General features: G+C 63.3%; 45 protein-coding genes and 4 pseudogenes (2 of these 49 only partly in view). 21 read left to right on the plus strand and 28 right to left on the minus strand.

Features of this window, described 5'->3' with window-relative positions; translation table 11 throughout:
• The 6 genes from ACFPU0_RS07850 to ACFPU0_RS07875 form a co-directional block, all read right to left on the minus strand.
• Positions 1 to 445 carry the 5' end (the start) of a DUF1329 domain-containing protein gene (locus tag ACFPU0_RS07850; protein WP_377692309.1) on the minus strand. It extends 908 nt beyond the left edge of the window, so 445 of the gene's 1353 nt are visible here — the first part of the coding sequence; it begins with the start codon at positions 443 to 445; its stop codon lies beyond the left edge, outside the window.
• Between the two features lie 20 nt (positions 446 to 465).
• Positions 466 to 2286: a DUF1302 domain-containing protein gene (locus ACFPU0_RS07855; protein ID WP_377692310.1), complete on the minus strand. Its 1821-nt coding sequence runs from the start codon at positions 2284 to 2286 to the stop codon at positions 466 to 468.
• A gap of 357 nt (positions 2287 to 2643) precedes the next feature.
• Entirely contained in the window at positions 2644 to 4017 is a 1374-nt protein-coding gene (locus tag ACFPU0_RS07860; RefSeq protein WP_377692311.1) for a parallel beta-helix domain-containing protein, read from the minus strand.
• A gap of 11 nt (positions 4018 to 4028) precedes the next feature.
• On the minus strand, positions 4029 to 5093 hold the full coding sequence (locus ACFPU0_RS07865) for a hypothetical protein (RefSeq protein ID WP_377692312.1): 1065 nt from the start codon (positions 5091 to 5093) through the stop codon (positions 4029 to 4031).
• On the minus strand, positions 5090 to 6259 hold the full coding sequence (locus ACFPU0_RS07870) for a cytochrome-c peroxidase (RefSeq protein WP_377692314.1): 1170 nt from the start codon (positions 6257 to 6259) through the stop codon (positions 5090 to 5092). The genes ACFPU0_RS07865 and ACFPU0_RS07870 overlap by 4 nt, the downstream gene beginning before the upstream one ends.
• Positions 6260 to 6264: 5 nt before the next feature.
• Positions 6265 to 6885, minus strand: coding sequence for a c-type cytochrome (locus tag ACFPU0_RS07875; protein ID WP_377692316.1), 621 nt, complete (start codon positions 6883 to 6885; stop codon positions 6265 to 6267).
• A 633-nt stretch (positions 6886 to 7518) separates the two neighbouring features.
• Here ACFPU0_RS07875 and ACFPU0_RS07880 point away from each other — a divergent pair.
• From ACFPU0_RS07880 to ACFPU0_RS07925, 10 genes and pseudogenes are all read left to right on the plus strand, one after another.
• Positions 7519 to 8946, plus strand: a complete 1428-nt coding sequence (locus ACFPU0_RS07880) for a coniferyl aldehyde dehydrogenase (RefSeq protein WP_377692318.1) — start codon at positions 7519 to 7521, stop codon at positions 8944 to 8946.
• Between the two features lie 6 nt (positions 8947 to 8952).
• Positions 8953 to 9720: a crotonase/enoyl-CoA hydratase family protein gene (locus ACFPU0_RS07885; RefSeq protein ID WP_377692319.1), complete on the plus strand. Its 768-nt coding sequence runs from the start codon at positions 8953 to 8955 to the stop codon at positions 9718 to 9720.
• A 647-nt stretch (positions 9721 to 10367) separates the two neighbouring features.
• Complete coding sequence (locus tag ACFPU0_RS07890) at positions 10368 to 10559, plus strand: hypothetical protein (RefSeq protein WP_377692321.1); 192 nt, start codon at positions 10368 to 10370, stop codon at positions 10557 to 10559.
• 231 nt (positions 10560 to 10790) lie between these two features.
• A complete protein-coding gene (locus ACFPU0_RS07895) occupies positions 10791 to 11246 on the plus strand; it encodes a hypothetical protein (RefSeq protein ID WP_377692322.1) in 456 nt (151 codons plus the stop codon).
• A gap of 451 nt (positions 11247 to 11697) precedes the next feature.
• Positions 11698 to 12663: a site-specific integrase gene (locus ACFPU0_RS07900; RefSeq protein WP_377692324.1), complete on the plus strand. Its 966-nt coding sequence runs from the start codon at positions 11698 to 11700 to the stop codon at positions 12661 to 12663.
• Between the two features lie 27 nt (positions 12664 to 12690).
• Positions 12691 to 13188, plus strand: a pseudogene (locus ACFPU0_RS07905) (OprD family outer membrane porin); the annotation flags it as partial.
• A gap of 165 nt (positions 13189 to 13353) precedes the next feature.
• Positions 13354 to 14806: pseudogene (locus tag ACFPU0_RS07910) on the plus strand (sigma-54 interaction domain-containing protein); the annotation flags it as partial.
• A gap of 280 nt (positions 14807 to 15086) precedes the next feature.
• Complete coding sequence (locus ACFPU0_RS07915) at positions 15087 to 16358, plus strand: OprD family porin (RefSeq protein ID WP_377692325.1); 1272 nt, start codon at positions 15087 to 15089, stop codon at positions 16356 to 16358.
• 63 nt (positions 16359 to 16421) lie between these two features.
• Positions 16422 to 17813, plus strand: a complete 1392-nt coding sequence (locus ACFPU0_RS07920) for a GntP family permease (protein ID WP_377692326.1) — start codon at positions 16422 to 16424, stop codon at positions 17811 to 17813.
• A 58-nt stretch (positions 17814 to 17871) separates the two neighbouring features.
• A complete protein-coding gene (locus ACFPU0_RS07925) occupies positions 17872 to 18642 on the plus strand; it encodes a 3-hydroxybutyrate dehydrogenase (protein WP_377692327.1) in 771 nt (256 codons plus the stop codon).
• 967 nt (positions 18643 to 19609) lie between these two features.
• Here the strand turns inward: ACFPU0_RS07925 and ACFPU0_RS07930 are convergent.
• Entirely contained in the window at positions 19610 to 20245 is a 636-nt protein-coding gene (locus ACFPU0_RS07930) for a fimbrial protein (RefSeq protein ID WP_377692328.1), read from the minus strand.
• Between the two features lie 884 nt (positions 20246 to 21129).
• Here ACFPU0_RS07930 and ACFPU0_RS07935 point away from each other — a divergent pair.
• Positions 21130 to 21414: a type II toxin-antitoxin system HigB family toxin gene (locus ACFPU0_RS07935; protein ID WP_377692329.1), complete on the plus strand. Its 285-nt coding sequence runs from the start codon at positions 21130 to 21132 to the stop codon at positions 21412 to 21414.
• A gap of 7 nt (positions 21415 to 21421) precedes the next feature.
• The gene (locus tag ACFPU0_RS07940) at positions 21422 to 21823 is read left to right on the plus strand and encodes a helix-turn-helix domain-containing protein (RefSeq protein WP_377692330.1); all 402 of its coding nucleotides are present in this window, start codon (positions 21422 to 21424) and stop codon (positions 21821 to 21823) included.
• 514 nt (positions 21824 to 22337) lie between these two features.
• Here the strand turns inward: ACFPU0_RS07940 and ACFPU0_RS07945 are convergent.
• Both ACFPU0_RS07945 and ACFPU0_RS07950 read right to left on the minus strand, forming a co-directional pair.
• Positions 22338 to 23039, minus strand: a complete 702-nt coding sequence (locus ACFPU0_RS07945) for a DUF4160 domain-containing protein (RefSeq protein ID WP_377692331.1) — start codon at positions 23037 to 23039, stop codon at positions 22338 to 22340.
• A 121-nt stretch (positions 23040 to 23160) separates the two neighbouring features.
• Positions 23161 to 24021: a LysR family transcriptional regulator gene (locus ACFPU0_RS07950; protein ID WP_377692332.1), complete on the minus strand. Its 861-nt coding sequence runs from the start codon at positions 24019 to 24021 to the stop codon at positions 23161 to 23163.
• Between the two features lie 205 nt (positions 24022 to 24226).
• On the opposite strand from ACFPU0_RS07950, the gene ACFPU0_RS07955 reads away from it, so the two are divergent.
• Complete coding sequence (locus tag ACFPU0_RS07955) at positions 24227 to 24364, plus strand: hypothetical protein (protein WP_377692333.1); 138 nt, start codon at positions 24227 to 24229, stop codon at positions 24362 to 24364.
• A gap of 122 nt (positions 24365 to 24486) precedes the next feature.
• Positions 24487 to 26001, plus strand: coding sequence for an FAD-dependent oxidoreductase (locus ACFPU0_RS07960; RefSeq protein ID WP_377692334.1), 1515 nt, complete (start codon positions 24487 to 24489; stop codon positions 25999 to 26001).
• 429 nt (positions 26002 to 26430) lie between these two features.
• On the opposite strand, the gene ACFPU0_RS07965 is transcribed toward ACFPU0_RS07960, so the two are convergent.
• The 10 genes and pseudogenes from ACFPU0_RS07965 to ACFPU0_RS08010 form a co-directional block, all read right to left on the minus strand.
• Positions 26431 to 27168, minus strand: a complete 738-nt coding sequence (locus ACFPU0_RS07965) for an anaerobic ribonucleoside-triphosphate reductase activating protein (RefSeq protein WP_377692335.1) — start codon at positions 27166 to 27168, stop codon at positions 26431 to 26433.
• Positions 27169 to 27256: 88 nt separating this feature from the next.
• Positions 27257 to 29476 (minus strand): annotated as a pseudogene (locus ACFPU0_RS07970) (ribonucleoside triphosphate reductase).
• Between the two features lie 160 nt (positions 29477 to 29636).
• Entirely contained in the window at positions 29637 to 30629 is a 993-nt protein-coding gene (gene moaA, locus ACFPU0_RS07975) for a GTP 3',8-cyclase MoaA (RefSeq protein ID WP_377692336.1), read from the minus strand.
• A 58-nt stretch (positions 30630 to 30687) separates the two neighbouring features.
• Positions 30688 to 31650, minus strand: a complete 963-nt coding sequence (locus ACFPU0_RS07980) for a peptidylprolyl isomerase (protein WP_377692337.1) — start codon at positions 31648 to 31650, stop codon at positions 30688 to 30690.
• A 126-nt stretch (positions 31651 to 31776) separates the two neighbouring features.
• The gene (gene narI / locus ACFPU0_RS07985; protein WP_377692338.1) at positions 31777 to 32472 is read right to left on the minus strand and encodes a respiratory nitrate reductase subunit gamma; all 696 of its coding nucleotides are present in this window, start codon (positions 32470 to 32472) and stop codon (positions 31777 to 31779) included.
• Positions 32465 to 33220, minus strand: a complete 756-nt coding sequence (narJ, locus tag ACFPU0_RS07990) for a nitrate reductase molybdenum cofactor assembly chaperone (protein ID WP_377692339.1) — start codon at positions 33218 to 33220, stop codon at positions 32465 to 32467. Before narJ ends, narI begins: the two co-directional genes overlap by 8 nt.
• Positions 33221 to 33222: 2 nt before the next feature.
• Positions 33223 to 34761, minus strand: coding sequence for a nitrate reductase subunit beta (narH, locus tag ACFPU0_RS07995; protein ID WP_377692341.1), 1539 nt, complete (start codon positions 34759 to 34761; stop codon positions 33223 to 33225).
• A gap of 100 nt (positions 34762 to 34861) precedes the next feature.
• Positions 34862 to 38617 carry a nitrate reductase subunit alpha gene (locus ACFPU0_RS08000; protein ID WP_377692342.1) on the minus strand — a complete coding sequence of 1252 codons (3756 nt, stop codon included), beginning with the start codon at positions 38615 to 38617 and terminating at the stop codon, positions 34862 to 34864.
• Between the two features lie 64 nt (positions 38618 to 38681).
• Positions 38682 to 40097 (minus strand): NarK family nitrate/nitrite MFS transporter, encoded by a 1416-nt coding sequence (locus ACFPU0_RS08005; RefSeq protein ID WP_377692343.1) that lies wholly within the window; start codon positions 40095 to 40097, stop codon positions 38682 to 38684.
• The gene (locus tag ACFPU0_RS08010) at positions 40088 to 41380 is read right to left on the minus strand and encodes an MFS transporter (protein ID WP_377692344.1); all 1293 of its coding nucleotides are present in this window, start codon (positions 41378 to 41380) and stop codon (positions 40088 to 40090) included. The genes ACFPU0_RS08005 and ACFPU0_RS08010 overlap by 10 nt, the downstream gene beginning before the upstream one ends.
• A gap of 233 nt (positions 41381 to 41613) precedes the next feature.
• Here ACFPU0_RS08010 and ACFPU0_RS08015 point away from each other — a divergent pair, with 233 nt between their 5' ends.
• The 4 genes from ACFPU0_RS08015 (at position 41614) to ACFPU0_RS08030 (ending at position 45323) form a co-directional block, all read left to right on the plus strand.
• Entirely contained in the window at positions 41614 to 43416 is a 1803-nt protein-coding gene (locus ACFPU0_RS08015) for a HAMP domain-containing protein (protein WP_377692346.1), read from the plus strand.
• Positions 43413 to 44051, plus strand: a complete 639-nt coding sequence (narL, locus tag ACFPU0_RS08020) for a two-component system response regulator NarL (protein WP_377692347.1) — start codon at positions 43413 to 43415, stop codon at positions 44049 to 44051. The genes ACFPU0_RS08015 and narL overlap by 4 nt, the downstream gene beginning before the upstream one ends.
• A gap of 179 nt (positions 44052 to 44230) precedes the next feature.
• Positions 44231 to 44908: a Crp/Fnr family transcriptional regulator gene (locus ACFPU0_RS08025; protein WP_377692348.1), complete on the plus strand. Its 678-nt coding sequence runs from the start codon at positions 44231 to 44233 to the stop codon at positions 44906 to 44908.
• A 34-nt stretch (positions 44909 to 44942) separates the two neighbouring features.
• A complete protein-coding gene (locus ACFPU0_RS08030) occupies positions 44943 to 45323 on the plus strand; it encodes a putative zinc-binding protein (RefSeq protein ID WP_377692350.1) in 381 nt (126 codons plus the stop codon).
• A gap of 446 nt (positions 45324 to 45769) precedes the next feature.
• Here the strand turns inward: ACFPU0_RS08030 and ubiT are convergent, their stop codons facing one another.
• The 8 genes and pseudogenes from ubiT to norR all read right to left on the minus strand — a co-directional run bounded on the left by ubiT (position 45770) and on the right by norR (position 52638).
• Complete coding sequence (gene ubiT, locus ACFPU0_RS08035; protein ID WP_377692351.1) at positions 45770 to 46234, minus strand: ubiquinone anaerobic biosynthesis accessory factor UbiT; 465 nt, start codon at positions 46232 to 46234, stop codon at positions 45770 to 45772.
• Positions 46231 to 47121, minus strand: a complete 891-nt coding sequence (locus ACFPU0_RS08040; protein WP_377692352.1) for a U32 family peptidase — start codon at positions 47119 to 47121, stop codon at positions 46231 to 46233. Before ACFPU0_RS08040 ends, ubiT begins: the two co-directional genes overlap by 4 nt.
• A 7-nt stretch (positions 47122 to 47128) precedes the next feature.
• The gene (gene ubiU / locus ACFPU0_RS08045; protein ID WP_377692354.1) at positions 47129 to 48124 is read right to left on the minus strand and encodes a ubiquinone anaerobic biosynthesis protein UbiU; all 996 of its coding nucleotides are present in this window, start codon (positions 48122 to 48124) and stop codon (positions 47129 to 47131) included.
• Between the two features lie 45 nt (positions 48125 to 48169).
• Positions 48170 to 49408: a gephyrin-like molybdotransferase Glp gene (gene glp, locus ACFPU0_RS08050; RefSeq protein WP_377692356.1), complete on the minus strand. Its 1239-nt coding sequence runs from the start codon at positions 49406 to 49408 to the stop codon at positions 48170 to 48172.
• Positions 49405 to 49959, minus strand: coding sequence for a molybdenum cofactor biosynthesis protein B (gene moaB, locus ACFPU0_RS08055; protein ID WP_377692357.1), 555 nt, complete (start codon positions 49957 to 49959; stop codon positions 49405 to 49407). Before moaB ends, glp begins: the two co-directional genes overlap by 4 nt.
• A 170-nt stretch (positions 49960 to 50129) precedes the next feature.
• The gene (locus ACFPU0_RS08060) at positions 50130 to 50636 is read right to left on the minus strand and encodes a pyridoxamine 5'-phosphate oxidase family protein (RefSeq protein WP_377692452.1); all 507 of its coding nucleotides are present in this window, start codon (positions 50634 to 50636) and stop codon (positions 50130 to 50132) included.
• Positions 50637 to 51092: pseudogene (gene moaC, locus ACFPU0_RS08065) on the minus strand (cyclic pyranopterin monophosphate synthase MoaC); the annotation flags it as partial.
• 16 nt (positions 51093 to 51108) lie between these two features.
• Positions 51109 to 52638, minus strand: a complete 1530-nt coding sequence (gene norR / locus ACFPU0_RS08070) for a nitric oxide reductase transcriptional regulator NorR (protein WP_377692358.1) — start codon at positions 52636 to 52638, stop codon at positions 51109 to 51111.
• A 137-nt stretch (positions 52639 to 52775) separates the two neighbouring features.
• Between norR and ytfE the strand changes: the two genes are divergently transcribed.
• The 3 genes from ytfE (at position 52776) to ACFPU0_RS08085 (ending at position 56210) form a co-directional block, all read left to right on the plus strand.
• Positions 52776 to 53459 carry an iron-sulfur cluster repair protein YtfE gene (ytfE, locus tag ACFPU0_RS08075; protein WP_377692359.1) on the plus strand — a complete coding sequence of 228 codons (684 nt, stop codon included), beginning with the start codon at positions 52776 to 52778 and terminating at the stop codon, positions 53457 to 53459.
• Positions 53452 to 55731 carry a nitric-oxide reductase large subunit gene (locus ACFPU0_RS08080; RefSeq protein WP_377692361.1) on the plus strand — a complete coding sequence of 760 codons (2280 nt, stop codon included), beginning with the start codon at positions 53452 to 53454 and terminating at the stop codon, positions 55729 to 55731. Before ytfE ends, ACFPU0_RS08080 begins: the two co-directional genes overlap by 8 nt.
• Positions 55732 to 55856: 125 nt before the next feature.
• Entirely contained in the window at positions 55857 to 56210 is a 354-nt protein-coding gene (locus ACFPU0_RS08085) for a hypothetical protein (RefSeq protein ID WP_377692362.1), read from the plus strand.
• Positions 56211 to 57221: 1011 nt separating this feature from the next.
• Here the strand turns inward: ACFPU0_RS08085 and ACFPU0_RS08090 are convergent.
• Positions 57222 to 57671: the 3' portion of a S1 family peptidase gene (locus ACFPU0_RS08090; RefSeq protein ID WP_377692363.1), read on the minus strand. It continues 288 nt past the right edge of the window; the window shows 450 of its 738 coding nt (coding positions 289–738); its start codon lies off the right edge, out of view — the gene reads right to left on this strand; the stop codon is at positions 57222 to 57224.

The raw sequence follows: 57671 nt of genomic DNA on the forward strand, positions 1-57671 counted from the left end.
GCCCTACCCCACCATCTGCCAACTCGACGCTTACGGATTCCTTGGCGATTTGCTCGTACTCTTCTGCTGGAAGAGCATTAGTACGATGACTGGGGTAGACGTTCATCTTGTAATCAGGATACTGCTTCATCATTGCCTTGTGGCCCTCGCTTAGTGCGTTGGCGTACTGAGCAATGTTGGCGGCCGTGACGGTGTATAGAGGTTTCTCACCTGCGAATGGGTCAGCATAGCCAGCCTCAGGCTTGAAGTTTCCCGGTATCTGAGTTAATCCACCGTCCCAAGCGGGGATAGTTCCCTCCGGATTTCCGGCCCTCTCGGCACCGGTTGGAGTCAAGTCCTTTCCTAAGCGTGCTGCTTCTTCTGAATTCAACTTTGCATATGTGACATTGCTGCTCAGTGATATGAACCCGCAGAGCAAGGCGGAATTGATAAATTTGTTGTTCATTTAATTTCCCCTCTAGCCTCTTAGAAACTCATCCGCGCACTGAGAGCGAAGAAATCACGGTCGGTAAGTGCATAGCGAGTGTTACCACTACCCGACCAGGAGACATCAACCGTGTACTTCTTGGCGTAGTCAGCACGCAGTCCGACAGTACCGCGCAAACGATCTTCAACCAGTTCGCCGTCATGCGACCAACCCTTGACGTCATGACCGAAGGAGACATAGGGGGTCAAGTTCACCCCGGCAACCGCATTCAGGTAGCTCAACTCCGCATTCACTCGGTAGCCCCAAGAGAACTTGCTTACAAACCCATCACCAGAGCAGCCATATCTCTGGTATTGAGGCAATACAGCAGCCTGGCAACCAAGTTCCGAGTTAAAATCGCTCCCATAATTATCGACATTGCCGTAACGGCGTTCGTCCTTACCTGGCAAATCATGAACATACTTTAATGCCGACTCGCCAATCAGGTTGAGACTGTCGGCGCCAAGCACCTGCTGAAAACTCTTGATGAAGCCAAGAGTCAGTTGCGAGGTTTCCAGGCGATCATAACCGTTGAATTTGCTACCCGGAGTAGCGGCTAGAACGTCATTCGCCAGTGGCAGTCCAAAGACGCTGGAGACGGTTACCGGGTCAAGTACGGCCGGCACGAAATCGCCACTATAAAGGCCAACTGGCTGATTGGGGCGATAACTATACTCACCGAATATCGATGTGCCCATGATACTACTATTGAAGCTCAGGCCGAAAATTCGGATATCCTCAGGAAACTTCGCAAGATAACGCGCAGCATCTGGTTCTGAGAAATCACCGCCGAAACCTGAACCGAAAAGTTGTGCTGCAAAGAATGGAACCGTAGAGTGCACATTCATTGCGTAAGCACCCACCTCGGTGCCGATCGACTCGAAGTAATAACGCGCCGCTACGCCGAACTGGCCACCGTCACGTGCATCTTCATCCCGCGCACGGCGGACATATACGCCGTTAGCCAATGCAGATGCATCGTTGGACTCACCGCCCAATGCAGCATTGAGGTCGTTGAGCACTGTCATTCCGTTGCAACCATCCGGAGCCAAATCGTTCGGGGCATAGAACGTGCCACAGCCCGGTAATACTGTTTTACGCCACTCCAGCTTATAGAATGCCTCCAGGGTGAGGTTGTCAGTTACGCCGAGGTTTGCATAAAGCATGTTGGTTGGCAGGAATGCTTCTTTCAGCTGGGAGCCCGGACGCACCAGAGCAGCAAGGTCGAACGGGTTTATTTCATTGATACCGCTCTGGAAGAACAGCCCTTCCCCCCAGTTGATGACCTGTCGTCCCCCGCGCAAATGTAGCGGCGCCGATGCGAGTTCGAAGTCACCATAGATATACGCATCCAGTAACGCTACCCCTTGAAACTTGGCCAATTCGTCGAAATGGCTGTCATCCAGCTTGCTGTTCTTTCTGTATCCATTTGGTAGATGTCCAAAATCTACATCTTCGTTTTCCAGGGTGTAGTCGTACCACGCCTTGCCCCTGACGAATGCACCATAATTCTGATAGTGCAGATCCATCTCTCCAAGCAACGTTACCGGCGAAGACACCAACTTATTTTTCTTTCGGAAGTTCAATCGATTGTCATCGGAAGTTGTAGAGTTATTTGGATTGAAGCCACCACCAAGGCCGATGCTGGTGGCATTTCCTTGGTTGATGAAATTACGATCGGCGTTCTCGGCACTCCAGGTTGCGCCTACTGCAATACTGCCACGGGCATTACCTGTTACTTCGCCTACCTCAAACTCTGCCGCTTGCGCGGATATAGCAATCGCGAGTGGCGCCAGAGCAACAGAAGCGAGCCTAGCCACGGCCAAGTTCTTGATACTAGAGAGTGGATACACAGTCATCGACTCCAAAGCTTTTTGTTATTAAAAGGCCTGGGGAGGGTTACTCCAGGTCATCGCAGTATTTGCAAGGCGCCTCGATAAATACTCGTCATCCGGCGCCAGAAACTCTGGCATGACATGCCAAATATGGAGAGTCAGCGCCTGAAATAACGGTCAAGACCTAGAAGTGGTCTATCGAGCGGATACCCTTCGAATCCAACACTTGTTGTCGAGTCGTTCAGCGAAGACGCTGTTGCAGAACCAAGAAACCAGGGCATGACCCCGGTTTCTGCTCGAGAACTTGACTGACAAGAGGCCAGGCCACTGCCAATTAGCGCATCACTGACTCAGTTCGTTGAGAATGAAGTGCGAAATGGCCTTCAGCGTTTCGTCGCCCAAGTACGCCTGCGGCGGCATTTCAGCAAAATCGCTACGCTTGCGCACCGGGTTGGCGATGTACTTGACCAGCGCTGCTTCATCCTTGCCATAGAGTGCCTGGATAGATTGCATGGAAGGGCCGTGCAGAACGCTTGAGTATGTATGGCAACCCGTGCAGACAGCCAGGTATGTCAGGCGACCACGCTGTTCGGCGGTATACGGTTCGCTTTTCACTGGTTGTTCAAGCATCGCCGTTTTGTAGTTCGCCTTGCTCACGCTGTCATCGCAAACGCCCCAGCGCTTGGTTCCAAGCCCCTCTACACCTTCCTGCTGTGCGGAACAATGCCCCTTGCCCTTGCCAGTGGAGATGATTTCAAAGCCAACTCTTCCCGCGGGAGCAATAAAATCGGCCAGGATACCTTCGGGCCCCTCACCATTATTGATGAAGGTGTTCTTCATAACCCTGATATTGTCAGGGTGAGGATCGACCTTGGGGTCATCCGCCAGGCCGAAAGTTACGTTATCCGCGACGAAGATTCCTGCGCTGTGGTTATCCTTGATCAGATTGTTCTCAATGGTTGCGTCGTCATAGCCCACGGCGAGCACGCCCAAACCGTGCGGTACGCTTGCGGCAATTGAACTGGCGGGAGCGAAGTTATTCAGGTTGTTGTTGTAGATTTCATTGTCCCTGATTACCACGTGCCGAGAGTCCTTGACCGGCAGGCCGGGAATCAGGGAGAGCATGATACCTGCAGTATTATTGTAGACCTTATTGCCGGCCATTAATGCGTTACGCGTGTTCTCGAACTCGAGGCCCAGCACGTTATCGTGGGCGATATTGTCCAGCACATCAATGTTGTCGCTCATGCCAACATAGATTCCGGCGTCCTCGCAGCCATAGACCTCATTCCCCTGCACGAGCCCGTTCTTTCCGAACTGCGGAAAGATCGCATAGAAGGCCCCGGACACCTCATTATTAATAATTTTGAAGTTATTGGAGCCCTGAGTCATTATCGCGTTACCCTTGTAACCCTTCACCATGAACCCGTCGATCACTACACCGTGGCCTGAAGCGATGATGCCATCGTTGCGCTTGTTTTCTCCGTCAAGCACAGCCTCGCCCTTCTTCGTACTCTTGAGTGTTATGTTCTGCTTGTCGATATAGATCGACTCGGTATATTTACCAGGTTCAACCAGGATGACATCTCCATCCTTGGCCTTCTTTACTGCATCCTGAATGCTCTGACCTGAACGCACTGTGAACTCTTGAGCTGCCGCAGTCGCACTCATGCACGCTGCCGCAATCAGAGCGGTCAGTCGAATCACTGATCTCATGTTGGACTCCATCATTGAATGTTTTCGGGATCTTGCCCGGTGAATGGATCAACTCCACCATGACCGGCGGTAGCGGTAGAGAGGCGTTTGTTCAGATATGGATGTGCCGCCAAGAAAAGCTCGCGTCGAGTTTGCAGTTGTTTAGCAAGTTCCGTCTGCTCCAGACGCACGGCCTGGCCAGACAACTTGCGCAGTTCGTCCGCGTAGTCTTGTTCGTTTTGTCCTTGTTCGCTGATATTCGCGGCGTCTTTTAAAACAGCCAGGGCTTTCGGCTGATTTCGCTCGCTTATTTCAGCATCGATGAGTGCAGTTTTGATCTGCAGGTTCTGAGGACTTAGTTCGCTACCTTGATCCAATAGCGCGATACCTCGCTCGAGGTCACCTCCGGCAAACTCCGGCAATGTCAGCAGAACAGTACCAAGCGCCAACAAGCCACCACCATCAAGCACCCCTGGCTTCATCTTGACGGCTCCTTCAAGATCCGGAAGAGCCATGCTTGGAGACGCTATTTTTTCCTTCTCCGTTGCTTCGTGTTGCAACGAGAACAGTGTGTAGAGGCCTCGTAACGCCACCACTTCGGCGATCTGGCCAGACAGTTGCTCTACGCCGGCAAGCAGGGCTTTGCTCTGGTTACGGGTATCGGTCCAGCGTCGGCTAAGCTCGATATCCATTACCGGACTGGCCGAATAAAGACGGCTATAGCTCTTGTCGAGTACATCGAAGTACTCGATCAGCGCACCCAGGGCCTGCAGTTGCAGTTCGATATTGTCCGGCTGAGCCTGGGCCAGTTCGAAGCCATAGCGCACACCGCACCCCATCTGCTTGCGATCCCACTTCATGGGCGCCAGTTTGGCGAATGCGGCCGCTTTGGCTTTTGGATCACTTAGCTCCTCGCAAAGCAGCAGCTTTTCGGCTTCTTTTCGATAGATCCCCTGTTTTGCGGGATCCTGTAACTCGGCCTCAAGAGTTGTCGTAGCCGGCGCATTAGTTTCTGCATAGGCCAAGCCGCCAGCCAAACCGGTTTGCCCGACCATAACGGCTATCGCCAGAGGCATAAGTTTTTTATTTATTTTCATGGGGTCTCCAGGTTGAGTGCTGGCGCGACCGGCAGTCCCGATGGCGCGATTTTTGGAATTTCCGGAGTCATGCCTTGGTCTTCTAGGCTCTCAAGAAAGGCGACAATATCTTCCTCATCTTGCTTACTTAGCTCGGGGCCTCTGGTCATATGGACATGCCAGTGGATCTTCAACTTCTGGTCCTTGGGCGCTGCATGTCCGCGGTTGTCGTTATAGAAATGCACGACCTCCTCCAAGTTTCGAAATTGCCCGGCATGAAAGTAAGGCGAGGTTTTGCTGATATTGCGCAGTGTGGGCACCCGAAATGCCCCGAGCAGGTTGGGATCTTTGGATAATCCACCAGCCCCCGGGTCGGGACTTTTGCCGGGTAATGCGGGACTGCCGATTACCGCTAGTTCGCTATCGGTGAATAGCGGCGGTATATGACATTGTGAACATCGTGCAACGAATCCACGGAATACGTTATGGCCACGGATTTCCTGTTCACTCAGTGCTTTTGAATCGCCGTACGCATATCGATCATATCGGCTGTTCATGCTCACCAAGCTATTCTGAAAGGCCGTTAGGGCCCGAGCGGCATTGGCAACTGTAGGTGGAGCGTCAAATGCCTCCAGAAAAAGCCGTGTATAAGCAGGCGTGGCATTCAGATCCTTTTCTAGCTGTTCCTCGCTATTACCCATTTCGTCCGGATTGAATAGCGGCAACAACGCTTGTTGCTCAAGCGTACTGGCTCGACCGTCCCACATCAGGCGCTTCAGGAAGCCTACGTTCCAAAGACTCGGCGCCGAACGCGACAGCTCCGTGCGTTCACCATCAGCCGTGCGGGCCCCCAGGCTACGACCGCGCCCATCGGCAAAGCCCTTGCTTGGCTGGTGGCAGGACGCACAAGACAGATCCTTGTTCGCGGAAAGCAGAGGATCGAAGAACAGCTGGCGTCCTAAATCAATCTGCTGGGGCGTATAGCGCTCGGCCAGGTCGGGAAGCCGCGCCTGTACCCCGCCATGCTGGTCTGGCGAGTCGTAGAAGTCGTACAGCGTTCGCAACTGGCAGGTGCCGTCTGCTAGCAACTCGAAACTTGAGGGACAGTTCTTGCTTAGCTCGAATGGCTCGGCTTCGGCGAGATGTACCAGCGCCATCAGGCCCAGGAAGCAGTAAGTACGATACATGTGACTTACTCAGTTGCCAGGCTGCCGATATGTCGAACCAGCACTTCGATTGCAGCGTCATCGCGAATCCCCGCAGCCATGACACTCATCTGCTGACCATACTTGTCGTCCGGATGCGCGCCGCGCAGACCAGATCGGTACTTAAGCAGCTGGGCCGATAAATACCACTCATGTTGGCCAGCAAGGCGGGGAGCTCCCAGTTCGTCAAACCCTTCAGCCTGGGCGCCGTGGCAACTGGTACAGCCGGAATACAATCCGCGACCTGCAAAACTGAGTTGTTTTGCCGGCTTGCCTACTTTTCGACGTGGCAGCTGCGCGATGTATTGACCGAGTTGGCTTATTTCATCGTCTTTCAGGCTCGCGGTGATACCTCGCATGACCTGACCTTCAAGATCACCAGAATTGGCGCCTCGCAGTCCGTTGCGAAAGTGATTGAGCTGACGCTCTACATAGGACTGTGACAACCCCGCGAGGCTTGGCGCCTTGAGTGCCTCGTTGCCGGTACCGTCGACTTGGTGACAGGCCGCGCATCGTTGCTCGAATACAGTCTTTCCAGTGTCAAGCGCCCAGCTGTTGTTACCCATTGAAGCCAGAGTAATCCCCAGCAGTACTGCCGCTTTGTTCAAGTCCGACTCCTCATGCTTATCTGCCCTCGTTGTTACGCGGGCCCTCCTGCCTAAGCCCCACGCGATAGCAGATTCCCCAGTAGAGGTTCCGCCAAGCTGTTAGTGACGATAAGCATCTGCGCCCAGAGCGGCTTGTCAGTACATGCCAACAAATTTGCCATTTGCCGCATCAGAAACCTGGCAGCAATCCGGAGCCAACAGCGTCAGTAGAGCGGGCGACCACAGGCGCGTTATCTGGAAGTTGGCCTCAGAGACTTGAAGGAGTTTTGGGACAACCCGCAAAGGGCTCACTAAGTTTGCTGCCGAGTGGATGGATGTAGCGGTTGCTGGCTACAGGGGGATAGACACGCCGACAAAGGCCAATACAAGGGCGACAACCCAGGCCTAGTGAAGCCTTGCATCGACTACTGGAATGGCGAAGCAGTGCTGCCGCCTATCAGTTTATTCGTACGACCGCCCCACAGACGATCCGTTGGCATGAACTGCTTAAAAGACTGGCACCACCAGACAATTTCACAGCCAAGCAGCCCGCTACTCTCGATATTACTCTTCCGTGCCCTACAGAACGTCGCTTGCGCGGGGTTGCCAACCAGGACTCCGCAACTCCAGCGTCATATCAGGAGAATTACAACAATGAACCTTGCAGTCCCAACCAACCCCACCAGTAGTAGCGAAACTGAAGCCGCTCGAATTTTCACCTTACAGAGTGCGGCATATCGTATGAATCCAATCCCAAGCCTGAGGGATCGCCGCGCTAACCTTAAGCGTCTAGAGCGAATTTTGCTCGATAACCAAGATGCTATCTGCGAAGCGATCAGTCTGGACTTCGGAAACCGCGCTCATCAAGAGACCAAGTTGTTGGAGCTCTTTCTCTCGGTTGATGGAATTCGTGATTGCCACAAGCGTTTGGCCAAGTGGATGAAGCCTCAGCGCCGGCATGTTTCCAAGTGGTTCCTAGGCGCGCGAAATACGGTAGTTCCACAGCCCAAAGGGGTCGTGGGAGTCGTAGCGCCATGGAACTATCCGCTCTATCTGGTCATAGGCCCGGTAACCAGCGCCCTGGCAGCTGGCAATCGCTGCATCGTTAAAATGGCTTCAAACTCTCGAAATCTTTGCGCATTGTTGCATCGTCTGGTGAAAGATAACTTCGAAGAGCAAACGCTGGCAATTGTGCCAGACATCAATGGTTCTACGTTTTCCAGCATGCCCTTCGACCACCTGATTTTCACTGGCTCGGCTGAAACGGGTCGTAGGGTAATGAAAGCGGCATCGAGCAACCTGACGCCTATAACATTGGAACTCGGAGGAAAGTCTCCCGTCATTGTTCATGAGGACTTTGACCTCAGGAAGGCAGCAGAGCGGATCCTTCAAATGAAAACCGTCAATGCCGGCCAGACTTGTGTTGCTCCGGACTATGTATTCGTCCATGAGTCTCAACGGGATGCATTCGTACGGCACTGCCGGACGATCGCACCGGCGCGCTATCTCTCGCTATCGGTCAAGGACTACACGTCGATAATTGATCAGCCATCTTATACACGGCTGCTGGGTTACCTCGATGACGCCGAACGCAAAGGGGCAACGGTCATCAATCTACTGTCTGGTGATATCAGCAGTAAAGCCGCACGCAAGATTGCCCCGGTACTGGTCGTGAATGTAAGCGATGAAATGCACCTGATGCAGGAGGAGATTTTTGGCCCAATTCTGCCCATCAAAACCTATCGCACACTGGAGGAGGTGTTGAACTACATCAAGGATCGAGACCACCCTCTGGCCCTTTATCTCTTTACCAATCAACGCCAGATACAGGAGAAGGTCGTGTCCCTTACCCAGTCCGGGGGCGTTGCAATCAACGATTGCGGGCTGCATGTCGCTCAGCATGACCTTCCGTTTGGCGGAGTGGGCGCCAGCGGTATTGGGCACTATCACGGTTACGAAGGTTTCCTCGAGCTTTCTAAACTTCGACCAGTCTTCAAGCAGTTTTCTTACCCTGCGTTTCCGCTCCTTTACCCTCCGTACGATAAAGTCTTTGAGCGGTTGATCAAGCTGATGCTTGGGTAATAACCCTTGGAACTCGATCTGACGAGCAGCCCCAAATCGATTGCCAGCATCGGCCGCACGAGGGGATTCGATGCCTCTCCTTCCGCCAATCACCACAGGAAACCGTTACCAATGACCACCAAAGTCAGAGTCGAGCGACGTGGAGGCGTCCTCTGCATCGGCTTGAATCGGCCAGAAAAGCTCAACGCCATGGACATCGAACTCTATGTCCAGCTGGCGGAGGCCTACGGTGTCTTGAATACCGACGAGGCCCTTCGTTGTGGCCTCCTTTACGGCGAAGGCAAGCATTTCACGGTAGGCCTTGAGCTTGATGCATGGGCAAAACAGTTCTCCACCTGCGGCCTCCCACAGTTGCCCGAAGGTGCCTGCGATCCGTTCGGTCTCGACCCGCTTCGCCGCGTGAGCAAGCCTGTTGTCGTAGCGAGTCATGGAGTCTGCTACACCTTGGCCCTGGAGCTGATGCTCGCTGCGGATATTCGCGTCTCAGCGGATAACTGCCGCTTTGGCCAGATCGAAGTCCAACGTGGACTCTACGCCGTAGGTAGAGCAACCGTACGATTCGCCCAAAACATCGGTTGGGGCAACACAATGCGCTACGTGATGACGGGGGACGAATTCGACGCCCACGAGGCTTACCGTATGGGGCTGGTGCAGGTAGTGTGCCCTGCAGGCGAACAGTTCGACCGCGCGCTTGATATTGCGGAGCGTATTTCGCAGCAGGCGCCTCTCGGCGTCCAGGCCTCCCTGAGAAGTTCTCGAATATGGACAGACTGATTCCCGATCTACTGCCCCTACTTCGCAGCAATGATTTTGGAGAGGGCATCAAATTTTTCATCGAGCGCGGTCCTGCCAGGTTCAGCGGGCAATAGCCAAGTCGGTCATCTCGACGCAAGAAAAGCCCACGCATCCTCACCCCGCATACCCCAATTAGATCGAGTCGCCGGAATGATCTGCGCAAACAATGCGCAGATCCTGCGAAGCCACCGGGTGCCACAGCAGATATCCGACCGGTTCGAATTCAAGCTGTCGATTTGGTAGAGATCATTGGCGACACCAACGGCATCTGGCCACACGTTGTTGTTCTATCGCCGGACAGCGCTACTGTCTGGATATCACGAAAGTAAACGAGGCGAGTGGTGTACTACGTGAACCTCAATCTTTTAATGAGCTGAGATTGGCTGCAAACACCAACCTTCCGCCAGAGCTGACTCTTGCGGATCAATAGCTTTTGACTGAAGCAGACCGTCCTCCCTCCTGAGAATTGAGTTGCCCCTAATTAAACGAACGTGAGTTAACTCCCAAGAAGAGTGTGCACCTACGTGTATTGAATTACTCAGCTGCAGCCTCCTCACATCCATCAGGTTGGACGACTTCCTAGTCAAAAGGCATACTCTCCGCCGACTCAGATAGAGGACATCCCGTTGAACCTTCAAGACGCGACGTTGGCCCTCTTTCTCGCGGCTCATATTCATCGTTCAGACCAAGCGATCAGAGCTACAGCTAAACGCTGTGCCAAGCTTTTGCCTCGCAGCAAGCGTGATCTGATGTTCTCAATCATCGACAGCGCCGAACCACTGAAGCTGGTCAATCACATCGCTGAACATTTGGACTAGCCCTTCTGGGTTGCGGCAGACACTAGGCTGCTCAGTGTCCCGCTCCGCCTGCTGCTCGAGGATCCGCGGGTCTTGGAGCAACTGCCCCAAACTGCAACAGCAATGCCGCCCATGGGTATGGAAAATCAAGCGTCGGCAGGCTCATTTGGGGCAGGCTTGAGAGGGCGCTGTAAATTCAGCATCTCCGGGGCGCGGTATTTGCGACTGAGCGACCCCACCATGAGACCAACGATGCGAACGCTCTACCTCGACACAGAGTTCACCAGTTTAACGCTCGACCGAAGCCTGATCTCTCTGGCTCTGGTAGCAAGTGATGGTGCGGAATTTTATGTCGAGTTGCTGGATGGCTGGTCTGAGAGTTCCTGCAGCGAGTTCACGCGAACCACAGTGCTTCCCCAGCTTGCTCTGAAAATCCACGGTACATCCAGGGAAAGCGCCGCTGCGGCGCTACGCGAGTTCCTCGCAAAACAAGGCTCAGTTGAGATCGTCGGCGACGCACTTCGATGGGACTGGCCCCTGCTCCTCGAGTTACTCGGCCCCAGCGGCTTGCCTGCCAATGTCTTGGGTTGTCGAGAACTGGGGCTCGATGAGATTTCTGACGATCCAGAAGTTGAGGACGCTCCGCACCACGCGCTGCTGGATGCTCGGCTGATTTGTCGGCTCGCTTCGAGAAACCAGAACCATTGATCCAACTTTTAGACGCCGTGCCATCCCATCACCGTCAGCGCAAACCGTGCCCTCTCCAAAGCTGAAAGGCCCCGCTCTGGCCTTGTGCAGATTTCGCTCACCCATTGCGTGAAATCCGCACACCAGGTGAGCGAAATTCACTCAATTCGCAGACATGGTCTGCGGCTGACGCTCGCCCCTTCGGCGCCATGCGCCGGCTGCTGCTTTTGATGACAAAAAACTTGCGCGCGGTTTTTCTCCACCCGCACGCTGAATGTAGATGAAGCGTGAGTACGCGCGCCCTCCCCCCATACTCGCGGCGCGAGTATGGGGGCGCTGGGGCGGTTCTAACAGAGCAACAAATGAACGAGCGAAGGCGAGTGAGTTTGAGCGGCGTTAGAACTGAACCGGCGCCCATTCGCGAAGCGGCTGCGCTGCTTTGTCATCAAAACAATAAGAAAGGCCAAACACCATGCCCCTGCCCACTATCCTTCGCCGTTACTGCACACGCGCTCGCAACTTCTACCGGAAGCACCTCGGTTCCGATTCACCTTCTTCGGCGCAGATCTGCGCGGCTCTGAAATCCGTGGCCCCCGAGCTCACGCCGGAGTCTTTTCGCGTGCTGAAAAATGCCCTGGCTTACGAGCAACTCGCTCGTGGAGATCAGGAATCAGCTGAGCAGATTCGCACGTCCCAGAATCCAGTTACCTTCGAAGGCTCCGGAATACAACGCAAGCCACGCCCGAAGCAAGTCAAGTCTGTTCCATACGAAGACTTCGAGGCCCTGTCCCAGCGCCTGACCGATGGACAGTTCGAAGATGAGCTAGCCGCCCTGATACTTGCCTTTCATTTGGGGGCTCGCCCGTGCGAGATGCGTACCATCACTGTCGCCGGCCGCCTCGTACACATCATTGGCGGCAAGAAGAACGCCAAACGTGACCGTGGTGCGGATCGCACCTTGGAGATTGAAGATTCCGGGGTGCTGGGTATCGTCAAATGGGCTGCTGAACGTCTCCAGCAGTCTTCGCGCACCAATACCGCAATCCGGGATCGACTGCGTGTCGAATGCCGCAAACTCTGGCGACGACGAAAATCTCATCCAACACTGAAGAGCTTCCGACATCGGCTGGGTTCTGCACTGAAAGCCTCTGGGGAAAGCCCTGCGCAGTTGGCATACGTCATGGGACACCAGTCCATTGGTTCGATTGCAGTCTATGGCGACCGCCGGGCAGGCCAAGGCATGAAGGTTTATGTTCGCCCGGCACGCGGAGCCGACCTCCCCACGATCCGCACTCCGAAGTCTACCCCTCGGTATGGACGGGAGCGTCAAGCTGATGAGGTCAACTCTCCGCTCGCACAACAAGGAAACTGGATTGGGCGAATGGGCAGGCTGGTGGAATCGCGAGGCAAAAGCAAAGAAACTCCTGCCCAACGCTAACCTCGGAGCCATCTTTAGAGGAAATAGGGGCGGATCGACAACATCACCTGGAGCCTGGTGTCGAGCTATGCGTACGACGCACACACCATCAGCCTCGGTTTTCAGCAGGTGGATGGCGATACGCCGTTCGACTATGTCACGCGCGGCGCCATTTGGCTCGGCAACGCCGCGCAGCTCTCCGATTTCAACGCGCCCAACGAGCGCTCCTGGCAGCTGCGCTATGACCTGGCACTGGCTAGGTTCGGTTTGCCGGGGTTGGCATTGAGCGCCGCCTATTTACGCGGCACCGACATAGACGGAAGCCACGTCGACCCTGACGGCGGCTATGCCTACCTGGGCTACGGCCGGGGCGGCAAGCACTGGGAGCGCGACCTCGAGGCCCGTTACGTGATCCAGTGCGGCACGGCCAAGGGCCTGGCGTTCTCATTGCGCTACAACGTGCACCGGGGCAACACCGCACAGGCGGAACTCGACACCGACCAGATCCGCCTGGCCGCGGAGTTCCCCTTCGACGGCGGGTTCTAAGCCCGCACCGTCGCCAACCCGGAGACCCAGTGCCTGAATTGCTCCACGATATTTGAAAAACGCCGCATAGAGGCTCTGTACGAAAAAGTCGGTGCGAGAACGCTCGCCGACCGAATAACGCTGCGCTAAGGTGCGCGACTCACCTATCGGACTGTCGAATGCCTCATGAGCGACAACCACTCCCTCTCGGACTATCAAAGCGTCCGCCAACTGGCGATACGCTCGCTGTTCGAAATCTTCGAGCAGTTCAGCGAAGGCACGGTGATCGTCGACCGCGATGCGCACATCGTCTGGATCAACCAGCGCTATGCCCAGCGCTTCGGCCTGGAAGACGCCGAGCAGGCCATCGGCCGGCCGGTGGAGCAGGTGATCCCCGGCAGCCTGATGCGCGAGGTGGTCAGCAGCGGCCGGCCGGTGCTCCTGGACATTCTCGACATGGCCAAGGACCCGCTGGTGGTGATGCGTGTGCCGATCCGCGACGACGCCGGCGCGGTGATCGGCGGCATCGGCTTCGCCCTGTTCGACGAGCTGCGCGCCCTCTCGCCGCTGCTGACCCGCTACCAGCGCATGCAGGCCGAGCTGGCCTCGACCCGCTCCCTGCTGCAGGCGCGCCAGGCGAAATACAGCTTCGGCCACTTCATCGGCACCAGCCCGGCCAGCCTGGAGGTCAAGCGCCGCGCCCGGCGCGGGGCGGCCAGCGAGGCACCGGTGCTGCTGCTGGGCGAGACCGGTACCGGCAAGGAGCTGCTGGCCCACGCCATCCATGCTTCCTCGCCGCGCGCCGACAAGCCCTTCGTCAGCATCAACGCCGCGGCGATTCCCGAATCCCTGCTGGAGGCGGAGTTCTTCGGCACCGCGCCGGGCGCATTCACCGGCGCCGACCGCAAGGGCCGCCCTGGCAAACTGCAGATTGCCCAGGGCGGAACCCTGTTCCTCGACGAGATCGGCGACATGCCGCTGGCCCTGCAGAGCAAGCTGCTGCGCGTGCTGCAGGAAAAGGAGTTCGAACCGGTGGGTTCCAACGAGGTGCTACGCAGCGACATCCGCCTGATCGCCGCCACCTCCATCGACCTCGATGCCGCCGTGCGCGAGGGGCGTTTCCGCGCCGACCTGTTCTACCGCATCAACGTCCTGCCCATCGAGATTCCGCCGCTGCGCAAGCGCCTGGAGGACCTGCCGGCGCTGTGCGAAACCATACTCGACGGCCTGCGCGACGACCATCAGACGCTCTACGAACTGGACGCCGACGGTCTGGCCCTGCTGGCCCAGCACGCCTGGCCGGGCAATGTGCGCGAGCTGCGCAATCTGCTGGAACGCACCGTGCTGCTTGGCGACCGCCCGCAAATCGACGCCGCCGCGCTGCGCTCGGCCCTCGGCACGTTGCAACCACTGCCGGCAGCGACGAGTGCGCCTTCCGTCAGCCTTGCCATCGGCCAGGACTTCTATGCCGCGCGCGAGGAGTTCGAACGTCAGTTGATCCGCAGCGTGCTCGCCGAACAGGCCGGCAATGTCGACGCGGCGGCGCGGCGCCTGGGGCTGGGCCGTTCGACGTTGTACAAGAAGATGGCCGCGCTGGGCCTTTCGTCTTGAAACCGAGACAAGTCTCCAGATAGAGACAGCCAGGATTTCCATGTACGGCAGGGCATCTTGGAGCCGCCAGCACGCGATTTGTCTCCATTCGGAGAATTGCGTAGCGCCCCAACACCTTCAAACCCAAAAATAATACTTAAAAATCAAATAGTTACAGAATTGGCACGATCCTGGCTATGTCGCCTGGCGCGGCCCTGTCCGCATAGCCGACATAACAACAATCAACGCAGCCCGATCGCGAACTCCACCCCACGGGACACTACGGCACGTCCCGCTTCGCACTCGGCCTGGCGCCAGGAGATCTTCCGATGAGCCGCTCCACGCTCAATCATGCCGCCGTTATCGCCACGCTGAGCACCAGCCTCAGCCTCTCGCCCCAGGTCTTCGCCGAGTTCCTCGCTGACAGCAAGGCCAGCGTCGAGCTCCGCAACTTCTACTTCAACCGCGACTTCCGCCAGGACGGTGCCGCCCAGAGCAAGGCCGAGGAATGGGCCCAGGGCTTCCTGCTGCGCTACGAATCCGGCTACACCGACGGCACCATCGGCGTGGGGGTGGACGCCCTCGGCCTGCTCGGGGTGAAGCTGGACTCCAGCCCCGACCGCACCGGCACTGGCCTGCTGAAGTCCGACCGCGAGAAGCCCAACCGCGCCCAGGACGAATACGGCGAGCTGGGCCTGACCGCCAAGCTGCGCGCCTCGCAAAGCACCCTCAAGGTCGGCACCCTGCTGCCCAAGCTGCCAGTGGCGCTGTACAACGACAGCCGCCTGCTGCCGCAGACCTTCCGGGGCGCCTGGGTGAACTCGGCCGAAGTGGATAACCTCAGCCTCGACCTCGGCCGTTTCGACCGCATCAACCTGCGCAACTCCTCCGATAACGAAGAGATGGCCCTGTTCAACGGCGGCAACCGCAACATCGTCCTGGGGCGAACCAAGACCAGCGACCGGTTCGACTTCGCCGGCGCGTCATACAAGTGGTCGCCCAACCTCAGCACCGGCTACCACTACGGCGGCCTGGATGGCCTCTACAAGCAGCACTATCTGACCCTGAACCACCTGCTGCCCATCGCCGAAGGCCAGTCGCTGAAGAGCGACATCCGCTGGGCGCGCAGCACCGACGATGGCGGTAGCAACGTGGATAACACAGCCTTCGGCGCGCTGTTCACCTACGCCCTGGGCGGCCACGCCTTCGGCCTGGGTTATCAGCGCATGAATGGCGACACCGGCTTCGCCAATATCAACGGCACCGACGCCTACCTGGTGAACCTGGTGCAGATCAACGACTTCGGCAACGAGGACGAACGCTCCTGGCAGGCGCGCTACGACTACAACTTCGCCGCGCTCGGACTCCCCGGCCTGACCTTCATGACGCGCTACCTGGCAGGCACAGACATCGAGCTGGGCGCCGGACGGCCCGAAGGCAAGGAATGGGAGCGCGACACCGACATCGCCTACGTGGTGCAGAGCGGCCCGCTGAAGAACCTGGGCGTGAAGTGGCGCAACGCGACCGTGCGCTCCAGCCATTTCGGCAGCGACCTGGACGAAAATCGTCTGATCCTCAGCTACGTGCTGCCGCTCTGGTAAGCCCTCACCAACACAACAAGAACCACTCGCGGCACCTGGCCGCGCCAACTGGAGATTCATTCGATGAGCGTGGTCATCGCCCTCGCGGCCCTCGCCCTGCTGATGCTCGCCGCCTATCGCGGCTACAGCGTGATCCTCTTCGCCCCCATCGCGGCCCTGCTCGCGGTACTGCTGACCGATCCCTCCGCCGTCGCCCCGGCCTTCACCGGGGTGTTCATGGAAAAGATGGTCGGCTTCGTCAAACTCTATTTCCCGGTGTTCCTGCTGGGCGCGGTGTTCGGCAAGCTGATCGAGCTGTCGGGCTTCTCGCGCTCCATCGTCGCCGCCGCCATCCGCCTGCTCGGCACGAGCCAGGCGATGCTGGTCATCGTACTGGTCTGCGCACTGCTCACCTACGGCGGCGTATCGCTGTTCGTCGTGGTGTTCGCGGTCTATCCGTTCGCCGCCGAGATGTTCCGCCAGAGCAACATCCCCAAGCGGCTGATCCCGGCAACCATCGCCCTTGGCGCCTTCACCTTCACCATGGACGCGCTGCCCGGCACCCCACAGATCCAGAACATCATCCCGACCACGTTCTTCAGCACCAATGGCTGGGCCGCGCCCTGGCTGGGCGTGATCGGCAGCCTGTTCGTGTTCGCCATGGGCATGCTGTTCCTGCGCCGCCAACTGAACAAAGCCCACGCCGCCGGTGAAGGCTACGGCAACGACCTGCGCAACGAGCCGGAGACCGCCAGCGACCTGAAACTGCCCAACCCGCTGCTGGCGCTCTCGCCACTGGTGCTGGTGGGCGGCGCCAACTTGCTGTTCACCCACTGGATTCCGCAGGTCTATGGCAAGGTCCACAGCCTGCAACTGGCCGGCATGGCCGCGCCGGTGGCCAGTGACGTGGCCAAGCTGACGGGCATCTGGGCGGTGCAGGCGGCGCTGCTGCTGGGCATCCTGCTGGTGCTGGTGAGCAGCTACCGGGTGATCCGCAGCAAGCTCGCCGAAGGCAGCAAAACCGCGGTTTCCGGCGCCCTGCTGGCGGCGATGAACACGGCCTCGGAATATGGCTTTGGCGCGGTGATCGCTTCGCTGCCGGGATTCCTGGTGCTGGCTAACGCACTCAAGAGCATCCCCGATCCACTCGTCAACGAGGCCATCACCGTCACCACCCTCGCCGGCATCACCGGCTCGGCGTCCGGCGGCATGAGCATCGCCCTGGCGGCCATGTCCGAGCAGTTCATCGCTGCCGCCCACGCCGCCGACATCCCCCTGGAAGTCCTGCACCGGGTCGCCTCGATGGCCAGCGGCGGGATGGACACGCTGCCGCACAACGGCGCCGTCATCACCCTGCTCGCGGTCACTGGACTGACCCACCGCGAGGCCTACAAGGACATCTTCGCCATCACCCTGATCAAGACGCTAGCCGTGTTCCTGGTGATCGGCACCTTCTACGCGACCGGCATCGTCTGAGCCGAACACTACCAGGCAGCCGCCAGCACGCGGCTGCCGTGACCGACAGGAGAAACCCATGAACCTCAATGGCAAGACCGCCCTGGTCACCGGCTCCACCAGCGGTATCGGCCTGGGCATCGCCCATCGTCTCGCCGCCGCAGGTGCCAACGTGGTGGTCAACGGCTTCGGCGACATCGACGCGGTGGTTGGCGAACTCGCCGTCCACGGCGCTCGCATCGGCCACCATGGCGCGGACATGTCCCGGCCCGACCAGATCGCCGAGATGATCGCCTACGTCGAGCGCGAGTTCGGCGCCCTCGACATCCTGGTCAACAACGCCGGCATTCAGCACGTCGCCGCGCTGGAGGACTTCCCCGTCGAGCGCTGGAACGCGATCGTCGCCATCAACCTGTCCTCGGTGTTCCACACCACGCGCCTGGCGCTGCCGGGCATGCGCCAGCGCGGCTGGGGGCGCATCCTCAACATCGCCTCGACCCACGGCCTGGTCGCCTCGGCGGGGAAGAGCGCCTATGTCGCCGCCAAGCACGGGGTCATCGGCCTGACCAAGACCACCGCACTGGAAACCGCAACCACCGGCATTACCTGCAATGCCATCTGCCCCGGTTGGGTACTGACGCCGCTGGTCCAGCAACAGATCGACGCGCGCATCAGTGCCGGCGCCAGTCCGGAGCAGGCGCGCCACGACCTGCTGGCGGAAAAGCAGCCCTCGCTGGACTTCGTCACCCCAGAGCAACTCGGCGAGCTCGCGCTCTTCCTGTGCAGCGATGCCGCCGCCCAGGTCCGTGGCGCCGCCTGGAACATGGATGGCGGCTGGACGGCCCAATAAATGCCGATGCGAGACACAGCGTTTGCCTCGCCATATCGGGCGATATAGTGCTGGAGAGGCATGATCGACTATTAAAAGCCAGGGGTGTTGCGTGCCAGTGGTGTGATTTCCTTGCGCCCCTGCACGCTCTGCCCTCTCGCTCCACTACCGAAGAGGATGGTGCGCAGTCAGCCATGGCTTGGGGTGCAAGTGAGGTAGCCGGAGTTTCGCGGAAAGTCCAATGGCAATGTCTCGCCTGACCACCCTCGGTTAAGTCGAGAAGCACCAGATTGAGAATGATGAAGAGGCGGTGACGGCCTACCCACTCAATGAACCAGCTCGGCTGTTCCTTCAGAACTTAGGTGCACAGGCTTTACGCGAAGGGGCTGGCGCGGGTTCAGCAATTGATACGGGCCGGGGGGGACGAAAGTCGCATAATCGCATCAACCATGAGACGGCGGCTGAATGGTGTGCTTGCCGGTGTGACATCTGGTTCTGCTTCCCACTCGGCTAATGCCCTGGACAGATCCTCGGTCCTCGGTGCATTCCTCCAGCAGAAAGGACGCCAGCCGGAAAATCCTTCCCCGGCCCCAACGCTTACAGGCCTTTTGGGCGGTCCACCAAACGGCCGATTTCGCCAAGCCTCACTCAAAACCAGCTGACATCGCAAAAATGCCTGGGCTTCGCCCCATCGAGCGCCAGCGGCGAGGCAGATATGAGCGACCATTGCCGTAAGAGGCGCGGTGCTGCGATTGCGTCGCGCTTCCAATCCGAGGCCAGCGGCCTCTCCTGCAGGCGTACTGGACGAATCCGACTGAACGGACCGGGGCAGTCGACCACGTCCAGCTTGTGCAACTCGTTGTGGACCGCCTCGAGATACCCGAGTCGGTTGTTCGCCGTCTTGCCGGTCACACCTTTGGCCATCCACTTGGCCCGGATAAATGCAACGTGAGCCCCTTCCTCGGATCGAGCCACTGGGTCAGGCCTGTCATTCGAACTCGAACTTCACCGTCACCTGGCTCTTGAATTCGCCGGGCTCCACTTCTTTTTCCGCCTTGATCGGATGGGCCTCCAGGTCGAACTGGCCCTTCTGCTCCGGCTGGTTGAAGTCGAGCGGGATGAAGTTGGGCGTGGTGGGGGTTACGCCCTCGGCCACGGGCGGCACGATGCGGCCGTTGTTCTTCAGGATGATCGCCAGGTCGCTGCGGTCGTTCACCGCCAGGGCGTCGGTCTGCACCTTGTGCGGGGCGCCTTCCAGCGACAGCTTGATGGCCACGGAATCCGAGATGTTGCGGCACTGGACATTGAAGGTCCGGGTAATCGCATGGGGGGACGTCTCGCCCGGCCCAACCAGGTCGCTGGGGTTGATGTTGCCGAAGTCGATGGTGGTGATCTGGCCGGGGCCAACTGGCAGCTCTGGGGCACGATGACACTGCCGCTCATCCAGACGCTGGCCAGGGGCGAGGCCCCTGTCGGGCTTACTTTCAAGAGCGCGCCCCTCAGGTCGAACAGCTTGGTGCGGGGGATGGTGGACACACCGATGAAGGGCTTGTCGATCATCAGATGCAAGCGGCCTTCCCTGCCAGTTGCCAAGTTCAACTCGACCTTGTAGGTATTCAAGCATTTGAAAGATTTGTCGTCCGGCGAGCCCCCGTTGTCGAAGCCGGACAGCGGCAAGGGGACGTACTCTTTCGTTTTCCCACCGACGTAGACTTCAGCTGCCACCTGGATATTGCGGTTGACCTTGTAGAACTGTATTTCCTTCCCGTTGACCTCTGCCTTATAGCCTGCGGCAAGGTCGGTGTCGGTGGTGTAGTAGATATTGGCTGGACAAGCGTTCCTGGATGCCCGCATTCGCAGGTTGCCGGGTAGTCGATGCCGACTCTCCAGGTGTAGGCACTGGGCATGATCGTCTGATGGCTGTTCTCTTCCGGCGAAGTGAAAGTGTGCTCGAAGTCGAAGTCGAAGCTCTTCGTGCCGCCAGTGGTACTGCACTGGTACATCGCAGCGAAGGATATGCCAGGCATCGCGAGACAGAACAGGGCGAGGATACGCAGAAGTCGAGAATGGAACTTCACATCGGGCTCCCAAGAATCGAAAGACCGGCAATCTACCCATGCGCTCCCGGGTTCTTGGAGGGAGAAGGACAAATCAGGAACAGGCTGTATGCATAGGGGAGTGAGGCTTACAACCATTGTTTTTCCTGGTGTAGGCCCTTGGCGGCCAGGTGTTGGATTTTCCCGGATTTCATTGGGCTACCGACTCGGACTGTTCGAATCCCGGCCCCAAGGAGCACCGAGGAAACTCGAGCGCCCAGCAGCCACGCGGAATCACTGGATCGATGAAATGACGAGGCGGTTGGCGGCCCCCCTACGTCAGCAAGGCGAATGCAGAGCGTGCGGCAGCGCGGGAGTTAGGGCGGATGCAGGCGACCACGAAAAATAGCGGTTTGCTATATTTCCTCGATGCCGATAGTATGACTATCGCAGATTGCTATACGGACACAGCATGCACATCATCACGCAGAAGCGCATCTGGGAAGCTAAGGAAAAATGGCCGCACTCGGCCAACGCACTGGATGCTTGGTATCGCCTGCTGAGCAAGCTGGCCCCGAAAGACTTCGCCGAGATGAAGCAGACCTTCCCCAGCGTGGACAAAGTCGGTGACAAGCATGTGTTCGATATCGGCGGTAACAAGCTGCGGCTCATAACCGTGGTGGACTACCAGTTCAAGAAGGTCTTCATTCGAGCCGTCCTGGATCACAAAGAGTACGACCGCAACCAATGGAAGTGAGGTGCACATGAGCGAACTCCTCAAGCAAGCCGCGGAACACTGGCGCTACGTTGCTCCGCTGCTCACGCCTCCACATACCGAGGCGGACTACGACGTCCTGGTCCAAAGCCTCGACGAACTGCTCGACGAGATTGCCGGTACCGAGAATCACCCTCTCGCCGCTCTGGCCTCGCAGATGGGCGACCTGATCGCTGCCTATGATGCAGAGCACTACGCCATCCCCGATGCCCCGGGGCACGAGGTGTTGCGCTATCTGATGCACGAGCACAACCTCACCCAGAGTGACCTGCCGGAGATTGGAGCTCAGTCCGTTGTGTCCGAGATTCTCAATGGCAAGCGCCAGCTCAATGTCCGCCACATCCGTGCCCTAGCGGAACGCTTCAAGGTACCGGCGGACGTTTTCCTCTGAACGACACGAGCAACTGCCACCACATGAAAAGCCCCGGTACATAGCCGGGGCTTTTCTTTCCGTCGGACTATGACCTGGCCGAGCGCGCAGGGGTTTCGCAGGCGACTGCGCAGAAGTCCGATGGAATTTGACTGGCGCTACGCGAGCAGTAGCTCTTGACTACCTGCCCACCAGCTCCGGGACAGACCAGTATGCATAGGGAAATGAGGCTTAGAACCATTGTTTTTCCTGGTGTAGGCCCTTGGCGGCCAGGTGTTGGATTTTCCCGGATTTCATCCGGGCTACCGACTCGGCCCCCGGCGCGGCGACGTCCCCCTGTAGGGTGGACAGCGCTCTTCTGTCCACCAGACGTGCCTGAACCCGGCGCTTGAAGAGCCAGAATTGCGTGCCGGTGTACTCAAGGAGCTGATCCCGGCCACCCGCGAAACCCTGATCCAGATGGCCCAGGATCGTCAGGCCGCAATCAACGGGGCTACCACGAGCAGCCGAACATCAAGCGATACGCCGCGCCTTTTTACCCCCCGGTTTTATCCACCTTCTTGCCCTTGTGCTCGAACTCCCAGCCCTTGCAGGCCAAGGCCACATGCTTGGGAATCAGCGCCGTGCCGCTGCTGTAGGCGGTGATGGTGCGGCGGGTAAAGCCCAACTCGACGGCGGCAGTGGTCAAAGACAGCTTATTTGCGGCCATCCAGCGCTTGAACGCTTGAACGGGCATCACCTCACCGGCCTGCTCCAGCGCCAGCCGGTGCAGGGTGGTAGCCGCCAGTTCCAGGTCATCGCCCCAGGTTACATCGAAGCCCCACTCACCGACCTGGGCGGTGCTGAACAGCGCCAGATCTTCCAGTGGCTTGAGGACTGGGAAACTGCGGATGTGCTCGCGCAGGTCAACGCGGTAGCACTTACCGTTGGCGAACACCACCAGCAAGGCATGCTCGCCGGCAATGGGCTCCACACTGTTGATCTTGGCTTTACGGGTCATGGGGCAGTTCCTCCGGTTTTGCTCATCCCACACGCGCTGCAAATCAGTCGTGTGGTCAGCCGCCCACATCAGGGCAGCCTTCAGGGCCTTGGGCTCGGCACCTTTGCCGAGAACCTTGAGCCCGTCGATCTCCACCAGCGACTCGCCGTCGGGCGTTTGCACATGGAAGTGCGGCGGCGCGTGGTCATCCGGGTAGATTTTGATTTTCCAGTTACGGTCGCTGTGTACGGTGGCCATTGGCGGGATTGTAGGGAAAAATTTTCTCTAGAAACAGTGTACCTATCGAGTACGGGTGCCCATCGCTCGAGTCTCCGCGCCGTGCCGGCGCAGTTGCGCACTCCCGGTAGGCGACGGCGTGTTACGCGCGCTGATGCAGAATCTCCGCGGTAACCTCACGCACGATCTGCAGCACGAGCCCCAGCGTTTCAGGCTGCGGATCGGCCGGATACACCAGATAGGCCGGCAGGCGGAAGTCCGGCGCCTCAGGATGCCGATGCAGCCGTCCTGCAGTGAGCGCATGCTTGACCAGGCGCAGCGGGAAATACCCGGCGCCGCCGTAAGTCAGAATGTGGGTCAGGCCCAGCCAGCCGATATTGGCGCTCAACCCGGCACCGAGGAAATCGGGGAACGCGGCACTGTGCTTGCTGGCGAACTCCGGCCCCCAGTCGATGTACACATAGTCCTCACCGGGCGGGCTGGGGTTGTCGTCGCGGGTAGTCACATACACCAGTTGCTCTTCCAGCAGCGGTTCAACCACCAACCCCGGCCGGCTTTGGGGTGTGTACATCACCCCGATGTGGGTGCGCCCCTCGACCAGCCCCTGAATGAGTTCATCTTCGAAGGCCATTTCGGCGCGTATGGCGATGTCCGGGACTGCCTTGCGGATTCGCGGCAGACAGGCGAACAGCAGATCGTCCCAGAGTCCGAAACGTCCGCCGATGGTCACCGACGCCCGAAAGCCCAGGGCCACGCCGATGTCCTGGCGGGCGCGTTCCACAGTGCGCACGAGCGTGGTTGCGAAGGGGTGGAAGGAGAGGCCCGCCGGGGTGAGCGTCGTACCGGCCTTGTTGCGCACGAACAGGCTGCAGCCGAGTTGTTCCTCCAGTGCGGCGATTCTGGCACTGACCGTCGATTGGGTGACGAACAACCGCGAGGCGGCATTGCGGAAGTTTCCCGCCGCGATGACGGTAAGAAAGGTTCGGGCAAGTTCGGTATCCATAAGCTGCAATCCCCTCGATCGGTGATCAGGCCGGAGCACCGTCCTGCAGCGTCGGGTCTTTCTCGACCACTGCCGGGCGTCTTGCGGTGGTGGCACTCAGCGCCACCATTCGTCAAATAGATTCGATATCACCGATACTTTCGGCCGATTTTTATCGTTATTCAAATTCATCTGGGCGGCGTAGCGTCGGAGGTGACATCCGGAAATGGCTATTGCCGAGGTGGCCAAAATGCATTTGCTAGGCTCAGAAGATCGACAATCCCTGCGCAGCATTGCGATTGTGCTGATGGGTTTCCTGCTGGTCGTTGGCGTATTGATCGTTGTTGCAGTGGCGGCTGGCTGAGCACAGGTGGTCGCTACGCGGAGTGCCCCGCCGCCGCCTTTCGGGGGTTGGTAACTCCTGATCGCGTTCTGCGCGGAGCGATTGCAATCCAGGCGGATTTTCCACGCCAAAGGAGTCACGTCATGGCTCACTCCGATACCCGCCCCGCCGGTCCCGACCTGACCAAGGGCGTACCCTTGTCCAGTGTGCCAGCCGCAGGCGTGCTGGCTGGCCACGTCGAGGGCAAGCCGGTCCTGCTGGTGCGAATGGACGATGGCCTCCATGCGGTCAGCGGTCTCTGTACCCACTACGGTGCGCCACTGGCCGATGGCCTGGTGGTCAATGACGAGATTCGCTGCCCGTGGCACCACGCGTGTTTCAGCCTGCGTACGGGTGCCGCCCTGCGGGCGCCCGCCTTCGCGGCGCTGACGACTTGGCGTGTGGAGATCGTCGGCGAAACCGTGTTCGTGCGTGGCGCGGAAACAACCGAGCAGCCGTCGCGACCAGGTCCCCGCCCCAACCAGCCCGGACGAATCCTGATCGTAGGTGGCGGCGCCGCGGGGTTCGCAGCTGCCGAACGGTTGCGCGAACTGGGCTATTCCGGCGCGTTGTCGATGCTGAGCGCCGATGCTTCGGCGCCCTATGACCGGCCCAATCTGTCCAAGGATTATCTGGCCGGAACCGCACCAGAAGACTGGATTCCGCTGCAGGGTCCGGAGTTCTATGCCGAGCGGCAGATCGACCTGCGCCTCGGCTGCGACGTCACCGCGATCGATACCGGCGCACGAGAAGTGCTGACCGGATCAGGTGAACGACTGGCCTATGACGTCTTGCTCATCGCTACTGGTGCGGCACCACGGCGGCTGGCCATCCCGGGCTTCGACCTTCCCAACGTGTTCATGCTGCGCTCGCTGGCCGATGCCCGGTCGATTGTCGACGCGAGCCAGGGCGCGACGTCGGTGGCCCTGATCGGCGCCGGCTTTATCGGCATGGAGGCGGCGGCAGCGCTGCGGGCGCGCGGGCTCCAGGTGCATGTGGTGGCACCTGAGGATGTGCCCCTGGAGCGTGTGCTGGGTCGGGAAGTGGGCGGCTTCATCGCTGGCCTGCACCAGGAGCAAGGAGTGGCGTTCCACCTTCGCTCGGAGGCCAAAGGCTTCGATGGCAAGACGCTCACCCTGGCCGACGGCACTCGGATTGCTGCGGACCTGCTGATCGTCGGCGCAGGTGTCGCGCCGCGCACGGAGCTCGCGGCCACAGCCGGATTGGCAGTGCAGGACGGCATCCTCGTCGACCCCTATCTGCAGACCTCGGTTGCCGGCCACTTCGCCGCCGGTGATGTCGCGCGCTATCGGTACGGCGCGGACCTGATCCGGGTCGAGCACTGGGTCCATGCGCAGCGACAGGGCCAGGCCGCCGCGGCCAATATGCTGGGCGACGGGCAGGCGTTCACGGATGTGCCGTATTTCTGGACGCACCACTACGGACTGGATCTTCGCTACACCGGATATGCGCAGGGTTGGGATGAAGTCCGCATCGACGGCACCTTGGCGAAGCGGGACTTCACGGCGCGCTACTTCCGCGCGGGAGCACTGGTCGCGGCGGCCTCGGTCGGGCGTGATCTGGAAAACCTGGCCATCGAGGCGACGTTGCAGGGTTGAGCACGCCCCGGCAGCGGCGGATTAGTCGGCTATGTCTGCGTTGAATGTTGGGGACTGACGCAAAGACCCACGGGCGGACATCGCTGTTCATGTCCACCATTCGTGGCTTGGCCGAACGCCGATGGTGGACCGATGGAGCGTGGTCCACCCTACGTGACTCGCAACACCGGCTGCAGGCATGCAGCACCGTAAGGTGGACATCGCTTTTCATGCCCACCATTCGTGGTCTGGCCGAACGCCGATGGTGGACCGATGACGCGTGGTCCACCCTACGTGACTCGCAACACCGGCTGCAGACATACAGCGCCGTAGGGTGGACATCGCTGTTCATGCCCACCATTCGTGGCTTGGCCGAACGCCGAATTGCTATTGGGCAATGCCCTGATCGGTTACTGCTGGTGGCTGCAGTTCTGGGGCTGGTGACCAGACTCAGGCTTCGCGCAGCTCGAAACGCTTGAACAGCTGCCGCAGATAAGTCCACAGCTCGCCGGCCTCGTCCGGGGTCGGCGCCACGCCGAGGCCCATGTCCAGCATTTGCCCCGGCCGCGCCAGCTGCACTGCGAATCGCTCCACACCGAGGCCGGCAAGGCGCTCGGCCAGGCGCCGCACACGCAGGCAGTCGAACAAGCGCCAATGCACGGTGGTGCGGCACTCGTAGGCGACTCCGCTGGCCAGCAGCAGATCCAGGCTGTCCCAGTTGGCGCGCCCGCTGCCGGCCACACCGGTGATCAGCGGCACCTCCTCCTCGAGCGCCTTGACGTCGAACCCCACCCAGTCGCACAGCGGCAGCACCCGCCTCAGCGCGCCGGGCTTGATGCCGGCGCTGTGCAGGCCGACCTTGAAGCCCCGCGCGCGCACCTCGCGCATGGCCTGCGGCAAGGCAGGCTGCAGGGTGGCTTCGCCGCCGCTGAACACCACCGCCTGCAACAAACCGTGCCGGTGCTCGAGGAAGGCCAGGGCCTGCGCCCAGCTCATGGCAGGCTTCGTTCCGCGGCGGATCAGTTCGGGGTTGTGGCAATAGCGGCAGTTCCAGGCGCAGCCCTGGCAGAACAGCACACAGGCCAGGTGATCCGGATAGTCGAGGGTGGTCATCGGCAACAGCCCGCCGATCCGCAGCGACCGTTCGCTGCCGGCGGGACGGGGGGAAATCTGGCAATTGGCGTGCATGATGGTCTCCGCAAACGCGTGGGCCCGCCCGGAATCCCGGGCAGGCCGTCGAGTGGGAATGATCGGGCTGTAAGGCTGGCTCAACCCCTCAGCTTCGGCGCCCGGGTTCGCTGAAGTGGCGACGCTCGCGGTGTTCGGACTGCTTGCCCGGGTTGAAGGCCGCCACCGGACGGTGGTAGCCCATGACACGGGTCCAGACTTCGCAGCGCTGACGCTGGGCTTCGGGGAGTTGCACGGTTGCGTTCATGGTGTTGCTCCTTGCTGTGGATGGACTCATGGATCAGCCGCACGCGCCGCAGCACTGCTGTTTCTGCAACAGCACTTCGTCGCACTTCGGGCAGAACTCGTGTTCGCCGGCCAGGTAGCCATGCACCGGACAGATGGAGAAAGTCGGCGTCACTGTCAGGTAGGGCAGGCGGAAGCGGCTCAGGGAAGTGCGCACCAGTTCCTTGCAGGCCTGGGCCGAAGAGACGCGCTCGGCCATGTACAGGTGCAACACGGTGCCGCCGGTGTACTTGCACTGCAGCGCATCCTGCAGCTCCAGGGCCTCGAATGGGTCATCGGTGAAGCCCACGGGAAGCTGGGAGGAATTGGTGTAGTAAGGCGCCTCGGGGGTGCCGGCCTGGAGGATGCCGGGGAAGCGTTTCCTGTCCTCCCTGGCGAAGCGGTAGGTGGTGCCTTCCGCCGGTGTCGCCTCGAGGTTGTACAGATGGCCGCTTTCCTCCTGGAACTCCACCAGCCGTGCCCGCACATGGTCCAGCAGGCTCGACGCCAACTGCCGCCCTGCCTCGCTGTGCATGCCCTCGCGATCGGCGCTGATGTTGCGCACCATCTCGTGCAGCCCGTTCACGCCGATGGTGGAGAAATGGTTGCGCAGGGTGCCCAGGTAACGCTTGGTGTAGGGGTAGAGGCCGGCGTCCATGTGGTGCTGGATCACCTTGCGCTTGACCTCCAGGCTCTCGAAGGCCATGCGCAGCAGCTCGTCCAGGCGCTGGAACAGGCCCTCGACATCATCCCGGTAGAGAAAACCCAGACGCGCGCAGTTGATGGTCACCACCCCCAGAGAGCCGGTCTGCTCGGCCGAGCCGAACAGGCCGTTGCCGCGCTTGAGCAGCTCGCGAACGTCCAGCTGCAGGCGGCAGCACATGGAACGCACCTGATTGGGCTGCATGTCCGAGTTGAGGAAGTTCTGGAAATAAGGCAGGCCATAACGCGCGGTCATCTCGAACAGACGCGTGGCGTTGTCGCTGTCCCAGGGGAAGTCGTGGGTGATGTTGTAGGTGGGGATCGGGAAGGTGAACACCCGGCCCTTGGCGTCGCCGGCCATCATCACCTCGATGTAGGCACGGTTGATCAGGTCCATCTCGGCCTGCAGCTCGCCATAGCGGAACGGCATCTCCTGGCCACCGATCACTGGCACCTGCTCGCGCAGATCCTCTGGACAAACCCAGTCGAAGGTCAGGTTGGTGAAGGGCGTCTGGGTGCCCCAGCGCGACGGCACGTTGAGGTTGTAGATGAACTCCTGCAGTGACTGGCGCACCTCGTCGTAACCCAGACCGTCCTTGCGCACATAGGGCGCCAGGTAGGTATCGAACGAGCTGAACGCCTGCGCGCCGGCCCATTCGTTCTGCAGGGTACCGAGGAAATTGACCATCTGCCCCAGGGCACTGGACAGGTGTTTCGGCGGCCCCGCCTCGACCCGCCCCGGCACGCCGTTCAGGCCCTCGTGCAGCAGGCTGCGCAGCGACCAGCCGGCGCAGTAGCCGGCGAGCATGTCGAGGTCGTGGATGTGCAGGTCGGCCTCACGGTGGGCTTGCCCGATCTCTTCGCTGTACACCTCGTCCAGCCAGTAGTTGGCGGTGACCTTGCCGGACACGTTGAGAATCAGCCCGCCCAGGGAATAGCCCTGGTTGGCATTGGCCTGCACCCGCCAGTCCTCGCGGTTGAGGTATTCGTTCATCGACACCGCCACGTCCACCAGGTGCTTGCGGTCGCGGCGCAACCGGCCGTGGCGCTCGCGATAGACGATGTAGGCACGCGCGGTGGCGTAGTAGCCGGCCTCCATCATGACCAGCTCGACCCTGTCCTGCACGTCCTCGATATCCAGGCTCTGCAGCCCCGGCAGACGGGCCAGCACGGCCATCGTCAGTGCCTCGGCCTGGTCGGCGGCGAACTCGCCGGTGGCCGTGCCCGCCGCCAGGATGGCACGCTGGATCTTGGATTCGTCGAAAGAGACTTCGCTGCCATCGCGTTTGAACAGGGTCAGCGGCCGGGGCCTTGTTCGCCGGGTACTCATTCTCACCTCCATATCACATCATATAGTGCTATCAGTTATTCAAAGCACAACATGTTGTGGATTATCCCTGGACCGGCAAAACAAAAATTGATTGTGATCAAGTTGCGGAGAATCGGCCTGCGAGCGATGGAATGGGAGCTGACAGCAGACGTCGGGCGACGCCTGCCATCGATCAGCCGCCGCTGGCGTTCATGAAGCGCAGCACCTGCACCTCGCCGGAGACGCTGAAATCGTGGCGCAGCGGCTTGCGCGCCAAGCCGGCGTGGATCGCCTGAAGCAGCGGCGCGTCGGTTTCCGGATAACGGCGCAGCAAGGCGCGCAGGTCGACGGAATGCTCGTGGCCGAGGCACAGCAGCAAACGTCCCTCTACCGTCAGGCGCACCCGGTTGCAGGTGGCGCAGAAGTTGTGGCTGTGCGGCGAAATGAAGCCGATGCGGCTGTCCGGATACCCCTGCAGGCGCACATAGCGCGCCGGCCCGCCACTCTGCTCGGCGCTGGCCTGCAGGCTGTAGCGCCGCCCGATCAGCTCGCGCACCCGGTCGCTGGAGTAGAAGGTCTCGCCGCGCGAGCGGCCGACCTCGCCCAGCGGCATTTCCTCGATGAAACTGATGTCCAGGCCGCGAGCCACCGCATAGTCGACCAGATCGACCACCTCGTCATCGTTGCGCCCCTGCATCACCACGCAGTTGAGCTTGATGCGCGCGAAGCCGGCTTCGCGCGCCGCGTCGATGCCGGCCAGCACCTGGGCCAGGTCGCCGGTACGGGTGATGGCCTGGAAGCGCTCGGGGCGCAACGTATCGAGGCTGATGTTGAGGCGCCTGACGCCGGCTTCGGCCAGGGGCCCGGCCAGCCTGGTGAGTTGCGAGCCGTTGGTGGTCATCACCAGTTCGCGCAGGCCCGGCAGCGCGGCGATGCGCCGGCACAGGCCGACGATGCCGGGACGCACCAGCGGTTCGCCGCCGGTCAGGCGGATCTTCTTCACGCCGTTGGCGACGAACAGGCGCGCCAGCCGCTCCAGATCCTCCAGCGTAAGCACCTGCTGGCGCGGCAGGAAGGTCATGTCTTCGGCCATGCAGTAGACGCAGCGGAAGTCGCAGCGGTCGGTGACCGACATGCGCAGGTAGTCGATACGGCGGCCGAAGCCGTCCAGCAGTTGTGCGTCCATGGTGGTCTCATCCCGTTCGCGAGCAGAGCTCGCTCCTACAGCGGCTCCGGGCTGCGTGTCATTGGATCAGCGGCGAGTCGGCGCCTTCGAGGGCGATGCCCCGGATGTCCGCCGCGCCCGCCAGGCCCTGGAGGTATTGCCGGACCGCGACCTGCCAGACGCGCTGGTCCAGTTCGGCGCGGATAGTGTCCTGCACGGCGTCGAACGGCAGGGGGCGGCCCTCGATGCGCTGGTCCACCCGGACCAGGTGGAAGCCATAGCGGCTTTCCAGCGGCTGGGGAGCCAGGCCGGGTTGCAGGCGGAACAACTGGCGTTCGAACTCGAGCACGGTCTGGCCCTTGCTGATCTGGCCGAGGGCGCCGCCCTGCGCCTTCGACGGGCAGGCGGAGTGGGCGCGGGCCAGTTCGGCGAAGCGCGAGCCGTCGGCGGCCAGTTGCGCGAGCAGTGCCTCGGCCCGTTCGCGGGTCCGGCTGCGCGCCTCGGCATCGTCCGCCGGGCAGGCCAGCAGGATGTGCCGGGCGGCCAGCAGCGGGGCGCTGGCGAACCGCTCGCGGTTGTTCTCGAAGTACTGCCGGCAGGCCGCTTCGTCGGCGCTGGGCATCGGCACTTCATGCTCGATCAGCGCGCGGGTGGCTGCTTCTTCCTCGCTTTCGCCGGACTGGGCCTTAACCTCCAGGCCCAGTTCGGCGATGCGCTGTCGCAGCAGCTCGCGGATCACCAGCGCCTGGCTGGCCAGGAACACCGCCTCCCGGCGGGTGGCCGCCGGGTGGTATTGCAGTTCGCGGGCGATCGCTTCGGGGGCGATGGGCACCCCGTTGACCTTGATGCGCGGCCATACCTGCCCGCTGCTGGCGATCAGTTCGGGGCCCGCCTGGTCTTCCCCGTCTTCGGGCGCCTGCGCCGCCGGCTGCGGCTCGGGCACCACTTCATGCACCACCCGGGCATTCGCCGGCACCTCGGGTACCACCTGGCCGCCGCCGCAACCACCGCCATTGCCGTTGCCACCGCATCCACAACCCATGATCTTCTCTCCTCGATCAGTAAAAAACAGCCGACAAGAGCGCTGGAAGGCTGGAGGCTGAACGACAGGCAACCCGCTCAACGCTTTCACCTCCAGCCTTCAGCCTCCAGCGCTTTTAATCGGCTTTTAGCCTTTCTGCCGGACGATCTGGTAGCGCCGGCCCAGGTACCACACCGGCGCACTGACGATGTGCACCAGGCGGGTGAAGGGAAACAGCACGAACAGGGTCAGGCCGAGGAACACGTGCAGCTTGTACACCAGGCTCACCGGGGCGATGTTCGCCGCCGCCACCTGCGGTTGCAGGGTGACCACCGCCTGCGCCCAGTTGCCCAGCAGCACCATCACCGAGCCATCCAGGTGCCGGGCGGAGGCGGCGATGGTCAGCAGGCCGAGCACCAGCTGCGCCAGCAACACCACCAGGATGAGGACGTCGGACAGGTTGGAGCTGGCGCGTACGCGCGGATCGTTGAGACGGCGATACAGCAGCATCAACAGACCGATCAGGCAGAGAACGCCGAAGAAGCCGCCGGAGACCATCGCCAGCAGTTGCTTGTTCGCCGTGCTGATGACCCTGTGATACACCGCCTCGGGCGTCAGCAGGCCGACGAAATGGCCGGCGAGGATGAACAGCACGCCGACGTGGAACAGGTTGCTGGCGATGCGCATGTAGCGCTGCTCGGCCGGGGTTCGGTTGAACACCTGGCTGGAGCCGGCTTTCCAGCTGTACTGCGACAGGTCGAAACGCGCCCAGCTGCCGATGAGGCAGATGGCCAGGGCAATGTACGGGTAGATCCCGAACAGCAGCAGATTGACGTTAGACATTGCGAACCTCCCGGGCCGGCGCGTCGGCCTGCCCGTCATGCTTGAAATCCACCCAGTGCAGGGGCACCGGCACTTCCTCGCGGGCCTTGCCAGGCAGGCCGGGCTGGCTCGGGCAGCGGTCCTGCTGCTCGGCCTTGAGGAAGTCCACCGCCTCCTCTTCCCAGACCTTGTCGAGCGCCGCCAGCGAGTCGTCGCGCGGCTCGGTAGCCACCTGCTCACGCACCCGGGCCAGCGCCGCGGCCGGCTCCACACCGGCGATCTGCAGCAGGGCACGCAGACAGGCCGCATAAGGGCTCACGCGCTCCTCCAGGCGTGCCGCCAGCAGCGCCAGCAGGTGCGCCACATCGGCCAGGCCTTCGCGTGCCTCCAGCTCCTCGCGGGTGGACAGGTACTCGAGGTACAGCGGGATGTAGTCGGGCAGCTCGCGTACGCCGATGGCAAAACCGGCAGCCTCGTACTGGGCCATCAGGTCGACCATCGCCTGCCCGCGGTCACGCGACTCGCCGTGGACATGCTCGAAGAGCAGCAGCGACAGCGACCGGCCTCGGTCGAACAGCTCGCTGTAGCGTTCCTGCGCGTCCATCAGCTCTTCGCTGGCCAGTTCATCGAGCAGGCGCAACAGTGCGCCGCGCTGGTCCGGGCTGATCTCGCGGGCGCGGCCGATGGCCGCGTCCAGCTCTTCACGGGCGCCCTGCAACGCCTCGGTCGGGTAGTCCAGCAGCAGGGAAATCACCTTGAGGATCTGCATGTTCAGTCCTCCCACAACTGCACGGTCTTGAGGATGTCGCGGCGGTTGGCCTTCCTGGCGCCGAACATGTTGGTGTCCGAGCTACCGCTGCAGCCACTGCCGAAGCTGAAGCCGCAGCCGGAGCGTTCGGCGAAGGCGTCGCTCATGGCCTCCTCGCGGTGCGCGGTGGGGATCACGTAGCGGTCCTCGTAGTTGGCGATGGCCAGATAGCGGTACATATCCTCGACCTGGGCCCGGGTCAGGCCGACGCTTTCCAGCACCTTGAGATCCTGAACGCCATCGACCTGCTCGGCACGCTTGTAGGCGCGCATCGCCAGCAGACGCTTGAGGGCCAGTTTGACTGGCTGCTCATCGCCGGCGGTGAGCAGGTTGGCCAGGTAGCGCACGGGAATGCGCAGGCTGTCCACGTCCGGCAGCACGCCGTCCATGCTCACGCTGCCCTTGGCGGCGGCGTTCTGGATCGGCGACAGCGGCGGCACGTACCAGACCATCGGCAGGGTGCGGTACTCCGGGTGCAGCGGCAGGGCCAGCTGCCAGTCGACGGCCAGCTTGTACACCGGCGACTTCTGCGCGGCCTCGATCACCGACATCGGCACGCCGTCCTTCAGCGCCTGCTCGATGACCTTGGAGTCATTGGGATCGAGGAAGATTTCCAGCTGCTTCTGGTACAGGTCCTGCTCGCTGGCGGTGCTGGCCACGTCATGGATGCGGTCGGCGTCGTAGAGCAGCACGCCGAGGTAGCGGATGCGCCCCACGCAGGTTTCCGAGCAGACGGTCGGCATGCCGGCCTCGATGCGCGGGTAGCAGAAGATGCACTTCTCGGATTTGCCGCTCTTCCAGTTGAAGTAGATCTTCTTGTACGGGCAGCCGCTGATGCACATCCGCCAGCCGCGGCATTTCTCCTGGTCGATCAGGACGATGCCGTCCTCCTCGCGCTTGTAGATCGCCCCGCTCGGGCAGGAGGCCGCGCACGCCGGGTTCAGGCAGTGCTCGCACAGGCGCGGCAGGTACATCATGAAGGTGTTTTCGTACTCGCCGTAGATGTCCGCCTGCACCTGGTCGAAGTTCCTGTCCTTGCGGCGCTTGGCGAACTCGGTGCCGAGGATCTCCTCCCAGTTCGGGCCCCATTCGATCTTCTCCATGCGCTGCCCGGAGATCACCGAGCGCGGCCGCGCCACCGGCTGGTGGTCGCCGAGCGGCGCGGTGTGCAGGTGCTGGTAGTCGAAGTCGAACGGCTCGTAGTAGTCATCGATGCCCGGCAGGTCCGGGTTGGCGAAGATGTTCGCCAGCACGCGGAACTTGCCGCCGATACGCGGGTTGATCGAGCCATCCTTGTTGCGTACCCAGCCGCCCTTCCACTTGTCCTGGTTTTCCCACTCCTTGGGATAGCCGATACCGGGTTTGGTCTCGACATTGTTGAACCAGGCGTATTCCATGCCCTCACGGCTGGTCCAGACGTTCTTGCAGGTGACCGAGCAGGTGTGGCAACCGATGCACTTGTCCAGGTTCAGGACCATGCCGACTTGCGAACGAATTTTCATTGTGCGGTCTCCTCAACCTGACCCCGGATCTCGTGAGAGGGCATGGTTCGGGCACCATGCGCCGTCACCTTGGGCGAACGAATTTTCATGTCAGCTCTCCTCACTCGATCTCGGTCGGCAGCGGTTGCGGCAGGGCGTCGCCATTGGGGCCGTCCAGCCAGTCGACCTTGGCCATCTTGCGCACCACGACGAACTCGTCGCGGTTGCAGCCAACGGTGCCGTAGTAGTTGAAGCCGTAGGCCAGTTGGGCGTAGCCGCCGATCATGTGGGTGGGCTTGAGCACCACGCGGGTCACCGAGTTGTGGTGGCCGCCGCGAGTCCCGGTGCTCTCCGCGCCGGGCACGTTCACGATGCGTTCCTGGGCGTGGTACATCATCACCATGCCTTCCTTGACACGCTGGCTGACCACCGCGCGCGCAGTCAGCGCGCCGTTGGCGTTGAAGCACTCGATCCAGTCGTTGTCCTCGATGCCGACCTTCTTCGCGTCGATCTCCGACATCCACACGATCGGCCCGCCGCGGCTCAGGGTCAGCATGATCAGGTTGTCGGTATAGGTGCTGTGGATGCCCCACTTCTGGTGCGGGGTGATCCAGTTCAGGCAGATCTCCGGATTGCCGTTGGACATCTTGCCCTTCACGTAGCCGGTCGAGCGGGTGTTGATCGGCGGCCGGTAGCTTTGCAGGCCCTCGCCGAACGCGACCATCCAGGGGTGATCCTGGTAGAACTGCTGGCGGCCGGTGATGGTGCGCCACGGAATCAGCTCGTGGACGTTGGTGTAGCCGGCGTTGTAGCTGACGTGCTCGTCTTCCAGGCCGGACCAGGTCGGGCTGGAGATGATCTTGCGCGGCTGCGCCTGGATATCGCGGAAACGGATCGCTTCGTGCCGCTTGGGCAGCGCCAGGTGGGTGTGATCGCGGCCGGTGAACTCCGACAGCGCCGCCCAGGCCTTGACCGCCACGTGGCCATTGGTTTCCGGCGCCAGGCTGAGGATGACCTCGGCGGCGTCGATGGCCGACTCGATCTTCGGCCGCCCCTGACTGACGCCCTCCTCGCGCACCTTGTAGTTCAGTTGGCCGAGGAACTCGACCTCGTGCCCGGTGTTCCAGTTGATGCCTTTGCCGCCGTTGCCGAGCTTGTCCATCAGCGGGCCGAGAGAGGTGAACTTCTTGTAGGTGCTGGGGTAATCGCGCTCGGTCACCGTGATGTTCGGGCAGTTCTTGCCCGGCTGCGGCGCGACGCCGGCGGTCTTCCAGTCGCTGCCGCCGAAGGGCTGGGCCAGCTCGCCGGGAGTGTCGTGCAGCAGCGGCACGGTGACCAGGTCCTGCTCCACGCCCAGGTGCCCCTTGGCCACTTCCGAGAAGGCCTTGGCGATCCCCTTGTAGATTTCCCAGTCCGAACGCGCCTCCCAGGCCGGGTCGATGGCCGCCGACAGCGGGTGGATGAAGGGGTGCATGTCCGAGGTGTTCATGTCGTCCTTCTCGTACCAGGTGGCGGTCGGCAGGACGATGTCGGAATACACGCAGGTCGAGGACATGCGGAAGTCCAGGGTGGTGACCAGGTCGAGCTTGCCGATGGCGCCTTCGTCGACCCACTCGGCCTCGGTCGGCTTGAATCCGCCGCGCTTGCCGAGATCCTCGTTCATCACGCCGTTCCTGGTCCCCAGCAGGTACTTGAGCATGTACTCGTGGCCCTTGCCCGAAGAACCCAGCAGGTTCGAACGCCAGATGAACAGGTTGCGCGGGAAGTTGTCCGGGTTATCCGGCTGTTCACAGGCGAAGCGCAGGCTGCCGTCCTGCAGCGACTTGACCACATAGTCCTTCGGCTCCAGGCCCGCAGCCCTGGCGTCACGGGTGATCTGCAGCGGGTTGCGGTTGAGCTGCGGCGCGCTGGGCAGCCAGCCGGCACGCTCGGCGCGGATGTTGTAGTCGAGCATGTGCTCGGGGAACTGCGACTTGTCGGCCAGCGGCGAGAGCACTTCGTGGATGCTCATCTTCTCGTGGCGCCACTGCGAGCTGTGGTTGTAGAAGAAGCTGGTGCCATTCATCTGCCGTGGCGGGCGATGCCAGTCGAGGCCAAAGGCCAGTGGCAGCCAGCCGCACTGCGGGCGCAGCTTTTCCTGGCCGACGTAGTGGGCCCAGCCGCCACCGGTCTGCCCGACGCAGCCGCACAACATCAGCATGTTGATCAGGCCACGGTAGTTCATGTCCATGTGGTACCAGTGGTTCATCGCCGCCCCGACGATGATCATGCTGCGGCCACGGGTCTTGTCGGCGTTGTCGGCGAACTCGCGGGCGATCTGGATGGCCTTCTCGCGGGATACGCCGGTGATCTTCTCCTGCCAGGCCGGAGTGCCCGGCACACTGGCATCGTCGTAGCTGCTGGCCACGTTGGCGCCACCCAGGCCGCGATCGATGCCGAGGTTGGCGGCCATCAGGTCGAACACGCTGGCGACCCGCGCCTGGCTGCCGTCGGCCAACGCGATGGTGCGCACCGGCACACGGCGCAGCTGTATTTCCTCGCCCGGGACGTGGGTGAAGTGCTCGTGGCTCTGCCCGCCGAAATAGGGGAAGGCGACTTCCGCGGTTTCTCCGGAGTCGGTCTGGCTCAGCAGCAGATCGACCTCGCGGCCGTCCTTGCCCTCGCGGGCCTCGATGTTCCACTTGCCCTTCTCGCCCCAGCGGTAGCCGATGGAGCCTTGCGGCGACACCAGCTCGCCGTTGGCGTCGACGGCTATGGTCTTCCACTCGGGGTTGTTGTCCTGGCCGAGGTTGCCGATCAGGTCGGAAGCGCGCAGGAAGCGGTCGGCGACGTAGCTGCCGTCCTTCTCGCCCAGCAGCACCAGCATCGGCAGGTCCGTGTAGCGCTTGGCATAGTCGGTGAAGTAGGCGCTGGGCCTCTCCAGGTGGAATTCCTTGAAGATGACGTGGGTGAAGGCCTGGGCCAGCGCGGCGTCGGTGCCCTGCTTGGGGTTCAGCCAGAGATCGGTGAGCTTGGCCACCTCGGCGTAGTCCGGGGTGATGGCCACGGTCTTGGTGCCCTTGTAGCGCACCTCAGTGAAGAAGTGCGCGTCCGGGGTGCGGGTCTGCGGAACGTTGGAGCCCCAGGCGATGATGTAGTTGGAGTTGTACCAGTCGGCCGATTCCGGCACGTCGGTCTGCTCGCCCCAGACCTGCGGCGAGGCCGGCGGCAGGTCGCAGTACCAGTCATAGAAGGACAGGCACACCCCGCCGATCAGCGACAGGTAACGCGCACCGGCGGCATAGCTGACCATCGACATGGCCGGAATCGGCGAGAAGCCGATCACCCGGTCCGGACCGAACTGCTTGACGGTGTAGACGTTGGCGGCGGCGATGATCTCGTTGACCTCCCTCCAGCTGGAACGCACGAAGCCGCCCAGGCCACGCTTGCTCTTGTAACTCTGGGCCTTGGCCGGGTCGCTGACGATGCTGGCCCAGGCCTCCAGCGGCGCCAGGGTGCGGCGTGCCTCGCGCCACAGCTTGAGCAGCGGCTTGCGCACCTTGGGGTACTTGAGGCGGTTGGCGCTGTAGATGTACCAGCTGTAGCTGGCCCCGCGCGGACAGCCGCGCGGCTCGTGGTTGGGCAGGTCGTTGCGGGTACGCGGGTAGTCGGTCTGCTGGGTTTCCCAGGTGATCAGGCCGTTCTTCACGTAGATCTTCCAGGAGCACGACCCGGTGCAGTTCACCCCGTGGGTGGAGCGCACGATCTTGTCGTACTGCCAGCGCGAGCGGTAGACGTTCTCCCAGTCACGCGATTCCTTGCGGGTCTCGCCATGACCGTCGGCGAACTCCCCCTGCTTGCGATTGAAGAAGCGCAGCTGGTCGAGTAGATGGCTCATTTTCCTTTCCTCTCAGGCTGAGCGCAGTCGGTTAGCCCTGCGCTCGACATTCATGAATGCGATATCAGCAGGGGGTCTCGGCGCCCTTGCGCGCATACCACCACCAGGTGGCCAGGATGCAGCTGGCGTAATAGCCGACGAACAGGTACAGGGCGACCTCGGGGCCGCCGGTGAGGGCGATGGAGCTACCGAAGGACTTGGGGATGAAGAAGGCCCCGAAGGCGCCGATGGCCGAACTGAAGCCCAGCACCGCGGCCGATTCCCTTCCCGCCTCGCGCTGCGCCTGTTCACGAGCGGCAGCGCCTTTGCCGGCGCTCCAGCGTTCGTGCAGGGAGAGGAAGATCACCGGGATCATGCGGAAGGTAGAGCCGTTGCCGATGCCGGTGGTGACGAACAGCAGCATGAACATCGCCAGGTAGCCGTAGAAGTTGCCGCCCTGTCCGCCCTGCGGCAGGAAGGCAATGACGCCGAACACCGCCGCGATCATCACCACGAAGTTCCACAGGGTCACCCGGGCACCGCCGAGCCTGTCCGCCACCCAGCCGCCCAGCGGACGCACCAGGGCGCCGACCAGGGGGCCGAGGAAAGCGAACTGCAAGGCACTGACTTCCGGGAAGGAGGTCTTGATCAGCAGCGGGAAGGCCGCGGCAAAACCGATGAAGGAGCCGAAAGTGGCCAGGTACAGCCAGCACATCAGCCAGTTGTGCTTGCGCCTGAAGATCACCGCCTGCTCGGAGAAGGACGCCTTGGCACTGGCCAGGTCGTTCATGCCGAACCAGGCCGCCAGGGTCACCACGGCGATCATCGGCACCCAGACCAGGCCGGCGTTCTGCAACCACAGCCGGCTGCCATCGGCCAGCTCCTGCGGCTTGCCGCCGACCGCACCGAACAGGCCGAAGCCGATCACCAGCGGCACCAGGAACTGCATGGCCGACACGCCCAGGTTGCCCAGGCCGGCGTTCAGGCCGAGGGCGGTGCCCTGCTGCGCCTTGGGATAGAAGAAGCTGATGTTGGACATGCTCGAGGCAAAGTTGCCGCCGCCGAAACCGCACAGCAGGGCGATGATCACGAACACGCTGTAAGGGGTGCCCGGGTCCTGCACGGCGAAGCCCATCCACAGCGACGGAATCAGCAGCGAGGCGGTGCTGATCGCGGTCCAGCGACGCCCGCCGAAGATCGGCACCATGAACGAATAGAAGATCCGGAACGTCGCTCCGGATAGCCCGGGCAGTGCCGCCAGCCAGAACAGCTGGTCGGTGCTGAAGCGAAAGCCGATGGCATTGAGCCGGACGATCACCGTGCTCCACACCATCCACACGGCAAAGGCCAGGAACAGCGCCGGGATCGAGATCCACAGGTTGCGCGTGGCGACAGCCTTGCCGATGGAGCCCCAGAAGTGCGGGTCCTCGGGGCGCCAGTCCTCGATCATCGGCCCCTGCCGGGGCGGCTGCCCCATGGCCGGATTCTTGGTTACGGACATGCTCGGTCTCCTTCAAGCGTCAGGAAAGCGGAACTCATGGGGCCAGCGGAGTCGTAGCCCATGACCGGGGTTTTGCGGACTTCGCTGAAGTACATCCAGATCAGGGAGACCCAGACCACGCCGTACATCAGCATGAAACAGGAGCTGCGCACGCCGGTGAGGTCCACCAGGGCGCCGAACAGGATCGGCAGCACGAAGCCGCCGAGGCCGCCGGCCAGGCCGACGATCCCGGACACCGCCCCCATGCGGTCGGGGAATTCATTGGAGATGTACTTGAACACCGAGGCCTTGCCGAACGCCCAGGCGATGCCCATGACGAACATCAGCACGGTGAACACCCAGGCATTGAGGCCGATGTGGAAGGTGCGCGGGCCGTCGACGGTATGCACGGTGAAGTCGGTCTGCGGGTAGGACAGGATGAACAGGCACACCCAGCTGACCCACATCACCCACCAGGTCACGCTGTGCGCGCCCCACTTGTCCGACATCCAGCCGCCGATGGCACGCAGTACGCCGCCGGGCAGGGAAAAGCAGGCGGCCAGCAGCGCCGCACTCTGCAGGCTGAAGCCGTACTCCTGCACGTAGTACTTGGTCATCCACAGCGCCAGCGCGACGTAGCCGCCGAAGACGATCGAGTAGTACTGGCAGTAGCGCCAGACGCGCTGGTCCTTGAGCGTCTTCAGCTGGTCGGCGAACGACAGGCTGGCGGAAACCCGGTGGCGCTTGTCGTCGTAGGTGAAGAACCAGAATGCCAGCGCGGTGACGAACATGATCGCCGAGTAGACCTTCGGCACCATCTGCCAGCTGGTGGCGGCGATGATCGCCGGGGCGAGGAACTTGGTCAGCGCGGAACCGGCGTTGCCGGCACCGAAGATGCCCATCGCCAGCCCCTGCCTGGACTTGTCGAACCACTTGGCGACATAGGCGATGCCCACCGAGAAAGAGCCGCCGGCCAGGCCGACGAACAGACCGAGCACCAGGAACTGCCAGTACCGGGTCGCCTCGCCGATCAGGTAGATCGGCAGCACGCAGGCCAGCATCAGCAGGAAGAACACAATGCGCCCGCCGAAGCGGTCGGTGAGCATACCCAGAGGCAAACGCACCAGCGACCCACTCAGCACCGGCGTGGCGGCCAGCAGACCGAACTGGGTTTCGTTGAGCTGCAGCAGATCCTTGATGGGTACACCCAGTACCGCGAACATCATCCAGACCATGAAGCAGATGGTGAACGCCATGGTGCTCATTCCCAGCACCAGTCCCTGCTGCACCTTGCGAGCGACCATGACCACCCTCCTCCAAGCCTTTGTCATGGCCGCAGGCTAGTTTCGGGCGCAGGGACTTTATTGATTCAGGTCAAGAAGGCTTCCGGGGCCGCCGCCCTATGATCCCTGTGCCTACCTCCAAAGTGGTAGCGCCCATCACCACCACTATTTCATTTGAAAACAACCACTTACGAATGAACCAAGCCGCCAGGCAAGCGCGTTCGGCCCGTTCTGATTCTTTGGAGGTAGCCGCCATGCTGGACTGGTTGAAAAGCTCACTGCCGGCCCGCGCCGGCCTGGCGGTCGCGCTGATCGCCTGCCTGGCGCTGTCCAGCGCGTTCAGCGCGGTGCTGATCGCCTGGGTCAGCGAGGACGACGCGGCCGCCATCAATACGGCCGGCTCGCTGCGCATGGCCACCTACCGCCTCAACTGGCAGCTGGAGGCGGGCGCGACGGCCGGGCGGATCGCCGAACTGCGCGACGACATGCAGCGCCGGCTGGACAGCGGCACCCTGCGCCACATGCAGGGCCAGGATGAAGGCAGCCCCCTGCACCAGGCCTTCGAGGCGGTTCAACGGCAATGGCAGGAGCAGTTGCGCCCGGCCCTGGAGAACGGCGACCGCCAGGCGTTCCAGGCCCATTCGGAGGCGTTCGTCGGCCAGCTGGAACGCTTCGTCTCGCTGTTGCAGAAGCACAGCGAACGCCGCCAGGGCTGGCAGCAGAGCATCCAGGGCGCGGCGCTGCTGGTCACCGTGGTCATCCTGCTGATCGGCATGTACGAGCTGCAGAACAGCGTGATCGACCCACTGCAGGAACTGGTCAGCACGGCCGAACGCTTCCGCGCCGGCGACCTCAACGCCCGCATCGAATACCGCTCCCAGGACGAACTCGGGCAGATGGCCGACAGCTTCAACGCCATGGCCGATGCCATCGAGGAATCGCACCGCACCCTGGAGTCGCGGGTCGCGGACAAGACCCGCGCACTGGAACAGAGCAACGCCGCGCTCGAACTGCTCTACCAGAGCAGCCGCAGCATCGCCAGCCGACCCGCCAACGCCGAGCGCCTGAACGAACTGATCGGCCGCTTCCAGCAGCGCCTGCCCGGCCTGAGCCTGTCGCTCTGCCTCAAGGGCGGCCAGGAGCAGCCGGTCGAACGGCTGATCGCCCTGCACAGCGACGCCACCCGCGAGGTCTGCACGCCAAGCGACTGCGCCACCTGCGAGCGACAACGCATGCGCAACCGCATCAGCGTGCCGATCAGCTCGCAGGGGCAGACCCTGGGCGACCTGCGCGCCCACTACCTCGACGGCCACGCCCCCCTCGGCTGGGAACGCGAGCTGATCGAGGCGCTGGCCTACCTGATCGGCACCTCGCTGTCCCTGGAACGCCAGCGCGAGCAGGACCACCGCCTGCTGCTGCTCGACGAGCGCACCACCATCGCCCGCGAGCTGCACGACTCGCTGGCCCAGGCCCTGTCCTACATGAAGCTGCAGGTCAGCAGGCTGCAGACCCTGCTGCGGCGCGGCGAGAGCGGCGAACAGCTGATGCAGGTCAGCGAGGAACTGCGCGAGGGGCTCAACAGCGCCTACCGCCAGTTGCGCGAACTGCTCACCACCTTCCGCCTGCAGATCCAGGATGGCGGCCTGGACCAGGCCCTGGACGACACCGCCCGCGAGTTCGCCGAGCGCGGTGAAATGCGCGTGACCCTGGAGTACGAACCGCTGGCCTTCAACCTCTCCGCCACCGAGCAGATCCACCTGCTGCAGATCGCCCGCGAGGCGCTGTCCAACTGCGCCCGCCATGCCCACGCCGCCAACGCGCAGGTGCGCCTGCGGCAGGAAGGCGAGGAACTGCACCTGCTCATCGAGGACGACGGCTGCGGCATCGAGCCGGGCTTCGACCCCCGCCAGCACCACGGCCTGAACATCATGCAGGAGCGCGCCCGCAGCCTCGGCGGCCGGGTCGACATCGGCCCGCGCCAGCCCCACGGCACCTGCGTGCGCCTGCGCTTCTGCCCCGCCTTCCTGCGCCAAGCGCCACGCGAGACCCACTCATGAACGACCGTGCTCCCTACACCCTGCTGCTGGTCGACGACCACCCGATGATGCGGCGGGGCATTCGTCAATTGATCGAACTGGAATCCGACATGGTGGTGGTCGGCGAGGCCGGCAACGGCATCGAGGCCCATGCCCTGGTCGAACGCCTGGAACCGGACCTGATCCTGCTGGACAACAACATGCCCCAGCTCAATGGCGTGGAAGCCCTCAAGCGCCTGCGCGAGCGGGGCTACGCCGGCAAGATCCTGCTGTTCACCGTCTCCGACGCCGAGAACGACGTGCGCGACGCCATGCGTTTCGGCGCCGACGGCTACCTGCTCAAGGACATGGAGCCCGAGCTGTTGATCGAGCGCCTGCGCGAAGCCCTGCGCGGCTCGCTGGTGGTCAGCCCGGCGCTCACCCCCGTCCTCGCCCAGGCCCTGCGCGCGCCCCAGGGCGCCAGCTCGCTCGACCTCACCGACCGGGAGCGGCAGGTGCTGAAGATGGTCGCCGGCGGGCTGAGCAACAAGATGATCGGCAACAAGCTGGGCATCACCGAAGGCACGGTGAAAGTCCATGTGAAGAACCTGCTGCACAAGCTGGGCCTGCGCTCGCGGGTCGAGGCCGCGGTGTGGGCGATGGACAACCTGCGCTGAACCGCTCCGCGGGACCGTAGGATGGGTCGAGGAGCGCAGCGACGATACCCATCGGCCGGAGCCGATCAGGATCACCGAGCGCTGCCCCACCCCGGCAGCCCTCACCTTTGGAGGTAGTACCGGGGAGGAATGGGCCTGCGCACCGCCTCCGCCTAGCATGGCGGTCATGGAGGTGGACCATGCTCACCGATACCGCGACCCGGGCCGTCCTGCGCAGGCACCCTCTGTTCGACCGGCTGCCGGCGGCCCTCTTCCATGAGCTGTGCCGGCTGGCTGTCCAGCGCCGGCTGGGCAGCGGCGACATGCTGTTCCACCAGGGCGACCTGGCCGACCGTTTCTACCTGCTGCTCGCCGGTCAGATGAAGCTGACCCGGGTACTCCCCGACGGCCACGAGAAGCTGGTGGAGGTGGTCATGCCCGGCCAGTGTTTCGCCGAATCCCTGCTGTTCAGCGCCCCCCGCCAGTACCCCGTGACCGCCTGCACGCTCAAGCCGAGCAGCCTGGTAAGCCTCGACGGCGGCCACTACCGGAGCCTGCTGGAAGAACAGCCGAAAATCTGCCTCGAGCTGCTGGCCAGCCTCAGCCTGCGCCTGCATCGCCGCCTGGACGAGATCGACACCCTGACCCTGGCCAATGCCGGCCGCCGGGTGGCGCGCTTCCTCTGCCAGGAGCACGAGGCCGGCAACGGCGCGATCCAGTTCAACGTACCCAAGCGGTTGATCGCTTCACGGCTGGGCATCCAGCCGGAAACCTTCTCGCGCATCCTGCACCGGCTGATGGACGCCGGGCTGATTGCCATGGAGCGGCGCCAGATCCGCGTGCTGGACACGCCGAGCCTGGCCAACTACTGCGAATGAAACCGGCAGCGCCACGCCTGCCAGGAGGCTTGAAATGTCCACCCCCGACCTTCCTCTGGTCTACTCCTGCTCCGGCTGCTCGAACGTCGCGCAACTGGCCAACACCCTGGCGGTTCGCCTGGACCGCGAAGGCCTGGCCGAGATGTCGTGCATAGCCGGGGTTGGCGGCCGTGTGCCGGCCCTGGTCAGCAAGGCCCGCAGCGGCCGGCCGATCCTCGCCATCGACGGCTGCCGGCTGCAGTGCGTGCAAGGCTGCCTCGACCAGCACGGCGTGACCGCCGACGTGCATCTGCAGCTCAACGAGTACGGCCTGAAAAAACGCTACGGCGAGGACTGCTCCACGGAAACCGCCGAGCAGCTCTACGCCGAGGTGGTTCAGTTGATCGCCAGCGACCGCTTGCGGCCCTCCGCGTAGTAGGAAAAGCCGACAAGAGCGCTGAAGGCTGGAGGCTGGACGAAAAACGGGATGCGGGGGCGAATTCATTCGCGAAGGGTCGCGCAGCGGCCCCGTAGGGTGGACCACGCTTCACCGGTCCACCTTTCGCGGTTCGCCCGGGCTCCGCTGGTGGATGTAAAAAGCGACATCCACCCTACGCACGGGGACAATTCGTTCAACCTTCAGCCTTCAGCCTTCAGCCTTCAGCCCCAAGTCCCAAGTCCCAAGTCCCGTAGGGTGGACCACGCTTCACCGGTCCACCTTTCGTGGTTCGCCCGGACTCCGCTGGTGGATGTAAAAAGCGACATCCACCCTACGCACGGGGACAATTCGTTCAGCCTTCAGCCTTCAGCCCCGTAGGTTGGCGCCGAGCGCAGCGAGGCCCAACGGCGCGGCGCCCTGGCGTGGATGCCGTCCGGGAAAAGCTACCCCTTCGCCGCCTCCCCCAGGTCGCGCACCACCCGCCACAGGCGCGGCGGCAGTTCGTCCGGATCCAGCGCATCGAGCAGGTTCTTGATGGCGAGGCCGAGGTCGGTGTCGCCCTCGATCACCAGCCGGCGGCGGAAGAACAGGGTGTCCGGGTCTTCCTGACGGCTCAGCAGCAACAGGAACTCGCGCCAGTTGCCGCGAATGCACACATCCACCGGTGCCCGCCGCTCCACTTTCAGACCATTGCGATCTCGGGTCAGGCACCAGGCCAGGCTCAGGTCACTGATTTCCAGGCGCAGCCAGCGCCCTTCCAGCACGTCGAGGGCGCCCTCGTCCAGCGGCGTGGCAAGTACCCATGCCAGCGTCCGCTCCAGCACCAGCCGCTGAATCAGGAACGGCACCCGCCGGCCGAGCGGCAACAGTGGTTCACCCAGGCGCAGGGCCATCGTTGCCAGACTCATAGCCCTGACTCCTCGACGCGCAGCATCCCGGCCTGGCCATGCCAGTAACCGTTGCAACCATCCACCGCCAGCGGCGGCGGCAACGCACCGGCGCGCACGTCGGCGAACGCCTGGATGATCTGGGCCATACCCTCGGCGCGCGGGCTCAGGCGCAGGATGTCGATGCCCAGCGCCCGCATCCGCGCGTACTCGGGCAGCAGGTTACTGACCTGGGCGGACAGGGTCTGGATGCCGTTGAGGGTGAACAGCGCCTGGCCCTCCTGGCTGAGCAGCGGAATGCCTTCCGGGTAGTCCTGGCAGCAGAAGCGGCAGTCATCCTTGGGCCGGTTCTGCGCCCGTGCGGTGAAGCAGCGTGCCGAGTAGGCCAGCGGCAGATGCCCGTAGGCGAACAGCTCGACCTCCGGACGCGGCCGGCCGAGCGCATCGAGTTGCCGCAGGCAATCGTCCAGCAGGCTCGCCGAGCACTCCACCGGCGGCACCCAGCGCACCAGCCCGCAGTCGAGCAGTTCGGCCAGCGCATGGGCGTTGTACAGGTTGAGCGCCGGCCCGGCGACGAAGGGCTGGCCGCGTTCCAGCAGCAGCTGCACCGCGCCCATGTCGTTGGCCTCCACCCGCAGCTCGCCGTTGTCGCACAGGCGCTTGAGGCTGGCCAGTTCGGAGGCCGCCTCGACCAGGGTCAGCCCGGACAGCACCAGCTCGGCGCCGGTCTGCTCGCGCAGCTCGCGGGCCAGCCCGAGCCAGCCGTCGAGCGACAGCGCGCGGCGCTTGGAGCAGACCGTCTCGCCCAGGTAGATGACATCCAGCGGCTGCTCGGCCATCTCGGCATAGAAATCCAGCAGTTTCTCCCGGCTCCAGTAGAACAGGACCGGCCCCAGACTCAGCTTCATACGTACCTCACTGCCAGGCTCGATGATAGGCACCCAGGGTGGTCTGGCTGCCCTCCGACAGCCCCTCCAGCACGCGGCGCCACTGTTCCTGCACGGCGTATTGCTGCGGCGCGCGCGCATGGGCGTCGAGCGCCGCGCGCCAGACCCCGGTGACCTGTTCGACATAGGCCGGGCTGCGCTGGCGCCCTTCGATCTTCACCGCCGCGATGCCCATGGCCGCCAGCTGCGGAATCAGGTCGAGGGTGTTCAGGCTGGTGGGTTCTTCGAGGGCATGGAAGCGCTGCCCTTCCACCAGGAAGCGGCCCTTGCACAGGGTCGGATAACCGGCCGGCTCGTCCTTGCGGTAGCGGTCGATCAGCACGCCGCCGAGCCGGGAGCTCAGGGTGTCGGCCTCCTCCTGCCAGCGCACCGCCTTGGCCGGCGAGCAGACCCCGCAAAGGTTCGGCGACTCGCCGGTGACGTACGAGGACAGGTGGCAGCGCCCTTCGGCCATGATGCACAGGCTGCCGAAGGCGAAGACCTCCAGCGGCACCCGGGTCTTTTCCGCCACCTGGCGCACCTGGGCCAGCGACAGTACCCGCGGCAGCACCGCACGGCGGATGTTGTAGCGCGAGCGGTAGAACTCCAGGGCGGCGGCGTTGGTGGCCGAACCCTGTACCGACAGATGCAGGCCCAGGTCGGGATGCCGGCGGCTGGCGTAGGCCAGCACTCCGGGATCGGCGGCGATCAGCGCATCCACCCCGAGGTCGGCGGCGCGGTCCACCGCCCGCTGCCAGCGCGCCCAGCCCGCCGGCTGGCCATAGGTATTGACCGCCACATAGAGCTGCCGGCGCTGCTGGCGGATCAGCTGCAGGCCGCTTTCCAGCTGGCGGTCGTCGAGGTTGAGGCCGGCGAAGTGCCGCGCGTTGGTGTCATCGCGAAAGCCCACGTAGATGGCGTCGGCCCCCTGTCGCAAGGCCGCCTTGAGGGCGGGCAGGCTGCCCGCCGGACATACCAGGTGCATGCTGGAAACTCTCCTTGGAAAAACCGTGCTCCACGCCGGGGGCGCCTAGCCGAGCAGGTCGGCGAAAGGCAGGAAGTCCACGAGTTCGCCGCGCCCCAGGGTGCGCCCACGCTCGACCAGCGCCAGGCCGTCGGCCCAACAGGCCGAGGCCAGCATGGCGGAGCCCTGGGCGGGATGCAGGACCACCTGCGGCTGTCCGTCGAAGGTCTCCAGGCGGGCCCGCAGGTACTGGCGACGCGGATTGCCCGGCGCCCATTCGAAGGCGGCCGGCAGGCGCAGCGGACGGGCCAGCACCTCCGCGCGGCCCTGGGCGCGAAGCAGGAAAGGCCGCGCCACCACCAGGGCGGTGATCAGCGCCGCCGCCGGGTTGCCCGGCAGGCCGATCCACGGTTTGCCGCACACCGTGCCGAAGGCCAGTGGCTTGCCCGGCTGGATCGCCAGGCGCCACAGGTGCAGCTCGCCGAGCTCGCGCACCGCCTGCTTGAGATGATCCTCCTCGCCGACCGACACGCCACCGGAGGTGACCAGCACGTCCGCTTCGGAAGCCGCCAGGCCGAGGGCATCGCGGCTGGCCGCCAGCTCGTCGACGAGAATGCCGCCGTCATGCACCTCCAGCCCCAGGCTGCGCAGCACGCCGTCCAGGCTGTAGCGGTTGGCGTTGTAGATCTGCCCGGGCGCCAGCGCCTGGCCCGGTTCGCGCAACTCGTTGCCGCTGCTCAGCAGGGCCACCCGCAACGGCCGGTAGACCGTCACCTCGGCGCATCCCAGGCTCGCCAGCAGGCCGATTTCCTGCGGACGCAGGCGGATTCCAGCCTCCAGCACGCGACTGCCGGCGGCGAACTCCTCGCCCTGGCGGCGCACGTTCGCCCCGGCCGGCGCGCTGGCCAGCCAGACTCCGTCATCCTTGGCCCGCGCCAGCTCCTGCGGCACCACGGTGTCGGCACCCGGCGGCAACGGCGCGCCGGTGAAGATCCGCACCGCTGTGCCGGCCGGCAGTTCGGCCAGCGCCGCGTCGCCAGCGGTGATCCGTCCGGCCAGCGGCAGCCAGCCCTCGCCGTCGGGCAGGTCGGCGGCACGCAGGGCATAGCCATCCATCGCGCTGTTGTCCCAGGCGGGCATGGCACCGGCCGCCTGGACCGGCGCCGCCAGGGTGCGACCGAGGGCCTGCGCCAGCGGCACGCGCTCCAGCCTCGGCGGCAAGGGCGCCCGCTCGAGCAGTTCGGCGATCGCCTCGTCCACGGGCCGCAAGCTGCTCGCAGCCGTGCCGCAAGCGCAGGCGCTCACGAGCGGGCTCCGCACTGGGCAGCCGGGCGCTCGGGCAGCGACTTGAGATGAGGGACGAAATTGCACGGCCGGGTACGGCTGTCGAGCTGCTCGCGAAGGATGTTCTCCCAGGCCGTCCGACAGGCCCCCGGCGAGCCGGGCAGGCAGCAGACCAGCGTGGCGTTGCTGATTCCGGCCAGCGCGCGGGACTGCACGGTGGAGGTGCCGATCTCGGCCAGCGAAACCTGGCGAAACAGCTCGCCGAAACCGTCCACGGCCTTGTCCAGCAGCGGCGCCACCGCCTGCGGCGTGTTGTCCCGCGCGGTAAAGCCGGTGCCGCCGGTGATCAGCACCACCTGCACCAGCGGGTCGGCGATCCAGGCACACAACCGGGCGCGGATCTGCCAGATGTCATCGATCACCAGGGCGCGCTCGTGGAGCTGATGGCCGGCGGCCTCCAGCCCCTCGATCAACGTCTGCCCGGAGGTGTCGGTCGCCAGGCTGCGGGTATCGCTGACCGTCAGCACCGCGATGCGCAGCGAACGGAATTCGCCGCTGGATAGATGGGCCATATTGCAAACCTCCGCGAAATGACTGCGCGCAGCCTGCGCCAGCCCCGCCGTGCCGCCCATTCCCCGATGGAGGTATCACCTTCGCGATTTCGCCCCGCAGGCCGCACGCCCGCCCGGTGCCGGGGCAGGCGCGGCAAAGGGTCGCAAGCGGCCGGGCGGCGATGCCGGGCTCAGGGCATTGGTTGCAGGCGCTGCCAGCCGTCCGCTTCCTTGCGGTAGTCGAGGCGCTCGCAGCGCTGCTCCGGCAGGCCCTGCCAGAACTCCACGCGGCCGGGCAGCAGACGGTAGCGCCCCCAGCGAGGCGAGCCGGGTGAGGCTTCGTCGCGCCGGCGATAGGCCGGCGGCGAATCGTCACCGGCCCCCAGCCACTCGACCCGGCCCTCGACACGCAGCTGTCGCTGCAGTGCGGGCCAATGGAACACCACCGCCGCCCAGGGGTTGATGAGCAGATCCTGGCCCTTCTCGCTGCGCTGGTCGCTGTGGAACAGCAGCCCCTGTTCATCCCGGCCGCCGAACGACACCACCCGGCAGTGCGGATGGCCGAAGTCGTCCGCCGTGGCCAGCACCATGGTGGCGGTCTCGCCGGCCGGCGCTTCCTGCAACCAGCGCCGCAGGAGCGGGAACGGCTCCGCCGGGGGCGCCGCCCATGACGCGCAGGGCCCTGGCGTGCCGCTCACGAAGTGCCCGGAGGCGCCGCCGCGTTTTTCCAGCAGGCGGGTGTTTTCGATGGTCATGCCGCGATCCACCGCCTTGCACATGTCATAGAGGGTCAGGGCGGCGACGCTGGCGGCGGTCAGCGCTTCCATTTCCACCCCGGTCTGCCCGGCCAGCTTGCAGCGGGCGAGAATGCGCACGCAGTCGTCCCCTTCCGCCTCCAGCTCCACCTTGACGCTGGCGAGCATCAGCGGATGGCACAGGGGGATGAGGTCGGAGGTCTTCTTCGCCGCCTGGATGCCGGCGATCCGCGCCACGGCGAAGACGTCGCCCTTGGGGTGGCCGCCGGACTGGATCATGGCGAGGGTTTCCGGGCGCATGCGCACCCGGGTTTCGGCCAGCGCTTCACGCTCGGTGATCGCCTTGTCGGCGACATCGACCATGTTGGCGCGGCCTTGAGGATCGAGATGGGTCAGCATCGGTGGGACTCCTGGATCAGATCAGGTTCAGCCGGCGCGCCAGCTTGCGCAGGTTGCTCGGGTCCATCCGCAGGTCGCGGGCGGCGGCGGCCCACTTGCCGGCGTGGCGGCCCAGGGCGGCCTGGATCAGTTCGCGCTGGTAGCGCTCCAGCGCCTGCTGCATGGACTCCCCCAGCGACACGGCGTCGGCCTGTGGCGGGGCGAGCTGGCGGACAGACGGAGGCTCGAGCCCCAGCCAGGGCGCCTCGATGCTGAGCAGCGCGGTACGCGACCCGGCCTGGCTGAGCACCTTGAGCGCCGCGCGGCTGATCACGTGCTCCAGTTCGCGCACATTGCCCGGCCAGTCGTAGTCCAGCAGCACGCGCTCGGCCTCCGGCGACAGGCGCAGGCAGCGCAGCCCCAGGCGCGCACGGTTGAGTTCGAGGAAGTGTCCGGCCAGCAACAGCACGTCGCGACCGCGCTCGCGCAGCGGCGGGATGTGCACCGGGTACACCGACAGGCGATGGTAGAGGTCGGCGCGGAAACGCCCCTCGCGCACCTCCTCCGCGAGCCGCCGGTTGGTCGCGGCGATCACCCGCACGTCGACGTGGCGTGGCTGGTCGGCGCCCAGGCGCTGGATCTCGCCATTCTGCAGGGCGCGCAGCAGCTTGGCCTGGATCGCCAGCGGCAGCTCGCCGATCTCGTCGAGGAACAGGGTGCCGCCATTGGCCGCCTCGAAGCGTCCCGGGCGGTCCTGGCCGGCCCCGGAGAACGCGCCCTTGGCGTGCCCGAACAACTCGCTTTCCGCCAGGGTCTCCGGCAGTGCCGCGCAGTTGACATAGACCAGCGGCTTTCGGGCACGCGGCGAATGGCCGTGCAGCCAGCGGGCGAACAGCTCCTTGCCGACGCCGGTCTCGCCCTGCAGCAGCACGGGCAGCTCGGAGTCGGCCACCACCGCCAGCTCGTCCAGCAGCTGGCTGATCGCCGGGCTGCTGCCGAGAATCGCCGCGTCACCGGCTTCGCCGTCCGGCTCCGCGTGGCGCCCGGCAAGGCGCAGGCTGCGCACCTCGGCCTCCAGCCGGCACACCCGCAGCGCGCTCTCGATCAGCAGCGCGTGCTGGCGCAAGCGCTGGGCGGCATGGCGGTCGAAGCTGCCGGGACGCAGGGCATCGAGGGTCACCGCCCCCCACAGCTGGCCATCCAGGTACAGGCTCATGCCCATGCAGTCATGCACCGGCAGGGGCTCTTCCGGGCTGTCTTCCAGCAGGCCGTCGTAGGGATCGGGCAGCAGGCTGTCGGCGGCGAACTGCAAGGGTTCGCGCTGCGCGAGGATCTGCGCCAGGCGAGGATGGCGGGCGACCGCGAAGCTGCGTCCGAGCACTTCATGGGCCAGCCCCACGGCCGCCTGCGGGCGCAGGCTCTCGCCATCCAGTCGCAGCAGGACCACCGCGCTGCACAGGAATGCCTCGCGCAGGCCGACCACCAGCCGTTGCAGGCGGATCGCCGCCGGCAGCTCGCAGACCAGGTCGGCGAGCTGGGCGTTCTGGATAGAGGTGAAATCTACCATTTCGGGTATCCATGACCTGATTCATGGCGGGTAAGTTAGACCTTGATTGCCGGCAATCCCTTGATTTCCGTCAATTTCAAAAGCGGCACGCGGCTTGCGATGGCCAGGGTGATTCTCATCCTGCAAGGAGCCTCCCCATGGCCGACCAACTGCTCGACAGCACCCTGGGCAACCTGGCCTGCAACCTGCCCGGCGCCACCCGGGTGTTTCATCAATTCCATCTGGACTTCTGCTGCGGCGGCCGCAAGACCCTGCGCCAGGCCGCCCAAGAGCGCGACGTGGATGCCGGCGAGGTGATCCGCCGGCTGCTGGAGCTCGACCCGCGGGATGCCGAGCCGACTGACTGGCGCCAGGCGCCGCTGGCCGATCTGATCGCCCACCTGCTGGCCCGCTTCCACGCCGTGCACCGCCAGCAGCTGCCGGAGCTGGTCCGGCTGGCGGCGCGGGTCGAGCAGGTACATGGCGGCCGCGATGCATGCCCGCGCGGGCTGACCGAGCTGCTGATCGACATGCAGCAGGAGCTGGAAAGCCACATGCAGAAGGAGGAGCAGGTGCTCTTCCCGATGATCGAGCGCGGCGCCGGCCCCATGACGGGAGGGCCGGTCTCGGTGATGCGCTTCGAGCACGACCAGCACGGCGAGGCGCTGGCACGGATCGTCGAACTGACCCACGACATGCAGCCGCCGGCGGATGCCTGCAACACCTGGCGGGCGCTGTACCGGGGGCTCGATGAGCTGCGCGTGGACCTGATGCAGCACATCCACCTGGAAAACAACCTGCTGTTCCCGCGTGCCCTGGCCGAGGAGGTTCAGCATGGGTGAGTACCGCAAACTCTGGTGGACCCTGATCGCCGTGCTCGGCGTGACCTTCTGCCTGCTCGGCTGGTTCGGGCGCGAGGTCTATCGCCAGGCGCCGCCGATCCCCGAGCGGGTGGTCGATGCCCAGGGCCAGGCCCTGTTCGGCGCCGGGGACATACTCGGCGGCCAGACCGCCTGGCAGAGCGTCGGCGGCATGCAGCTCGGCTCGATCTGGGGCCACGGCGCCTACCAGGCGCCGGACTGGACCGCCGACTGGCTGCATCGCGAACTGGTCGCCTGGCTCGACCTGGCCGCGCAGGAGCAGTACGGCAAGCCCTATGCCGAGGTCGACCAGGACCACCGGGCGCTGCTGCGCGAGCAACTCAAGCGCGAGTATCGCGGCAACCAGGTGCGGGACGGGGTGCTGACCCTGAGCAATCGCCGCGTCGCCGCCATGCACCACACCGCCGCGTACTACGACGCGCTGTTCGGCAACGACCCGGCGCTGCAGGGCAGCCGCAAGAGCTTCGCCATGAAGGAGAACACGCTGCCCGATGCCGCGCGCCGCGTGGATCTGACCCGGTTCTTCTTCTGGACGGCCTGGGTCGCCGCCACCGAACGGCCGGGATACGAAGCCACCTACAGCAACAACTGGCCGCACGAGCCGCTGATCGGCAACCAGCCCACCGCGGAAAACCTGATCTGGTCGGTGGTCAGCGTGATCCTGCTGATCGCCGGGGTCGGCTTCCTGGTCTGGGCCTGGGCCTTCCTCCGCGACCACGAGGAGGAAGAGCCGGCCGCGCCGGCCCAGGACCCGCTCAGCCTGGTTGCCCTGACCCCGTCGCAGAAGGCCCTTGGCAAGTACCTGTTGCTGGTGGTCGGGCTGTTCGGCTTCCAGGTCCTGCTCGGCGGCGCCACCGCGCACTACACGGTGGAAGGCCAGGACTTCTACGGCTTCCCGTTGTCGCAGTGGTTCCCCTACTCGCTGTTGCGCACCTGGCACATCCAGAGCGCGCTGTTCTGGATCGCCACCGGCTTCCTCGCCGCCGGCCTGTTCCTCGCCCCGATCATCAACGGCGGCAAGGACCCGAAATTCCAGAAGCTCGGCGTCGACGCGCTGTTCTGGGCGCTGGTGGTGGTGGTACTCGGCTCCTTCGTCGGCAACTACCTGGCCATCGCCCAGATCATGCCGCCGGAATGGAATTTCTGGCTCGGCCACCAGGGCTACGAATACGTCGATCTCGGCCGCCTGTGGCAAATCGGCAAGTTCGCCGGCGTGGCCTTCTGGCTGCTGCTGATGCTGCGCGGCATCCTGCCGGCGTTCCGCCGGCCCGGCGACAAGAACCTGCTGGCCCTGCTCTCCTGCTCGGTGATCGCCATCGGCCTGTTCTACGGCGCCGGCTTCGCCTACGGCGAGCGCACCCACCTGTCGGTGATGGAGTACTGGCGCTGGTGGGTGGTGCACCTGTGGGTGGAAGGCTTCTTCGAAGTGTTCGCCACCACCGCGCTGGCCTTCATCTTCTCCAGCATGGGCCTGGTGTCCAAGCGCATGGCCACCACCGCCAGCCTGGCGTCGGCCTCGCTGTTCATGCTCGGCGGCGTGCCCGGCACCTTCCACCACCTGTACTTCGCCGGCACCACCACGCCGGTGATGGCCGTGGGCGCCACCTTCAGCGCCCTGGAAGTGGTGCCGCTGATCGTGCTCGGCCACGAGGCCTGGGAGAACTGGCGGCTGAAATCGCGGGCGGCCTGGATGGAACGGGTCAAGTGGCCGCTCATGTGCTTCGTCGCCGTGGCCTTCTGGAACATGCTCGGCGCCGGGGTGTTCGGCTTCATGATCAACCCGCCGGTGTCCCTCTACTACGTGCAGGGCCTGAACACCACGCCGGTGCACGCACACGCCGCGCTGTTCGGGGTCTACGGCTTCCTCGCCCTGGGCTTCACCCTGCTGGTGCTGCGCTACATCCGCCCGCAACTGCGGTTCAGCGAGCGCCTGATGAAGACCGCCTTCTGGTGGCTGAACGGCGGCCTGGTGCTGATGATCGCCACCAGCCTGCTGCCCATCGGCATCATCCAGTTCCATGCCAGCGTCAGCGAGGGCCTGTGGTACGCGCGCAGCGAGGCCTTCATGCAGCAGGACATCCTGCAGACCCTGCGCTGGGTGCGCACCTTCGGCGATGTGGTGTTCATCGTCGGTGCGCTGGCCATGGCCTGGCAGGTCGTCAGCGGCTTCTTCTCCCCGACCACCAGCACCGTGCCGCAGCGCACGGAAGGAGAAAGCCTATCGGTCAACTGAGCATTGCAAGAGTGTTGGCCAGGCTCGACCCGCCCCTGGCGGGCCGAGCCATTGACGGGCGCCAGCCCGCACCGCCTCTGTCTACACTCGACAGTTAGCAGAATTCCCGGCACAGGAGTCCTCCCATGCATGCACACAAGCTTTACACCTGGCTCAACACTCCCGGCACAACACCGCTGTGGAAGGTGTTCTGGCTGCACGGCGTATTGGTCAGCCATGTGCTGTTCGGCAGCATATTGCTGCTGTATGGGCAACTCGGCAGTGCCCAGTTGGCCCTGCTGTTCTTCGGCTTCGTCATCTACACGGCCTGGGTGCTGAATGCCGTTTGGCGCAACGCCGGCAACGTCCGCACAGCACTCTATGGCGAGATCGCCCGCTTCCTCACCGTCGCCTGGTCGATCAACGCAGTGCTGGTTTCCATTTTCCTGCTGCTCGGACACCTGCATACCGACGGCGGCAGCCTGCCGCTGCCGTTCTGAGCTCAGAGCGCCGGGACTCATGCACCGGCGCCCCGGTCCGATACATCCCCCAAGCGGTGAACAGGAGCCCATGGCGGGTGTCCAACCCCCTGAGACGCACCTGCCGGAGGCCGCCATGTATAGACGAGACTTCCCGGGGGGCGGAGTGCTGAGCGGCAGGATGATGCCCATGGCAAGGCTCGCGAACGCGAGATCTTGAGCGGCTTGGTCCGCGTTGCCAGTCGATACCGCGACAAATACCGATCGCCACCTTCCCCCCAGCCCAGCACCGATGGGGCTTGCTGTTTACGGGCAACGACCCTTGGTCCGGCATTTGAATTAAAGGGAGCTATACAGGTGCATTAGGGGGATAGTGGAATCTCACCCCCCGATAATTGAGAACGTCATGAAAAGACGAGAATTCCCAGGCTACGTAGCTTGGAGTACAGCCGAAGTGAGCGGCGGCCGTGCGCTCGCATTCATTGCGATCAGAAAACACGGACTGGCATCCGAGCCCCTCTATCACCTGGTATGCGACCAGACGAGTTTCAAATTGCTATCCGATGCGGCATCCGCGGCCGAGCTCGCACTCAGCAGGATCTTGCGCATCGACCAATACGGCACACCTGTCTTCAGCTCCCCGGAGAGCTGATCTTGAGAGTCGAGGTTGCGGGCACGGCTTCAACCTCAGGACCAGGCCCAAGGCGGGGAGCTTGCCAGACAAGGCCCCACTGACTGCAGCCCTGTTTCAAGCTAAGCCAAAACCAGAACGCGCTCGGTTGCGCAATCGCCGTTGCAGCACGGATGCGCGAGAACCGCATCAGCCGCACGCGGCTGCGGAATATCCACCGCGCGATGACAACCTCAGCCACTGAAGACCCTCTGCAATCCGCACACCGACCACTACATCCGAATGCGGCCCGGCACAAACCTGACCTATCGAACCTGGTTGGGCAGTATGGGGAACAAACCGTGAACTCTTGGCGGGTCGATACCGGAGTATGAGATCACCGACTACAACGGCCTCGCCCCTCAGTTCGCACTCAGGGTCATGAGGATATCGGCATACCAGGTACAGTTGAGTCCCAGCGCTTCGTCTTGCGCCAGGTCGCGGCTGACCATATCGAGGCGCGCCGAGTGAATCCCTAGCAACATCCAGGGCAGATCGCCCAGGTTGCTGCAATCATCCGGCGCCCGCATCACCACCGGCGCGCCGCTTGTGCCGCGGTGGGTACGCGCATCGGTGAGAAAATAGCCTTGCCCCTGGAAGCGCAAGCCGAACGAAGAGGCGACAATGGCATGCCGAACCACCGGCATGTGATGCAGGTGGTCGTGGAATCCCAGCGGAAATCCCACCACCAGCAGCGCAGTACCGACCTCGACCGAGTCGCTGGGAGCCTGCAGGTGCTCCGGTGTGAAAGCGTGGTGAACCATCGCCCTCGGCAATGCCGAACACTCCATCTCGATCAGCGCGACATCGAC

This window comes from Pseudomonas sp. GCM10022186 (assembly GCF_042656385.1).
GTDB lineage: Bacteria > Pseudomonadota > Gammaproteobacteria > Pseudomonadales > Pseudomonadaceae > Metapseudomonas.

Coding starts and splice junctions, on each gene's coding strand:
- ACFPU0_RS07860 (WP_377692311.1), bottom strand. CDS start 4,017: ATGAGATCAGTGATTCGACTGACCGCTCTGATTGCGGCAGCGTGCATG.
- ACFPU0_RS07865 (WP_377692312.1), bottom strand. CDS start 5,093: ATGAAAATAAATAAAAAACTTATGCCTCTGGCGATAGCCGTTATGGTC.
- ACFPU0_RS07870 (WP_377692314.1), bottom strand. CDS start 6,259: ATGTATCGTACTTACTGCTTCCTGGGCCTGATGGCGCTGGTACATCTC.
- ACFPU0_RS07880 (WP_377692318.1), top strand. CDS start 7,519: ATGAACCTTGCAGTCCCAACCAACCCCACCAGTAGTAGCGAAACTGAA.
- ACFPU0_RS07895 (WP_377692322.1), top strand. CDS start 10,791: ATGCGAACGCTCTACCTCGACACAGAGTTCACCAGTTTAACGCTCGAC.
- ACFPU0_RS07900 (WP_377692324.1), top strand. CDS start 11,698: ATGCCCCTGCCCACTATCCTTCGCCGTTACTGCACACGCGCTCGCAAC.
- ACFPU0_RS07915 (WP_377692325.1), top strand. CDS start 15,087: ATGAGCCGCTCCACGCTCAATCATGCCGCCGTTATCGCCACGCTGAGC.
- ACFPU0_RS07920 (WP_377692326.1), top strand. CDS start 16,422: ATGAGCGTGGTCATCGCCCTCGCGGCCCTCGCCCTGCTGATGCTCGCC.
- ACFPU0_RS07925 (WP_377692327.1), top strand. CDS start 17,872: ATGAACCTCAATGGCAAGACCGCCCTGGTCACCGGCTCCACCAGCGGT.
- ACFPU0_RS07930 (WP_377692328.1), bottom strand. CDS start 20,245: ATGCTTGAATACCTACAAGGTCGAGTTGAACTTGGCAACTGGCAGGGA.
- ACFPU0_RS07935 (WP_377692329.1), top strand. CDS start 21,130: ATGCACATCATCACGCAGAAGCGCATCTGGGAAGCTAAGGAAAAATGG.
- ACFPU0_RS07940 (WP_377692330.1), top strand. CDS start 21,422: ATGAGCGAACTCCTCAAGCAAGCCGCGGAACACTGGCGCTACGTTGCT.
- ACFPU0_RS07945 (WP_377692331.1), bottom strand. CDS start 23,039: ATGGCCACCGTACACAGCGACCGTAACTGGAAAATCAAAATCTACCCG.
- ACFPU0_RS07950 (WP_377692332.1), bottom strand. CDS start 24,021: ATGGATACCGAACTTGCCCGAACCTTTCTTACCGTCATCGCGGCGGGA.
- ACFPU0_RS07955 (WP_377692333.1), top strand. CDS start 24,227: ATGGCTATTGCCGAGGTGGCCAAAATGCATTTGCTAGGCTCAGAAGAT.
- ACFPU0_RS07960 (WP_377692334.1), top strand. CDS start 24,487: ATGGCTCACTCCGATACCCGCCCCGCCGGTCCCGACCTGACCAAGGGC.
- ACFPU0_RS07965 (WP_377692335.1), bottom strand. CDS start 27,168: ATGCACGCCAATTGCCAGATTTCCCCCCGTCCCGCCGGCAGCGAACGG.
- moaA (WP_377692336.1), bottom strand. CDS start 30,629: ATGGACGCACAACTGCTGGACGGCTTCGGCCGCCGTATCGACTACCTG.
- ACFPU0_RS07980 (WP_377692337.1), bottom strand. CDS start 31,650: ATGGGTTGTGGATGCGGTGGCAACGGCAATGGCGGTGGTTGCGGCGGC.
- narI (WP_377692338.1), bottom strand. CDS start 32,472: ATGTCTAACGTCAATCTGCTGCTGTTCGGGATCTACCCGTACATTGCC.
- narJ (WP_377692339.1), bottom strand. CDS start 33,220: ATGCAGATCCTCAAGGTGATTTCCCTGCTGCTGGACTACCCGACCGAG.
- narH (WP_377692341.1), bottom strand. CDS start 34,761: ATGAAAATTCGTTCGCAAGTCGGCATGGTCCTGAACCTGGACAAGTGC.
- ACFPU0_RS08000 (WP_377692342.1), bottom strand. CDS start 38,617: ATGAGCCATCTACTCGACCAGCTGCGCTTCTTCAATCGCAAGCAGGGG.
- ACFPU0_RS08005 (WP_377692343.1), bottom strand. CDS start 40,097: ATGTCCGTAACCAAGAATCCGGCCATGGGGCAGCCGCCCCGGCAGGGG.
- ACFPU0_RS08010 (WP_377692344.1), bottom strand. CDS start 41,380: ATGGTCGCTCGCAAGGTGCAGCAGGGACTGGTGCTGGGAATGAGCACC.
- ACFPU0_RS08015 (WP_377692346.1), top strand. CDS start 41,614: ATGCTGGACTGGTTGAAAAGCTCACTGCCGGCCCGCGCCGGCCTGGCG.
- narL (WP_377692347.1), top strand. CDS start 43,413: ATGAACGACCGTGCTCCCTACACCCTGCTGCTGGTCGACGACCACCCG.
- ACFPU0_RS08025 (WP_377692348.1), top strand. CDS start 44,231: ATGCTCACCGATACCGCGACCCGGGCCGTCCTGCGCAGGCACCCTCTG.
- ACFPU0_RS08030 (WP_377692350.1), top strand. CDS start 44,943: ATGTCCACCCCCGACCTTCCTCTGGTCTACTCCTGCTCCGGCTGCTCG.
- ubiT (WP_377692351.1), bottom strand. CDS start 46,234: ATGAGTCTGGCAACGATGGCCCTGCGCCTGGGTGAACCACTGTTGCCG.
- ACFPU0_RS08040 (WP_377692352.1), bottom strand. CDS start 47,121: ATGAAGCTGAGTCTGGGGCCGGTCCTGTTCTACTGGAGCCGGGAGAAA.
- ubiU (WP_377692354.1), bottom strand. CDS start 48,124: ATGCACCTGGTATGTCCGGCGGGCAGCCTGCCCGCCCTCAAGGCGGCC.
- moaB (WP_377692357.1), bottom strand. CDS start 49,959: ATGGCCCATCTATCCAGCGGCGAATTCCGTTCGCTGCGCATCGCGGTG.
- norR (WP_377692358.1), bottom strand. CDS start 52,638: ATGGTAGATTTCACCTCTATCCAGAACGCCCAGCTCGCCGACCTGGTC.
- ytfE (WP_377692359.1), top strand. CDS start 52,776: ATGGCCGACCAACTGCTCGACAGCACCCTGGGCAACCTGGCCTGCAAC.
- ACFPU0_RS08080 (WP_377692361.1), top strand. CDS start 53,452: ATGGGTGAGTACCGCAAACTCTGGTGGACCCTGATCGCCGTGCTCGGC.
- ACFPU0_RS08085 (WP_377692362.1), top strand. CDS start 55,857: ATGCATGCACACAAGCTTTACACCTGGCTCAACACTCCCGGCACAACA.